This window comes from Pseudomonas sp. LB3P58 (assembly GCF_054897895.1).
The window spans coordinates 1,874,853-1,930,861 of the sequence record NZ_JBUBVE010000001.1; the positions used below are offsets into that span (position 1 = coordinate 1,874,853).

53 protein-coding genes (1 of these 53 only partly in view) are annotated in these 56,009 nt (G+C 60.5%); 29 read left to right on the forward strand and 24 right to left on the reverse strand.

Translation table 11 applies throughout. The features are described 5' to 3' along the window. The 7 genes from astA to ACYZTZ_RS08770 all read right to left on the reverse strand — a co-directional run. Positions 1 to 570: the 5' portion of an arginine N-succinyltransferase gene (gene astA / locus ACYZTZ_RS08740; protein ID WP_461997860.1), read on the reverse strand. 465 nt of this gene lie to the left of the window's left edge; 570 of the gene's 1,035 nt are visible here — the first part of the coding sequence; the start codon lies at positions 568 to 570; its stop codon lies off the left edge, out of view. Positions 571 to 631: 61 nt separating this feature from the next. Continuing rightward, on the reverse strand, positions 632 to 1,648 hold the full coding sequence (locus ACYZTZ_RS08745) for an arginine N-succinyltransferase (RefSeq protein WP_461997861.1): 1,017 nt from the start codon (positions 1,646 to 1,648) through the stop codon (positions 632 to 634). Positions 1,649 to 1,767: 119 nt separating this feature from the next. Next, the gene (locus tag ACYZTZ_RS08750; RefSeq protein ID WP_461997862.1) at positions 1,768 to 3,117 is read right to left on the reverse strand and encodes an APC family permease; all 1,350 of its coding nucleotides are present in this window, start codon (positions 3,115 to 3,117) and stop codon (positions 1,768 to 1,770) included. 57 nt (positions 3,118 to 3,174) lie between these two features. Continuing rightward, complete coding sequence (locus tag ACYZTZ_RS08755) at positions 3,175 to 3,927, reverse strand: N-formylglutamate amidohydrolase (protein ID WP_461997863.1); 753 nt, start codon at positions 3,925 to 3,927, stop codon at positions 3,175 to 3,177. Further along, positions 3,911 to 5,242 (reverse strand): glutamine synthetase family protein, encoded by a 1,332-nt coding sequence (locus ACYZTZ_RS08760; protein WP_461997864.1) that lies wholly within the window; start codon positions 5,240 to 5,242, stop codon positions 3,911 to 3,913. The genes ACYZTZ_RS08755 and ACYZTZ_RS08760 overlap by 17 nt, the downstream gene beginning before the upstream one ends. Next, a complete protein-coding gene (locus ACYZTZ_RS08765; protein WP_461997865.1) occupies positions 5,239 to 5,883 on the reverse strand; it encodes a cysteine hydrolase family protein in 645 nt (214 codons plus the stop codon). The genes ACYZTZ_RS08760 and ACYZTZ_RS08765 overlap by 4 nt, the downstream gene beginning before the upstream one ends. A 2-nt stretch (positions 5,884 to 5,885) precedes the next feature. Next, on the reverse strand, positions 5,886 to 6,740 hold the full coding sequence (locus ACYZTZ_RS08770; protein ID WP_461997866.1) for a MurR/RpiR family transcriptional regulator: 855 nt from the start codon (positions 6,738 to 6,740) through the stop codon (positions 5,886 to 5,888). A gap of 341 nt (positions 6,741 to 7,081) precedes the next feature. Here ACYZTZ_RS08770 and ACYZTZ_RS08775 point away from each other — a divergent pair, with 341 nt between their 5' ends. Next, complete coding sequence (locus tag ACYZTZ_RS08775) at positions 7,082 to 7,654, forward strand: histidine phosphatase family protein (protein WP_461997867.1); 573 nt, start codon at positions 7,082 to 7,084, stop codon at positions 7,652 to 7,654. Continuing rightward, positions 7,654 to 8,409 carry a precorrin-6A synthase (deacetylating) gene (gene cobF / locus ACYZTZ_RS08780; protein ID WP_461997868.1) on the forward strand — a complete coding sequence of 252 codons (756 nt, stop codon included), beginning with the start codon at positions 7,654 to 7,656 and terminating at the stop codon, positions 8,407 to 8,409. Before ACYZTZ_RS08775 ends, cobF begins: the two co-directional genes overlap by 1 nt. Before the next feature lie 124 nt (positions 8,410 to 8,533). On the opposite strand, the gene ftrA is transcribed toward cobF, so the two are convergent. After that, the gene (gene ftrA, locus ACYZTZ_RS08785; protein WP_461963521.1) at positions 8,534 to 9,508 is read right to left on the reverse strand and encodes a transcriptional regulator FtrA; all 975 of its coding nucleotides are present in this window, start codon (positions 9,506 to 9,508) and stop codon (positions 8,534 to 8,536) included. Between the two features lie 101 nt (positions 9,509 to 9,609). Between ftrA and ACYZTZ_RS08790 the strand changes: the two genes are divergently transcribed. Next, the gene (locus ACYZTZ_RS08790; protein WP_095131252.1) at positions 9,610 to 10,044 is read left to right on the forward strand and encodes a rhodanese-like domain-containing protein; all 435 of its coding nucleotides are present in this window, start codon (positions 9,610 to 9,612) and stop codon (positions 10,042 to 10,044) included. Here ACYZTZ_RS08790 and ACYZTZ_RS08795 read toward each other — a convergent pair. Beyond that, a complete protein-coding gene (locus ACYZTZ_RS08795; protein WP_461997869.1) occupies positions 10,012 to 10,665 on the reverse strand; it encodes a type 1 glutamine amidotransferase in 654 nt (217 codons plus the stop codon). The genes ACYZTZ_RS08790 and ACYZTZ_RS08795 overlap by 33 nt on opposite strands. 246 nt (positions 10,666 to 10,911) lie before the next feature. Between ACYZTZ_RS08795 and ACYZTZ_RS08800 the strand changes: the two genes are divergently transcribed. The 3 genes from ACYZTZ_RS08800 to ACYZTZ_RS08810 all read left to right on the forward strand — a co-directional run bounded on the left by ACYZTZ_RS08800 (position 10,912) and on the right by ACYZTZ_RS08810 (position 13,811). Next, entirely contained in the window at positions 10,912 to 11,691 is a 780-nt protein-coding gene (locus ACYZTZ_RS08800) for an ABC transporter substrate-binding protein (RefSeq protein ID WP_056746669.1), read from the forward strand. Positions 11,692 to 11,789: 98 nt separating this feature from the next. Continuing rightward, positions 11,790 to 12,902 carry a succinylglutamate desuccinylase/aspartoacylase family protein gene (locus ACYZTZ_RS08805; RefSeq protein WP_461997870.1) on the forward strand — a complete coding sequence of 371 codons (1,113 nt, stop codon included), beginning with the start codon at positions 11,790 to 11,792 and terminating at the stop codon, positions 12,900 to 12,902. A 192-nt stretch (positions 12,903 to 13,094) separates the two neighbouring features. Next, a complete protein-coding gene (locus tag ACYZTZ_RS08810; RefSeq protein ID WP_461997871.1) occupies positions 13,095 to 13,811 on the forward strand; it encodes an alpha/beta hydrolase in 717 nt (238 codons plus the stop codon). Positions 13,812 to 13,814: 3 nt separating this feature from the next. Here the strand turns inward: ACYZTZ_RS08810 and ACYZTZ_RS08815 are convergent, their stop codons facing one another. Then, positions 13,815 to 14,402, reverse strand: a complete 588-nt coding sequence (locus tag ACYZTZ_RS08815; protein ID WP_461997872.1) for a DcrB/PsbP domain-containing protein — start codon at positions 14,400 to 14,402, stop codon at positions 13,815 to 13,817. A 202-nt stretch (positions 14,403 to 14,604) separates the two neighbouring features. Then, positions 14,605 to 14,796: a type II toxin-antitoxin system RelB family antitoxin gene (gene relB / locus ACYZTZ_RS08820; RefSeq protein WP_461997873.1), complete on the reverse strand. Its 192-nt coding sequence runs from the start codon at positions 14,794 to 14,796 to the stop codon at positions 14,605 to 14,607. 549 nt (positions 14,797 to 15,345) lie between these two features. On the opposite strand from relB, the gene ACYZTZ_RS08825 reads away from it, so the two are divergent. Continuing rightward, entirely contained in the window at positions 15,346 to 15,714 is a 369-nt protein-coding gene (locus ACYZTZ_RS08825) for a DUF6124 family protein (RefSeq protein ID WP_461997874.1), read from the forward strand. 82 nt (positions 15,715 to 15,796) lie between these two features. Here ACYZTZ_RS08825 and ACYZTZ_RS08830 read toward each other — a convergent pair whose 3' ends face one another. The 3 genes from ACYZTZ_RS08830 to ACYZTZ_RS08840 all read right to left on the reverse strand — a co-directional run bounded on the left by ACYZTZ_RS08830 (position 15,797) and on the right by ACYZTZ_RS08840 (position 17,766). Continuing rightward, positions 15,797 to 16,123 (reverse strand): putative quinol monooxygenase, encoded by a 327-nt coding sequence (locus tag ACYZTZ_RS08830; protein ID WP_461997875.1) that lies wholly within the window; start codon positions 16,121 to 16,123, stop codon positions 15,797 to 15,799. Between the two features lie 28 nt (positions 16,124 to 16,151). After that, positions 16,152 to 16,826: a glutathione S-transferase family protein gene (locus tag ACYZTZ_RS08835; protein WP_461997876.1), complete on the reverse strand. Its 675-nt coding sequence runs from the start codon at positions 16,824 to 16,826 to the stop codon at positions 16,152 to 16,154. A gap of 145 nt (positions 16,827 to 16,971) precedes the next feature. Beyond that, positions 16,972 to 17,766 (reverse strand): hypothetical protein, encoded by a 795-nt coding sequence (locus ACYZTZ_RS08840; RefSeq protein ID WP_461997877.1) that lies wholly within the window; start codon positions 17,764 to 17,766, stop codon positions 16,972 to 16,974. Positions 17,767 to 17,923: 157 nt separating this feature from the next. Between ACYZTZ_RS08840 and ACYZTZ_RS08845 the strand changes: the two genes are divergently transcribed. Then, positions 17,924 to 19,243 carry an Nramp family divalent metal transporter gene (locus ACYZTZ_RS08845; protein ID WP_461997878.1) on the forward strand — a complete coding sequence of 440 codons (1,320 nt, stop codon included), beginning with the start codon at positions 17,924 to 17,926 and terminating at the stop codon, positions 19,241 to 19,243. Positions 19,244 to 19,370: 127 nt separating this feature from the next. On the opposite strand, the gene ACYZTZ_RS08850 is transcribed toward ACYZTZ_RS08845, so the two are convergent. After that, positions 19,371 to 20,273 carry a LysR family transcriptional regulator gene (locus ACYZTZ_RS08850; RefSeq protein WP_461997879.1) on the reverse strand — a complete coding sequence of 301 codons (903 nt, stop codon included), beginning with the start codon at positions 20,271 to 20,273 and terminating at the stop codon, positions 19,371 to 19,373. 111 nt (positions 20,274 to 20,384) lie between these two features. On the opposite strand from ACYZTZ_RS08850, the gene ACYZTZ_RS08855 reads away from it, so the two are divergent. After that, a complete protein-coding gene (locus tag ACYZTZ_RS08855; protein WP_461997880.1) occupies positions 20,385 to 20,987 on the forward strand; it encodes an NADPH-dependent F420 reductase in 603 nt (200 codons plus the stop codon). Between the two features lie 277 nt (positions 20,988 to 21,264). On the opposite strand, the gene ACYZTZ_RS08860 is transcribed toward ACYZTZ_RS08855, so the two are convergent. The 3 genes from ACYZTZ_RS08860 to ACYZTZ_RS08870 are packed head-to-tail and all read right to left on the reverse strand — an operon-like array spanning position 21,265 to position 23,858. Beyond that, the gene (locus ACYZTZ_RS08860; protein WP_461997881.1) at positions 21,265 to 22,446 is read right to left on the reverse strand and encodes an acetyl-CoA C-acetyltransferase; all 1,182 of its coding nucleotides are present in this window, start codon (positions 22,444 to 22,446) and stop codon (positions 21,265 to 21,267) included. Positions 22,447 to 22,457: 11 nt separating this feature from the next. Next, positions 22,458 to 23,123, reverse strand: coding sequence for a CoA transferase subunit B (locus ACYZTZ_RS08865; protein ID WP_010455523.1), 666 nt, complete (start codon positions 23,121 to 23,123; stop codon positions 22,458 to 22,460). Positions 23,124 to 23,159: 36 nt separating this feature from the next. Further along, positions 23,160 to 23,858 (reverse strand): CoA transferase subunit A, encoded by a 699-nt coding sequence (locus ACYZTZ_RS08870; RefSeq protein ID WP_223433480.1) that lies wholly within the window; start codon positions 23,856 to 23,858, stop codon positions 23,160 to 23,162. Positions 23,859 to 24,068: 210 nt separating this feature from the next. On the opposite strand from ACYZTZ_RS08870, the gene ACYZTZ_RS08875 reads away from it, so the two are divergent. Both ACYZTZ_RS08875 and ACYZTZ_RS08880 read left to right on the forward strand, forming a co-directional pair. Beyond that, positions 24,069 to 24,983, forward strand: coding sequence for a LysR substrate-binding domain-containing protein (locus tag ACYZTZ_RS08875; RefSeq protein ID WP_461997882.1), 915 nt, complete (start codon positions 24,069 to 24,071; stop codon positions 24,981 to 24,983). Positions 24,984 to 25,177: 194 nt separating this feature from the next. Next, positions 25,178 to 26,338, forward strand: a complete 1,161-nt coding sequence (locus ACYZTZ_RS08880; RefSeq protein ID WP_461997883.1) for an integrase core domain-containing protein — start codon at positions 25,178 to 25,180, stop codon at positions 26,336 to 26,338. A gap of 85 nt (positions 26,339 to 26,423) precedes the next feature. On the opposite strand, the gene ACYZTZ_RS08885 is transcribed toward ACYZTZ_RS08880, so the two are convergent. Together ACYZTZ_RS08885 and ACYZTZ_RS08890 are read right to left on the reverse strand one after the other, a co-directional pair. Beyond that, positions 26,424 to 27,266: an NAD-dependent protein deacetylase gene (locus ACYZTZ_RS08885; protein ID WP_461997884.1), complete on the reverse strand. Its 843-nt coding sequence runs from the start codon at positions 27,264 to 27,266 to the stop codon at positions 26,424 to 26,426. Positions 27,267 to 27,414: 148 nt separating this feature from the next. Further along, positions 27,415 to 28,461, reverse strand: coding sequence for a class I SAM-dependent methyltransferase (locus tag ACYZTZ_RS08890; RefSeq protein WP_461997885.1), 1,047 nt, complete (start codon positions 28,459 to 28,461; stop codon positions 27,415 to 27,417). 452 nt (positions 28,462 to 28,913) lie between these two features. Between ACYZTZ_RS08890 and ACYZTZ_RS08895 the strand changes: the two genes are divergently transcribed. The 3 genes from ACYZTZ_RS08895 (at position 28,914) to ACYZTZ_RS08905 (ending at position 31,909) form a co-directional block, all read left to right on the forward strand. Then, positions 28,914 to 30,248: an acetamidase/formamidase family protein gene (locus ACYZTZ_RS08895; protein WP_461997886.1), complete on the forward strand. Its 1,335-nt coding sequence runs from the start codon at positions 28,914 to 28,916 to the stop codon at positions 30,246 to 30,248. Between the two features lie 76 nt (positions 30,249 to 30,324). After that, entirely contained in the window at positions 30,325 to 31,164 is an 840-nt protein-coding gene (locus ACYZTZ_RS08900) for an HvfB family MNIO-type RiPP peptide maturase (protein ID WP_461997887.1), read from the forward strand. Continuing rightward, complete coding sequence (locus tag ACYZTZ_RS08905) at positions 31,157 to 31,909, forward strand: HvfC family RiPP maturation protein (RefSeq protein ID WP_461997888.1); 753 nt, start codon at positions 31,157 to 31,159, stop codon at positions 31,907 to 31,909. Before ACYZTZ_RS08900 ends, ACYZTZ_RS08905 begins: the two co-directional genes overlap by 8 nt. A 148-nt stretch (positions 31,910 to 32,057) precedes the next feature. Here the strand turns inward: ACYZTZ_RS08905 and ACYZTZ_RS08910 are convergent, their stop codons facing one another. Together ACYZTZ_RS08910 and ACYZTZ_RS08915 are read right to left on the reverse strand one after the other, a co-directional pair. Continuing rightward, the gene (locus ACYZTZ_RS08910) at positions 32,058 to 33,452 is read right to left on the reverse strand and encodes a sensor histidine kinase (RefSeq protein WP_461997889.1); all 1,395 of its coding nucleotides are present in this window, start codon (positions 33,450 to 33,452) and stop codon (positions 32,058 to 32,060) included. Further along, positions 33,430 to 34,113, reverse strand: coding sequence for a response regulator transcription factor (locus tag ACYZTZ_RS08915; protein ID WP_008153872.1), 684 nt, complete (start codon positions 34,111 to 34,113; stop codon positions 33,430 to 33,432). The genes ACYZTZ_RS08910 and ACYZTZ_RS08915 overlap by 23 nt, the downstream gene beginning before the upstream one ends. 301 nt (positions 34,114 to 34,414) lie before the next feature. Between ACYZTZ_RS08915 and ACYZTZ_RS08920 the strand changes: the two genes are divergently transcribed. Then, a complete protein-coding gene (locus ACYZTZ_RS08920) occupies positions 34,415 to 35,353 on the forward strand; it encodes a hypothetical protein (protein WP_461997890.1) in 939 nt (312 codons plus the stop codon). A gap of 299 nt (positions 35,354 to 35,652) precedes the next feature. On the opposite strand, the gene ACYZTZ_RS08925 is transcribed toward ACYZTZ_RS08920, so the two are convergent. Together ACYZTZ_RS08925 and ACYZTZ_RS08930 are read right to left on the reverse strand one after the other, a co-directional pair. Next, positions 35,653 to 36,264, reverse strand: coding sequence for a glutathione S-transferase (locus ACYZTZ_RS08925; RefSeq protein ID WP_461997891.1), 612 nt, complete (start codon positions 36,262 to 36,264; stop codon positions 35,653 to 35,655). A 77-nt stretch (positions 36,265 to 36,341) separates the two neighbouring features. After that, positions 36,342 to 37,262: a MurR/RpiR family transcriptional regulator gene (locus tag ACYZTZ_RS08930; protein ID WP_046049576.1), complete on the reverse strand. Its 921-nt coding sequence runs from the start codon at positions 37,260 to 37,262 to the stop codon at positions 36,342 to 36,344. A 311-nt stretch (positions 37,263 to 37,573) separates the two neighbouring features. On the opposite strand from ACYZTZ_RS08930, the gene ACYZTZ_RS08935 reads away from it, so the two are divergent. From ACYZTZ_RS08935 to ACYZTZ_RS09000, 14 genes are all read left to right on the forward strand, one after another. Beyond that, the gene (locus tag ACYZTZ_RS08935; RefSeq protein WP_461997892.1) at positions 37,574 to 39,511 is read left to right on the forward strand and encodes a bifunctional 5-dehydro-2-deoxygluconokinase/5-dehydro-2-deoxyphosphogluconate aldolase; all 1,938 of its coding nucleotides are present in this window, start codon (positions 37,574 to 37,576) and stop codon (positions 39,509 to 39,511) included. Between the two features lie 161 nt (positions 39,512 to 39,672). Then, positions 39,673 to 40,572 carry a myo-inosose-2 dehydratase gene (gene iolE, locus ACYZTZ_RS08940; RefSeq protein ID WP_461997893.1) on the forward strand — a complete coding sequence of 300 codons (900 nt, stop codon included), beginning with the start codon at positions 39,673 to 39,675 and terminating at the stop codon, positions 40,570 to 40,572. Further along, positions 40,569 to 41,378: a 5-deoxy-glucuronate isomerase gene (iolB, locus tag ACYZTZ_RS08945; RefSeq protein WP_461997894.1), complete on the forward strand. Its 810-nt coding sequence runs from the start codon at positions 40,569 to 40,571 to the stop codon at positions 41,376 to 41,378. Before iolE ends, iolB begins: the two co-directional genes overlap by 4 nt. A 44-nt stretch (positions 41,379 to 41,422) precedes the next feature. Then, positions 41,423 to 42,925 carry a CoA-acylating methylmalonate-semialdehyde dehydrogenase gene (locus ACYZTZ_RS08950; RefSeq protein ID WP_461997895.1) on the forward strand — a complete coding sequence of 501 codons (1,503 nt, stop codon included), beginning with the start codon at positions 41,423 to 41,425 and terminating at the stop codon, positions 42,923 to 42,925. A 25-nt stretch (positions 42,926 to 42,950) separates the two neighbouring features. Then, positions 42,951 to 43,772: a TIM barrel protein gene (locus ACYZTZ_RS08955; protein WP_461997896.1), complete on the forward strand. Its 822-nt coding sequence runs from the start codon at positions 42,951 to 42,953 to the stop codon at positions 43,770 to 43,772. A 170-nt stretch (positions 43,773 to 43,942) separates the two neighbouring features. Next, positions 43,943 to 45,874 (forward strand): 3D-(3,5/4)-trihydroxycyclohexane-1,2-dione acylhydrolase (decyclizing), encoded by a 1,932-nt coding sequence (gene iolD / locus ACYZTZ_RS08960; protein ID WP_461997897.1) that lies wholly within the window; start codon positions 43,943 to 43,945, stop codon positions 45,872 to 45,874. 42 nt (positions 45,875 to 45,916) lie between these two features. Further along, positions 45,917 to 46,927: a bifunctional inositol 2-dehydrogenase/D-chiro-inositol 1-dehydrogenase gene (gene iolG, locus ACYZTZ_RS08965; protein WP_461997898.1), complete on the forward strand. Its 1,011-nt coding sequence runs from the start codon at positions 45,917 to 45,919 to the stop codon at positions 46,925 to 46,927. A 222-nt stretch (positions 46,928 to 47,149) separates the two neighbouring features. Beyond that, a complete protein-coding gene (locus tag ACYZTZ_RS08970; protein ID WP_461997899.1) occupies positions 47,150 to 48,010 on the forward strand; it encodes a sugar phosphate isomerase/epimerase family protein in 861 nt (286 codons plus the stop codon). Positions 48,011 to 48,148: 138 nt separating this feature from the next. After that, positions 48,149 to 49,201: a Gfo/Idh/MocA family protein gene (locus tag ACYZTZ_RS08975; RefSeq protein ID WP_461997900.1), complete on the forward strand. Its 1,053-nt coding sequence runs from the start codon at positions 48,149 to 48,151 to the stop codon at positions 49,199 to 49,201. Positions 49,202 to 49,357: 156 nt separating this feature from the next. Further along, a complete protein-coding gene (locus ACYZTZ_RS08980) occupies positions 49,358 to 50,284 on the forward strand; it encodes a sugar ABC transporter substrate-binding protein (RefSeq protein ID WP_461997901.1) in 927 nt (308 codons plus the stop codon). Positions 50,285 to 50,354: 70 nt separating this feature from the next. Beyond that, entirely contained in the window at positions 50,355 to 51,920 is a 1,566-nt protein-coding gene (locus ACYZTZ_RS08985; RefSeq protein WP_046049565.1) for a sugar ABC transporter ATP-binding protein, read from the forward strand. A 57-nt stretch (positions 51,921 to 51,977) separates the two neighbouring features. Beyond that, positions 51,978 to 53,000, forward strand: coding sequence for an ABC transporter permease (locus ACYZTZ_RS08990; protein ID WP_008153855.1), 1,023 nt, complete (start codon positions 51,978 to 51,980; stop codon positions 52,998 to 53,000). 328 nt (positions 53,001 to 53,328) lie between these two features. Beyond that, positions 53,329 to 53,733 carry a TraR/DksA family transcriptional regulator gene (locus ACYZTZ_RS08995; RefSeq protein WP_007907888.1) on the forward strand — a complete coding sequence of 135 codons (405 nt, stop codon included), beginning with the start codon at positions 53,329 to 53,331 and terminating at the stop codon, positions 53,731 to 53,733. 581 nt (positions 53,734 to 54,314) lie between these two features. Beyond that, positions 54,315 to 55,538: a methyl-accepting chemotaxis protein gene (locus tag ACYZTZ_RS09000; RefSeq protein WP_462000655.1), complete on the forward strand. Its 1,224-nt coding sequence runs from the start codon at positions 54,315 to 54,317 to the stop codon at positions 55,536 to 55,538. Positions 55,539 to 56,009: the final 471 nt, after the last annotated feature.

The window sequence follows — 56,009 nt, forward strand, 5'->3', positions numbered from 1 at the left end:
ATCGGCGTGGCTGAAGTCCATCTTGAAGAAGTGCCGGCCCAGGCTGTCCCAGAACGGTGAACAACCTTGTTCGTCGGCGCTGCCACGCAGTTCGGCGATGAGTTTGTCGCCGAACAGGTGCGGAAACTCGGCAACAAACAACAAACGCCCCAACGACAGCAATCGACCATTACTGCCGTGGCGTTGATCAGGTCGCAGAAACAGCGAGCAAATCTCCGATTGGCCGGTCATTTCATTGTTCAGGAACAATGTCGGAATCTGCCGCCGGATACCCAGGTCCGGTGACGAACTGACTGTGAGTCCGACCCGGTAGTTGTACCAGGGCTCGCGCAGGCCTACGGCGCCCACCAGGGCACTGACGCCCACCAACTGCTGATCGTCGTCTTCGAGTACGAAGAGGTAATCGGCATCAGCGCGTTCGACCTGTTCGGCGAAGGTTCGTTGGGCCCAGCGCACCCGGTGGGTCAGGCGTTCCTCGTTGGCCGGCAGGGTGGTGAAGCCGGGGCCAGCCTGGTGCACCAGGTTCAGCAAGGCGGGCAGGTCGGTGACGCGAACCGGGCGAACAATCATGATGCAACTCCTTCTGCACGCCTGCTCGGGCGCTGTCGTTGGGCGCGGGGCCGGGTGATGCTCACAGGGCGATCAGCCGGATCGGGCTGCCTTCGGTCACGTTCAGGGCGGCGCACATCTCGGCGCTCAACACCACAGGTTGCCCGGCCTGGTAATCCAGATCGGCGACGATGGCGCGATAGTCCTTCAGCGAATCATTGCTCACCAGATAGCTGCCACGGGCATCGATCGGCGAGCCCGGTTGCGCCGTGCCGGTCTGGCTCCGGGCGATGGAGCGGATGCCGGGAGTGCGCGCATACAACGTCGGACCGCCGTCGAACAGGTCGATGTAGCTGTTGGTTTCGAAGCCTTCGCGCTCGAGGATATCGAAGGCCTCCTGGCCATCGGGGTGAATGCGGCCGATGCAGTCCTGCGCCGCCTTGGGTAGCATCGGCACGTAGATCGGGTATTGCGGCATCAGTTCGGCGAGGAACGTTCGGCTTTCCAGGCCGCAAAGGCGCTCGGCCTCGGCGTAGGGCAGGTCGAAGAAATGCTTGCCCACCGCATCCCAGAATGGCGAGTGCCCTTCGTCGCTGCTGAAGCCGACGATCTCGGTGATGACGGCTTCGGAAAAGCGCTGCGAGTGGGCGGCGATGAACAATAGCCGCGCCCGGGACAGCAGTTCAGAGAACCGTGTTCGCACCAGCGCTGCGTCAATATGAAAACCCCGCAGCAAGGTATGGCCGCTGAGGTCGTGACACAACGACAGCGCGGGCACGCCGTGCTCGATGTTCAGCTCCCGCGAGGCGCTGGTGAAGTGCCGGTTGCGCAGGCTATAGAACGGCTCGCTGAAACCAGCGGTGGCAAGGATCTCCGAGCAGCCCACCAAACGCTCTCGGGTCAGATCCTCCAGCACGAAGAAGTAGTTCTCCGGGCCATGACCCTCTACGTCTTTTTCGAATGAGGCGCAGGAGTCGAGAATCTTCTCGCGCAGGCATTCGGTGTCGTCCGGCAAGGACGTGACGCCTACCAGACTGTCGCGCGCCAGTTGCTGCAACTGGGGCAGGTCGGTTAACTCGACTGGGCGTAAGACCAGCATGGATGCACTCCTGTATCAAAGGGGTCGGTGGTTGGCACCGAACCTGACTATCACTGTCGGTTTCCACGCGTTATATCGGCGATCGCCTGAATTTTTGTCAGACGCCGCTCTTTTTCTTGTCAGCCGTTGCTTGGGTCGGGCAGTACCGCACGGGTGCCCAGTTTGTTGAGTACAAACAGGTAGACCAGGCCCAGGGCAATCCAGATCAGGCCGAGTTTCTGTGCATCGACGCCCATGTTGTACATGATCGCCGCGACAATGATGAAGCCGATCACCGGGCAGATCAGGTGACGGATTACCTGTCCGGATTTCTGTCGCCGCCAGTAGTAGTTGATGACCGTCAGGTGCAGCAACATGAAACCGCTCAGTGCGCCGAAATTCACCAGCGAGGTGAGGGTGTCCACCGAGTTGATGAACAGGTAGCAGATCACCAGCGACAGCACGGCCACCAGGTAGATGCTCACGTACGGCGTGTTGTGTTTGGGATGAACCTTGGCCAGTACCTTTGGCAGCTTGCCGTCCCGGGCCATGCCGAACAGCAGACGAGACACCGCTGCTTGGGAGGTGATTGCCACCGCCACACCCCAGGCCAGCGCCGTCGCCACGGCGGTCAGGGTGGCCAGCCAGCTGCCGGCCGCGAGTTCAGCGATTTCATAAAACGCCGTGTCAGCCGATTTGAAACCCATGCCGGCCGCCAGATCTGTCGCAATCCAGGTCTGCACGACGAAGATCACGCCCATGACCACCAGCGTGATCAGCGCGGCCTTGCCGACGCTGCGGCCCGGGTCACCCTTGATCTCTTCGGCGAGGGTGGAAATCGCATCGAAACCGAGGAACGACAGCACCGCAATCGACACCGCTTGCATCAGGAGGGCGAAGTTGAATGTCTCGGGGTTGTACAACGGCGCCAGGGTCAGCTGACCGTTACCGCCGCCGCTGTGCAGTGCGTTCCAGGCGTAGAACAGGAATATCCCCAGCACCACCAGTTGCGCCAGCAGAAAGATGATGTTCATCCGCGCGGTGAAGGTGATGCCCCGCAAATTGACGAAGGTCGCGCTGACCAGGAAGGCCAGGATGAAACCGACCTTCGGAATGTCCGGGTACAAATGATTCAGGGCCATGGCCGCGTACACATACAGCAGCGGCGGAATCAGCAGGTAATCGAGGAGCATCAGCCAGCCGGCGATAAACCCTACGTGTTGGTTCAGGCCCCGTTGCGCGTAGGAATAAACCGAACCGGCAATCGGAAAGGCCCGAGCCATGCTGCCGTAACTCAGGGCTGTGAAGAACATCGCCACCATGCCGATGATGTAGGCCAGCGGTACCAGCCCCGGTGCCTCGGCGTTGACGTAGCCATAAACACCAAACGGTGCGATGGGGATCATGAAGATCATCCCGTACACCACCAGGTCGGTCAGCGACAGGCTGCGTTTCAACTCTTGCTTGTAGCCGAATTCTTCTATTTCCATGAAGCCCTTCTCCTTGATATGAACGCAGCTACACACTGCGAGTTTGAAGCAATTGCTTTACAACAGCGGTGCCAGGTATTCGGTAAAGCGATTGACGTCTTCAGGCGTGCGCAGCAGGTCGTTGCGCACCTCGATCAACACCGATTCCAGGCCGCGTGCATCGCCGTGGACCGGCACGGTCATGTCGCCCAGCGGGTTGATTTTGTACGGCTCATTACCGGCAACTTTCAACGGATGCTGGCTCAAACCATCGATCAATCGCTGGGCATACTCCTTGGCCTCTCTATACAACACGCCAACTTCAAGCACGCGGGGCTGGCCGTGATAGACCGGCGTGAAGCTGTGAACCCCCACCACCCGCACCGGTCGTCCTTGAGCGATACGTTCGTCGATCAAGTCTGTCAGGCGCGAGTGAAATGGCTCGAACAGGGATTGCCGACGGTACTCGCGGGTGGCTTCGTCCAGGTCTCGGTTGCCCGGCACCTGATAAATTTCGCTCTGCGCCGGAATGCTGTCCGGCGCTTGGCGCGGTCGGTTGAGATCGACCAACAGTCGCGAATAATTGGCCGCCAACAGGGTTGCGCCCAATGCTCGGGACAAGCCCTCGGCCAGCGCCAGGGCGCCAATGTCCCAAGCGATGTGCTCGCGGGCCGCCTCGTGACTCAGGCCCAGGTCATTTAACCCGGTCGGAATAAAACGGCTGGCGTGTTCGCACACCAGAATCAACGGGTGATCGGAGTCTTCCCGACTCAGGGTATACGCGGGCCCGGTGTAAAGACCGAGCTCAGCAGATTCAGTACAGGCGCGCATAGTGTTCACAGCGTTCGGCGGACGACAGCTGTTCCGTCAGCGTCAGTTCCTCGGTTTTAAGGGCGAAGTAGGTGTCCAGCAACGCGCTCGGCAGGGCTTCAATCAGTGCCTCGCTGTTGCGCAGGCAATCCAGGGCCTGGGCAAGGGAAGCGGGCAGGGCGACGATGCCGCGCGCCTGGCGTTGTTCTTCGTTCAGGGCGTCGGGGACTTCATCGGTGATTGCGTTCAAGGCCAGGCGTTGCTCGATGCCCAGCCGACCGGCAATCAGCAGCGCGGCCATGGCCAGGTGCGGTGAGGACGTGGCGTCCATGGCGCGAAATTCCAGGTTGTATTGCGACGCCACCGATTTGCCGCCCAGGCTTATTGTCGGACAGATTCGCAGCGCCGCTTCGCGGTTGCGTTGCCCGAGGCACGCGTAGGACGCGCTCCAGTGATGAGGCTGCAAACGCTCGTAGGACACCGGCGTCGGCGCGGTAAACGCACAGAGTGCGGGCAGGTGATGCAGGATGCCGGCGGCCCAGTGCTGGCCGAGAGTCGACAAGCCATTGGTGGTGCCGGCGTCGTACATCACCGGTTGGCCAGCCAGGTCGAGCAGGCTGACGTGCAGGTGCACGCCGTTGCACACCGCATGCTCCGAGGTCTTGGGCGCGAAGCTCAACGCCAGGCCCATTTGCCGGGCGATCTCGCGGGTGATTTCACGCACGTTCACCGCGCGGTCGGCAGCGGCCACACCCAGGGTCGGGCGACAGGTGATTTCGTATTGATGCTTGCCGTACTCGGGCAGGAACATTTCCGGCTCGACGCCGCCGGCACGCAGGGCGCTGAGCAGCCAACCGCCAAACTCGGCACCCTGACGCTGGGCTTGCAGCGAAAACGCCAGGTGTTCAACGTCGCCGGTGTTCAAGTTGAATTCATGCTCGAACGCCGCATTGACCTGCAAGCCCAACTCGGCGCGATAACGCTCTACCTCGTTGCGCAACACCGTACGCGGGCAGGCACCCCACGGGCGGCCATCGGTTTCGCGAATGTCGCTGTGAATGAAGTCCAGCGCCGGCGCGTTGGCATCCGGGCCGTTACTGACCGTCACTCGGCTGGGCAGATCGGGCATCAGCCGCAAATCGCCATAAGCGCCCCACGGGTTGGCGTAGGCGATGATGTCTTGCGGGGTCAGCGCGCTGTTGGCCGGCACCCAACCACACCCTGTCCTTTGATAGTGCTCGAGTTCGTCCGTAGGAAAGGAGCGCCCGCGTGTCACGCCGATCAGGTCGGTGGTGACGAGGGTGGTCATGGGCAGTGGCAACAGGTACTCGCTCATGGCTGCATCTCCTGCAACCGGCCGAGCACAGTCTGGGTGTCGGTGATCCAGCAGTAACCCTTGATTGCATTCAGGCAGGCCTGATGCCGCGCGGGTGTGTAAGTCGCGCAGGCATCTTCCACCAGCGTTACCAGATAACCGCGGTCGGCGGCGTCACGCACGGCCATGTCCACGCACTGGTCGGTGACGATGCCGGCGATGATCAAGTGCCGCGTCCCGAGGTTGCGCAGCACGTAGTCAATGTTGGTGGAGTTGAAGACCCCGGACGAGGTCTTGGGCAGCACGATTTCGTTTTCTGCCGGGGTCAGGTCGTCGATGATCCGCGCTTGCTGGCTGCCCTTGGGCAAGTGCATGTCCGAGAGTTTGTGGTCCAGCGAGCGGTCGCGGCCATCGGTGGTGAGGCTTTCGATGATCGTGTGCAGCACGTTTTGCCGGGCGCTGCGAAAGGCGCTGAGCAACCGGCGTTGATTGGGCACCACCTGCATGTGGGTGCGGGTCAGGAAGTACTCGGCGTCCGGCCCGTTGAGGTGCGGGTCGAACTGCGGCTCAAGCCAGGCGCGTTGCATGTCCACCAGCAACAGCGCGGTGTGATCGGTGACGAATGGCAAATCCCGAGGCGAGTGGTGGGGGAGCGTGAACATCCTTATTTATCCTCCAGCAGGTGGGTGTCGAAGTGGGTCCGCAGGGCGTCGATGCCTTCCAGGCGATCAGCCAGATCCGGACTGCGCAGGGTCAGACAGGCAATCAGCGCCTCGACCTGAGCCAGCGCCGGAACCAGGGAGTCGAAGGCCGACAACGATTCCACCGGCGCACTGATAATCAGGTCGGCCATTTCCCGCAACGGTGAAGCATAGATGTCGGTGAACAACACCACGCGTGCATATCGACTTTTCGCCGCATTGGCCACGCGCAGGGCTTGTGACTGGTAGCGGCGATAGTCAAACACCAGCACCACGTCCTGACGCTGCACGTCGAACAATCGGTCGGGCAGTTGCGCGTTGTCTTCCAGGGCGAAACAGCCCGGACGCAGCAGGTGCAGGTGGTTGAGCAAGTAATTGGCGAGGAAACTGCTGAAGCGCCCCCCGAAGCAATGCACCTGATGGCGGGTGTCGAGCAGCCATTCCACCAGAATCCGCACATCTTCGGGTTGGGTCAGAGCATGGGTGTCCACCAGCGCTCGATGGCTGTGCGCCAGATATTGGCTCCAGGCGTCGCCTTTCTGAAGATGAGCACGAGGTTGCAACAGGGTGCTGGGGGAACGGAGGCGGTGGTCCATGTCGCTGAGCAGGGCATCCTGGAAATCGGCATATCCGCTGAAACCCAGTTTCTTGACCAGTCGCACGATGGTGGGATCGCTGACACCGGCATGTTCGGCCAAACGTGACATCGGGCCCAGTCCGTTACGCGGGTACTGGTCCAGCAAGGCACGGATGACTTTGCGTTCCGACGGCGTAAGGTCCAGGCCGGGATCGGTGATCAGGTCTCTGAGAGAAGGCATCCGGGCTCCTGCTGGATGGATATGTCGGTTTCATTTCATAAATTGCTAAAACAGTATTTATGTAGTGGACTCAACATGTCTAGTGAATTTTTTCATGGTTTTTTAAAGCCCCAAAACAGGGCGAAAACCCCGTGGGGCTTGGGCTACACAGAAGTCGACTGAGCTTGTAGGTCATCGCCCATAGTGGTGTCGGATATCGCCGTTTTTTTCAGGTGCGTGTGAGTCAGGACCTGTGTTTGCTGGATCAAACGAAACGCCCTGGATCGCGCTTCTTACGGCACAATTGGCAATAATTCGCGGTGTGACGCCGTTTTCAATTTCCATCGACAGAGTGATCCTTCGTGCAGGCGACCCGTTTGACCCTGATGTGCCACGCTCGAACCGTCGCACAAAAATTGGCGTGTTTTCCTACGAATGAACCCATAGAGATGGATTGGCAATCGGCAAGGGGATCGCGTCGTGCTCAGTTCAAGGGGACACCGCGACTGATGTGTGGACCTGAACTGCGAACCCGGCAAACCGCCGAGCTGTTCGGCAGCGACGTGGAGATTGTCGAGGCACTGAGGGATTGCGATTTCGGGCTCTGGAAAGGCGCGCGGATCGACGATCTGCAAAAAACCGCAGCCCAAGCGTTGCAGATCTGGCTCGATGACCCAAGCTCGGCACCCCACGGTGGCGAGTCGGTGGTGCAACTCTGTGAGCGGGTGGCCGCTTGGCTGAAAACACTGGAGGCCACACCGGGGCACATTGTTGCCATCACCCATCCGTTTGTCATTCGCGCCGCGCTGATGCAGGTGCTGCAAGGCGTAGCGTTCAACCTGATCGATGTTGAACCGCTGTCGGCCATCGAGTTGCGGTTCAACGGCCGCTGGCGCCTACGCTTGCTGGGCACGGCCCCTGAGGAAACACGTTGATGAAAAAACTTCTGGTCATCGGCATCGGCGCCGGCAACCCCGACTACATCACGATGCAAGCCGTGAAAGCGCTGAACCTCGTCGACGTGTTTTTCCTCATGGACAAAGGCCAGAGCAAAGACAAACTGATCGACCTGCGCCGCGAGATCTGCGAGCGCTACATCACCGATCGCGACTACCGCTTCGTCGAAGCCCACAGCCCGGAGCGCGAACGCGGTGATGTGGACTACAAGGCCAGCGTGGAAGACCTGAACCTGGCCAAGCAGCAGACCTTCGAACGGTTGATCAGCGAGGAAATGACTGACGACCAGTGCGCCGGTTTTCTGGTGTGGGGCGATCCGGCGTTGTACGACAGCACCATTCGGATCTTGCAGGCGATTCTGGCCTCAGGCCGGTGCGTCTTCGAATTTGAAGTGATCGCCGGCATCACCAGTGTCCAGGCATTGGCGGCGCAGCATAAGGTGCCGCTGAATCGCATTGGCCGCTCGATTGAAATCACCACGGGTCGGCGGCTGGCGGCGGGGCAGGTGAGCGATGCCGACAGCCTGGTGGTGATGCTGGATGCAGAAGATTCCTACCATCGGGTGGCGGACCAGGAGACAGAGATTTACTGGGGGGCCTACCTGGGGACGCCGGATGAAATCCTGATCAGCGGCAAGCTCAAGGATGTGGCGGATGAGATCGAACGGGTGCGTAAGGCGGCCCGTTTGGAGAATGGGTGGATTATGGATACCTATTTGTTGCGTAAGCCTTGAGTGTAGCGGTGTCAGGGCTGGCCTCATCGCGAGCAAGCTCGCTCCCACAGTTGACCGAGTTGTCTGGACGGATGCGGTCTAATGTGGGAGCGAGCTTGCTCGCGATGAGGCCCTAAAACATACCTCAAATTATTGCTTTAACCTCCCGCCCAAACCGCTCCCGATACACCGACGGCGGCACCCCGACCACACTGCGAAACGCCACTCGAAAACTCTCCACCGAGCGATAACCGCAGCGCTGGGCAATCTGGTCGGTGTTCTGGCTCGTACTCTCAAGCAGCTCCCGAGCCCGGCCCAGCCGTTCATGCTGCAACCACGCCTTGGGCGGCATGCCGGTGGCTTCAGTGAAGCGGCGCAGAAACGTCCGTTCGCTCATGGCCGCCTCACTCGCCAGCTCGCGAACCTCCAGCGGTTCGTGCAAACGCTCGCGTGCCCACTGCATGACGCGGGACAAATCGCTACGCGGCGTAGGACTGACCGGTGTCGGAATGAACTGCGCCTGACCTCCGGTGCGTTGCGGCGACATCACCAGCCGCCGCGCCACCGAGTTGGCCACTTGCGTACCGAAGTCCCGCGCCACCAAGTGCAGACAGGCGTCGATGCCAGCAGCACTGCCGGCCGAGGTGATCAGCTGACCTGAATCGACATAGAGCACGTCCGGGTCCACCAGAATGTTCGGAAAACGCTCAGCCAACTCAGCGGTGTAGCGCCAGTGCGTGGTGGCGCCGCGACCGTCGAGTAAACCGGTGGCCGCCAGCACGAACACGCCCGAGCAGATCGACAGCAGCCGCGCACCCCGCGCATGGGCCTGGCGCAGGGCCGCGATCAATGCCTCAGGCACCGGGGCGCTGCGATCACGCCAGCCGGGAATGATGATGGTCCGGGCTTCTTCGAGCAGTTCCATGCCGCCATCGGCCAGCACCTGAATGCCGCCCATGGCACGCATCGGGCCTTGATCCACGGCGGCAATCCGGTGCTCGTACCAAGGGAAGTCGAACTCCGGACGTGCCAGGCCGAAGATCTCCACGGCGATGCCGAACTCGAACGTACAGAGGCCGTCGTAGGCCAGAATCGCGACCAATCCAGGGGTGGGTTGCATTTGGCGGAAAGTTCCCGGTGAGTGTCTTGTGCGCCACTGTAGCCGCAAGCATCGGGCGGATAAAGTCTTCTCACACCCACACAGACTTTGGAGTACAACCCATGACCAGCCTGGTCCGCGAGATTCCCGCCGCCCCATCGGCCATCGCCCTGATGCATTTCAGCAACCGTCTGACCTTCGAAACCGACTGTTCCGACGTCCACGGCAGTCAACAGGCCGGCGAGGTGGATTTTGTCCTGGTGGACGTGCGCGGCCCGCTCGCGTTCGAGCGTGGGCATGTGCCGGGAGCGATCAATATTCCGGGGCGACTGCTGAGCGCTGAAGGTCTGGCGGCCTACCCGAAAACCAGCGTGTTCGTGGTGTATTGCGCCGGGCCCCACTGCAACGGCGCCAACAAGGCTGCTGTGAAACTGGCGGCGCTGGGTTACCCGGTCAAGGAAATGATCGGCGGGGTGACCGGGTGGCTGGATGAAGGGTTTGAGTTGAGTGTGAGGGTGCAACAGTCAGTGAGTGCCGTGATCGGTTGTGAGTGCTGACCACCACCCATCCAGCGTCGCCTGCAACCACTCGAACACGGTTGCGTAGGCGGCGCTGTCCTGTTGACCCCGGGGCAGTGGTGACTCGTCGCCAAAGTGTTCATTGAGCGTCGCCACCGATTCAGCCGTCCACTCCGGATGGAACTGCAAACCCACCCGCGTCGGCCCGACGCGATACATCTGCTGCTCGCACTGATCACTGCGGGCCAGCAACTGCGCGTTTGGCGGCAGGTCGATGGCGTCTTCGTGCCATTCCAGCACGTTCAGATGCTGACCATCGATGAACGTCACGCGGGTCCAACCGGTTTCAGTTCGATCCATCCGCCGCACATTCCCGCCCAGACTCAGCGCCAGCAACTGCGCCCCCAGACAAATCGCAAACACCGGCGCGCCTTGATCCAGGCTGCCCGCCAACCACTGGCGTTCGGCTTCCAGCCAGGCCGGCCCACCGTTGGACTCATAAGGCCCGCCCAACAGAATCACCGGTGCTGCACTGACTGGCGGCAACTGGCCGAGGTCGGCGCGAAACACGTTCAGGGTCAAACCTCGGGACGCAGCCCACGTGGCAATGGCGCCGGGACCTTCGGCGGGGTGGTGCTGGATCAGGTTCAACGTGGGCATAAGGGCTCTCTTGTAGTTTTTGCTTGTAGGTTTTGTCTGAAAAAAGGGCTTGTCCTACAGTCTTTGCACTGGCTTGGCGCACGCTTCAAGGGACTTGAATCTGCCGGCTACTTTTCTATAACTATTTGTCGCTTAAACACAATTTGCCCTCCTTGAGCCGCTCTAGACTGCCGGCCACTTCGGTCTTCACCTACCGAAAGCCAATCGAAAGCTGCCAATAAAAGCCTCCGCACACAGGAGTTATAAATGAAGAAGCTAGTGATGTTCGGTGCCCTGGCACTGTCGATGTTGTCCCTGACGGCTGTGGCCGAAGACGCCAAGCCGATCCGCCTCGGTATCGAAGCCGGTTACCCGCCATTCTCGATGAAAACCCCTGATGGCAAACTCACCGGCTTCGACGTGGACATCGGCGACGCGCTGTGCGAGCAGATGAAAGTGAAGTGCACTTGGGTCGAGCAGGAGTTCGACGGCCTGATCCCGGCCCTGAAGGTCAAGAAAATCGACGCGATCCTGTCGTCCATGACCATCACCGACGATCGCAAAAAGAACGTCGACTTCACCATCAAGTACTACCACACCCCGGCGCGCTTCGTGATGAAGGAAGGCACCGACATCAAAGACCCGCTGACCGAACTCAAAGGCAAGAAAGTCGGTGTGCTGCGCGCCAGTACCCATGACCGCTTCGCCACTGAAGTACTGGTGCCAGCCGGTATCAATCTGGTTCGCTACGGTTCTCAGCAAGAAGCCAACCTGGACATGGTCGCCGGTCGTCTCGACGCGATGCTGGCCGACTCGGTCAACCTGGACGACGGTTTCCTGAAAACCGACGCCGGTAAAGGCTTCGCTTTTGTAGGCCCAACCTACGAAGACGCCAAGTACTTCGGCGGCGGCGCCGGTATTGCTGTGCGCAAGGGCGATACCGCCCTGGCAGAGAAATTCAACACCGCCATCACCGAAATCCGCGCCAATGGCAAGTACAAGCAAGTGCAAGACAAGTACTTCGACTTTGACGTTTACGGCCAGTAATCACGCCGTTCAAAAAAGTGGCAACCGTTGACGCGGTTGCCACTTTTTTTATGCCTTGATGATTTATTCTGCGCAGCACGCGAACACAGGAGCACCCCATGCAACGCATCGATCATTCACTGCCCTGGAGCCACCTGGGCACCGAACGCACCCTCAGCGTGTTTCGTTATGGCGCGGGCACTCGCAAGGTTTACATCCAGGCCAGCCTGCACGCTGATGAACTGCCGGGCATGCGCACGGCGTGGGAACTGAAGAAGCGTCTTGCAGAACTTGAAACCCAGGGCCAGTTGCAGGGCGTGATCGAATTGGTCCCGGTGGCCAATCCCATCGGCCTCGATCAACACCTGCAAGGCAGCCACATGGGCCGCTTCGAGCTGGGCAGCGGCAAGAACTTCAACCGCTCCTTCGTCGAACTCAGCGCACCGGTGGGCGAGTTGATCGGTGATCGCTTGGGCAATGATGCGGCTGCCAACATTGCGCTGATTCGCCAGACCATGGGCCAGGTACTCGACGGCCTGCCGGCACCGGCCTCGCAGCTCGAAGCCATGCACCGCTTGCTGCTGCGCCACGCCTGTGAGGCCGACATCACCCTCGATCTGCATTGTGATTTCGACGCGGCGATTCATCTGTATGCCTTGCCGCAACACTGGCCGCAGTGGCAATCCCTGGCGGCGCGTTTGAAGGCTGGGGTGGCGTTGCTCTGTGAAGACTCCGGCGGCAGCTCATTCGATGAGTCGTGTTCAACGCCGTGGTTGCGTCTGGCCAGGGCTTTCCCTGAGGCCGCGATCCCGCCGGCCAACCTGGCGACGACGCTGGAGCTGGGCAGCATGGGTGATACGCGAGTCGATCAGGCTCAGGCCAATTGCGAGGCGATTCTCGGCTTCCTCGCCGAGCAGGGTTTCATCAAAGGCACCTGGCCCGCGGCACCGAGCGAATGCTGCGAAGGCATGCCGTTCGAAGGCACCCAATACCTGTTCGCACCGCATCACGGGGTCGTCAGTTTCCTGCGCGATTCGGGTGAGTGGGTGGAGAAGGGTGATGCGCTGTTCGAAGTGGTCGACCCGCTGAATGATCGAGTTACCACGGTTTGCGCCGGGACCAGTGGGGTGTTGTTTGCGATTGATCGCGGGCGCTATACGCAGCCGGGCACTTGGCAGGCGAAGGTCGCGGGGCGCGAGCCGATTCGGGTTGGAAAACTCATCAATGATTAACCGAGGAGTCTTCGTAGCGTCTTAGGGCCTCATCGCGAGCAAGCTCGCTCCCACAGGGATCGTGTGAACACTGGAGATCTAGTGTGGGAGCGAGCCTGCTCGCGATGGCGGCATCAGCAACACCCAGAATCCCCCGGCAAGCTTCACAGTGTTAGGCTCTGCCCCGAATCCTGCACTTGTGAAGGAAGGTTTATGTTGAAGTTTTTCGCTCTGCTGACACTCCTGGCGTCCGCCGCCGTCCACGCTCAAACCCCGCTGCAAACCGATCTGCCGCTCAAGTACCTGGAGCAGGCCAACCCCGAGTCGCGCAATCAGCCCCTGGTGATTTTCCTCCACGGTTACGGCAGTAACGAGCAGGACCTGTTCGACATCAAGGATGAACTGCCCGCGTCATACAACTACCTGTCGGTACGCGCACCGATGGTGATGGAGGAGGACAGTTACAAGTGGTTTCGCCAGAAGGGCAACGCTGCCTACGACGGCGAGACCGATGATCTGAAGACCAGCGGCCAGGTGCTGCAGGATTTCGTCGCACAAGCGGCGAAGAAATATCACACCGAACCGAACAAGGTGTTCCTGGTGGGTTTCAGCCAGGGCGCAATCATGTCGTACGAGGTGGCCCTGCGTCACCCAGAGGCGGTGGGCGGGATTGCGGCGTTGAGCGGGCGGATTTTGCCGGTGCTCAGGTCCGAACTGAAACCGGATGAAAAACGCCAGAAGCTGGCGATTTTCATCGGTCATGGCACGGCGGATAAACGCCTTCCGTACATTGACGGTACGGACGCCGACAGCCTGTTGCAGAGCCTGTCACTCAAGCCTGAATTTCATGCCTACCCTGGCATTGGTCACAGCATCAGTGCTGTCGAAATGCAGGACTTGAGCGCCTGGTTGCAGCGCCTCAATCGCTGATTGTTACTTGCCGGAGACGATCTGTTTGACCAGCGTCTCGTGGCCAGCATTGTCGCTGAGGCGGGAAATCACCTGAACGATCGCCATGCGCGTGTTGGACGCGGCTATCACTGTGGTGTCGAGGGTTTTGCCGCCGCCCTGGGTGGCGGTGCTGTCGATCTGCCGCAACCCCAGGCCGGTGCCTTTCTGGGTCAGGCTTTTTTCACTGAGTTTGGTGAAGTCCGGCAGCGCCGTGGCTTGTGCGGTGGCGAAGTCGGACGCCGCGGAGTCGAGGAATTGACCGTCGTTGTCTTTGACGTTGAGGCCGCCGGAAATGGTATTTTCAGCGGCGATCACGACGGTTTTAGTCGCCTGATTGGTGTACATGGTGCCCGTTGCCCCGGCGGTGCCGGTGGCCGCGTCGCCGGCAGGCAACGGGTTGGCGACGAAGCCTTTAGGCAGGTTGAACGTGAACTTGCCGCCGAGCATCGAGACTTTCTGTGCTGGCGCGGTATCGCTGGCAGTGGCTTTGGCGGCCTGCGCATTCAACGCTCCCAGACTGGCAACAGCCGTCAACAACAGGACAACGGCTTTTTTACTCAACAATGACATTCAGAAACTCCAGGGGATGGTCGGTCTCGCGGTGAGGGGGCGATCATCCCATGGAGGTTGCGGCGCATTCCAGCGCGGTCTAACGGATGGTCATGTTCCTTTGGCCGGCGCAATTACCTATGGCTACTTATGGACCCGCTCCAACCAACCACTGTTGGGTGAAGCTGGTGCCACAGTTCAGCCCGTGCTTCGGCGCCGCCACTCAACCAGCATCGCGCTTAGTGCGCTTGGCTTCGAGAAGGGATCGCATATCAGCCATTACCTGATCGTGTGGGACATTCGGGCGTGGATCATCGAGCGACGCCTGCACTTTGGCACGCAACCAACGGTCGTAGCTGGCGGCTTGCTCTTCGGTTTCAAACTCTGAAACGATGGGGGAAAGTTCGGCGCTCATAGTGACCTCCGGGATCAATACCTAGCAGTCTAATCGGTAGGTGGCTCACTGCCGTGGGTGTCGATGCGCACCCAGCCAAGTACCACGTGGCCCCATCTCTCTACCTGCTGGGCGCCACCACACTAAACCTCTCGCTTGCGACAGCCAACCCCTAAAAAATGTCGGACGCCTCCTCAATTTTTTGAACGCCTTCATGCGTTTAATGGACGCGTTTAAAGACACCCGCTGTTACGTCCTAACGGCTACAACGCCTTGCGTCGTTGCCTACGCGTACGCCAGAATCCGCTGGCTTGTGCGCTTTGACCCCGGCCTCTATCGTTTACCTGCCACTGCTCATCAGTGGTCGGGTTTAGTCGCCCGGTGGTTATCGGTAAGGTGCATAAGCGCCATTCAGTCAGGTCGTTCTATGCCTGTACTTGATGGTGGTTGTGCGCAGGGCGCCCTTGGGCGCGCCGGGCTTGCTGATTCCACCGGTCGACTAACCTGCGTACAGCCGCCACCCTCTTTTAGTCGAGAGCGGTAGCGGCCCCAACTCTGGAAATCAGATCTATGTTCAAAGTAACGCCGAATCCCCCGAATACCCGTCCGGTACCCTACGACGTCTTTCGTGATCTTGACCCCAAGAAAATGACAGAGGCGGCCGACCGCGCACTCAGCTTCTACCTCGACCCCGGGGCGTCGAAAACGCAGATACCGCCCCGCAAGCCCAGCACCATTTTCACCATCGACGCAGCGGTGGATGACGAAACGTTGCTCGTCGAGGCCTGCGAATCGTTGGCATCAGCCAGCGCCATGGTCAACGATCTCACCGACTTAACGGACGGCCCACGACGGCAAACGATGCTGGTGCTGCAACGGGTCATCATGTTGGGTGAGTTAGCGGTCAATCGATTACTGGACAACCACAAGCCTGGGTAGTCGCCAGGCGGGTAGCGAGGGCGCTTGCGCCCTCGCTGTTTAGCAGCATTCACGCGGCTCGTGGTCACGCTGGAAGGTCCGTTCAGACCTCACGTCGCACCGGATAGCTCTTGATCACATCCAGAAATTCAATGCGACGCTCGCTGACCAGCAACTGCGGGAGCAGTTGTTCATACGCTTGTCGATACGGCTTGCTCAGGTGACGCGTGATGAAGTCGTCCTTGCTGCAGTTCCAGGTTTCGTAAAGCACCAAGGTGTTCGGGTCGTCCTGAAGTTGGTGAACCCAGGTGTTGACGAAGTCCGGCTCGGCCGACATCTGGTGCACCACGTCCAGCAGCCGCTCTTTCATTTCGGCGAAACGTTCCGGTTTGGCCGGCAGGTAAACGATAAACGCGACTTGATCACTCATTTCATCACCTTCGAATGCTGTGAACGGGTTACTGCGCCTGGTTCTGCGGGAACAGATTGCGACGGGTTTCTTCGTCGAACTCGGCCTTCAGCACCAGTTTCTCTTTAAGACCGTGGGCCCGCTGGGCGGCTGGACGGGCGCTGATGTCATCGAACAGGCGCTTGACGTTCGGGTACGCCGCCAGACCGTTCTCGCCGAGGATGTACGGCGCGTAATTGGCCCAACCCCAGAGCGCCATGTCGGCGATGCTGTAGGTGTCGCCGGCCAGGTACTGATGGTCGGCCAGTCGCTGATCGAGCACGCGGTAATGGCGTTCGACTTCCTTGAGGTAGCGGTTTTTTGCGTAAGGCAGGTCTTCCGGTGCGTGGTGCAGGAAATGCACCGCCTGGCCGGAAAATGGTGACAGCCCTGTCGCGATGAACATCAGCCAGGACAGTAGCTCGGCTTGCCCGGCCACGGAGGTCGGCAGGAAGCGCTGATGTTTTTGCGCCAGATGCAGCAGGATCGCCTGGGAGTCGAAGACAGTAGCGTCGCCATCGACCAGGGCTGGCACCTTGGCGTTCAGGTTGATTGCCAAAAAGGCTGGCAGGTGTTGCTCGCCCTTGAAAGTGTCGACGCCGATCAATTCGTAGGGCGTTTGCAGCTCTTCGAGTAGCAGGGCGACTTTCATCGGGTTCGGCGAAGGGTGGAAAAAGAACTTCATGGTGTTGGCCTCAGTCAGTGATTGGTTTTGAACTGAGGCTGATGTTGAAGTAAACCTGTTCGAATGACGTGCGAGCTTTTTGCTTTACTCGTTCGAAAATATCGAACGTGTTGTCGACCATCCTGGCCCGATGACATCGAGCAGCTTAGCGTTTGATCGCCGTACGTCCAGCGTCTGGTGCCACGCTCACCGGTTTGGCCAACAAACGCTTGGTCACCCCGAGCATCCCCACTGACACTGCGACACCCAGGGCGAACGCGCTCAAACCCATGCCTGGCAAGGCCAGCGCCAACACCAGGCAAAACGCGGCGAACGAATACATCCCGGTCGCGGTGGCCCGCAACAATGCAGCGGTGAAGGCGGGCCCGCGGGTTTGCTGAGAGAACACCGCCATCACGCTGCCCAGCACCGGGAACACGGCGAGCAGGCCGCTCCAGCGCTCGCCAACGGTGCTGGCCAACAACGTGACCGCGAGGGTGAGCAGGGCGCCGGCAATCATGCGCAGCAGCAGTTTGTCGGACTTCGGCGCCGGGCCTGAAACGATTGGCTGTACCGAGGGAAACAGATACGGTGCTGCCAGCAGGGCGGTCGCGGCGGCGATCACCGAGAACACCAGGGACGGCGGAATCAACGACAGCACAACGGCCGCCGTGGCCCAGACCAACAGTGAAATCACCAGCGCCCACGGCCACTTCGCGCGTTGTGCAACCTGAGCGTAGGTCACGCAAAAGGCAATCATCGCGAACATCGCCGATAACGCTGCCGTCGCCGATTGAGCGGCAAACACTTCGCCTTGTTCGATGGCGAGAAAGAACAGAATCGGCCCGACCACCACCGGCAACCCCGACAGCCAACCGGCGACACTCGGTCCCCAGCGTTTACCGGCCAGGGAAATCAGCAAGAGAAATCCTGGGATAACCAGCAGTTTGAGTAGCAGCACGCACGCACCTCCGACCTGAGTGAGGCGGCAACGTTAGCATTGCAGGCGGTGGATTGCTCTATGGATTGCAAGATTTTGTATACAAAGTTACTGCCCCTTGGGGGCTCAGGACGAAACGTCTAAGCTGCCTCCCTCCCACTTGTTTCTGGATGTTTGCGTGAAATTCAGTTTGCCCAAAACCGCCACGGCGCCGTTCTGTCCGCCGGAAGTGGCCGGCAGCGTTGCCGTCGATCCCCGCGCCTCGTTCTTCAACCGGATGCTGCGTTTTGCCGGTCCTGGCTTGCTGGTGTCCATCGGCTACATGGACCCGGGCAACTGGGCGACCGCCATCGAAGCTGGCTCGCGGTTTGGTTACAGCTTGTTGTTCGTCGTGCTGCTGGCGAGTCTGGCGGGGATGGTGGTGCAGTGTTTGTGTTCGCGCCTGGGCATCGCCACCGGGCGTGATCTGGCGCAGTTGTCCCGGGAGCGCTACAGCACGCGGACCGCACGGACCCAGTGGGTGTTGGCGGAAATCTCGATCATCGCCACTGACCTGGCCGAAGTGCTCGGCTGCGCCCTGGCGTTCCATTTGTTGCTGGGCTGTTCACTGACCTTCGGCATCGCGCTCACGGCATTCGACACCTTGCTGGTGCTGGCCCTGCAAAACCGTGGCTTCCGCCGACTCGAAGCGATCATGCTGGTGCTGGTGGGCACCATCGGCGTGTGTTTCTTCGTTGAATTGCTGCTGATCAAACCCTACTGGCCGGACGTCGCCCGGGGGTTCACGCCGTCACTGTCCGCCATCGGTGATGCTGCGCCGCTGTACCTGGCCATTGGTATTCTCGGGGCCACAGTGATGCCGCATAACTTGTACCTGCACACCTCCATCGTGCAGACCCGGATGATTGGCAAGGACCTGGCCAGCAAGCAGGACGCGGTGAAACTGGCGCGCATCGACACCATCGGCTCTCTGGCCCTGGCGTTGCTGGTCAACGCGGCCATCCTGATCCTCGCCGCGGCGGCGTTCCACAAGACCGGGCATACCGACGTGGTCGATATCCAGGACGCTTATCACCTGCTCGACCCATTGGTGGGCGGGGCGCTGGCCAGTGTGTTGTTCGGCGTCGCGTTGCTGGCTTCGGGTCAGAGCTCGACCTTCACCGGGACCATCGCCGGGCAAGTGATCATGGAGGGCTTCCTGAACCTGCGGATTCCTTGCTGGCAACGGCGATTGCTCACGCGCGGGCTGGCGCTGATCCCGGCGTTCATTGGCGTCTGGCTGATGGGCGACAATGCGATCGGCAAGCTGCTGGTGTTGAGTCAGGTGGTGTTGAGTCTGCAGTTGCCGTTTGCGTTGTATCCGCTGATTCGCATGACCAACGACCACACGCTCATGGGGCCGTTGGTGAATCGGTGGCCGACGCGGGTGCTCGTGTGGGGATTGTTTGTGGTGATAAGCGGGGCGAATAGCTGGTTGATCCTGCAGTTCGTAGCCTGAGCCTGAAGCTGCGTTGCCTGACCGGGCCCCTTCGCGAGCAGGCTCGCTCCCACATGGGATTGGGGGCTCTCAGATTTAGTGTTCACCGCAGATCAACTGTGGGAGCGAGCCTGCTCGCGAAGAACGATTACGCGGTCTCCCTCTGAAACGCCTCGACCACAAAGTCGATGAACACCCGAGTCTTGGCCGGCATCAACGTCCGGCTTGGGTAATACAGCGAAATCGGTCCCGCGTCGGCGTGCCAATCGGGCAGCAGGCGCACCAGTTCGCCACGCTGGATATTCGCCAGCACATCCGGCAACACAAGAAGCGTCACGCCCAGGCCGAGTATCGCTGCTTCGCGCATGGCGGCCGGATCATTGAGCACAATGTTTTCATTCAGATTGGCCGGTGCTTCGTTGCCTGCGCCATCGTGCATCAGCCATTGGCGAATCCGCCCGGTGCGGGTGCCGCGCATCACAATGCCGGTGTGTCCGGACAGGTCTGCCGGACTGTCGGGCAGGCTGCGTCCTGCGAGGTAGGCGGGAGAGGCGACCGCCACCACATGCGCCGCCGCCAACGTCCGCGACACCACCCCGGGCGTCAACTTGAAGCCGCCGCCAATGGCCGCGTCATACCCTTCGGCAATCAAATCCACAGGGCGGTTTTCGAAGTGCCATTCCGGGCGAATCAGCGGGTAGCGCGCCAGGAACGCCGGCAGCAGCGGCAATACATGACCGATGCCAAACGTCGGTGCGAGGCTGACCTTGAGCACGCCCGCCGGCTCGCCTTGGTCGCTGCTTACCGTGCTGATCGCTGTCTGCAACGCTTCCAGATTGCCGCCGATACTCGTCAGAAAGCGTTCCCCGGCTTCGGTCAGGGACAGCTTGCGGGTCGAGCGCTGGAACAGCCGCACGCCGATGTTGCGTTCGAGCATGGCCACGTTGCGGCTGACAGCGGCAGGGGTCAGCGCGAGCACCCGTGCGGCGGCGGAAAAACTGCAGGTCTCGGCGCTGCGGACGAAGGATTCGAGGTTGGCGAGGGTTTCCATGGCAGGCACCTGCTAGTCATGCTTGAAGATCATTCAAGGCATTACCCGCTAATCAAACACTAATGGCAAGCGCAGTATTCACGCCAACGACAACCCTCGGAGTGAACAACCATGAGCACCATCGGAATCATCGGCGCCGGCGCAATCGGCGCAGCTTTTGCCAGAGCACTGGCGCGTCAAGGCATTGAAGTGGTTATCGCCAACAGCCATGGCCCGCAAAGCCTGGCCTCGCTGGTGGAAGAACTCGGGCCAACGGCGCGTGCCGGAACCCGCGAGGAGGCCGCCGCACAAGCCATTGTTTTAGTCGCGGTCAACTGGTCGAAGTTGCCAACCGCGCTCGCCGGTCTGCCGGACTTTGGCGGACGGATTGTCATCGACGCCAACAACTCAATCGAGGCGCCGTCGTTCAAGGCCGTGGATTTGCAGGGGCGAATGTCCAGTGAAGTGTTTGCCGAATGGGTGCCCGGTGCGCGGGTGGTGAAGGCGTTCAATCACCTTCAGGCGCGTTTTCTGGAAAGCGATCCGGCGGCGGAGGGCGGGCGGCGGGTGCTGTTTCTCTCGGGTGATGATGCCGATGCGAAAGCTCAAGTGGCGGCGCTGATCGAACAGCTGGGCTTCTTCGGGATTGATCTTGGGGAATTGAGCGTCGGGGCGCGGCTGGTGCAGTTTCCAGGCGGTCCGCTGCCGGTGCTGAATCTGGTGAAATTTGCCTGACTCTTCATTCACCGCACTCGGCGTAGCAGCTGGCGAAGCCTGCGTTCGGCTGCGAAGCAGTCGTGAAATCCGACGATAGGGTGTTTCAGGCAGACCGCGTGCTCAGGTTTGACGACTGCTTTGCAGCTGAACGCAGGCTTCGCCAGCTGCTACAAAGTATGCGGCGCAGCGTAGATTTATGACTGACTGTAGGACCCGGTGCGACGTGAGTCGCACCGGGTGTATTGCCAGACGGCGAACGGATATTCGTGGGTCCCCGCGCCGTCTGTTGAACGCTTTACGCCCGTTCGATCGCCAGTGCCACGCCCTGACCACCACCGATGCACAGGGTGGCGAGGCCTTTCTTGGCGTCACGCTTGATCATTTCATGCAGCAGAGTCACCAGCACCCGGCAACCCGACGCACCGATCGGGTGGCCCAGGGCGATAGCGCCGCCGTTGACGTTGACTTTGTTCAGGTCCCATTCCAGATCCTTGGCCACCGCCAGAGATTGCGCAGCGAAGGCTTCGTTGGCTTCGATCAGGTCCAGTTGGTCGATGGACCAACCTGCCTTGTCCAGGCAGCGGCGAGTGGCCGACACCGGGCCGATGCCCATGATCGCCGGGTCAACGCCCGCATTGGCGTAAGCCGCGATTTTCGCCAGCACGGGCAGGCCGAGGGCCTTGGCCTTTTCCGCGCTCATCAGGATTACGGCGGCGGCACCGTCGTTCAGGGACGAGGCGTTACCGGCAGTCACCGAACCGTCCTTTTTGAAGGCCGGTTTCAGTTTGCCCAGCGCTTCAGCGGTGGTGCCGGCACGCGGCTGTTCATCGGTGGCGAAGGACAGCGGATCGCCCTTGCGCTGAGGAATCAGGATCGGCGTGATCTCATCGGCAAAACGCCCGGCTTCGATGGCGGCCGTGGCTTTCTGCTGGGAGGCCGCGGCGAAGGCGTCTTGTTGCTCGCGAGTCAGGCTGTACTTCTCGGCCAGGTTCTCGGCGGTAATGCCCATGTGGTAATCGTTGAACGCATCCCACAGGCCGTCGCTGATCATGGTGTCGACGATTTGCGCGTGACCCATGCGCAGACCGGTGCGAGCGCCCGGCATGACGTAATTCGACAGGCTCATGTTTTCCTGGCCGCCGGCAATGATCACGTCGGCATCGCCGCAGCGAATCGCCTGAGTGGCCAGGTGCAGCGCTTTGAGGCCCGAGCCGCAGACCTTGTTCAGGGTCAACGCAGGCACGGTGAACGGCAGGCCGGCCTTGATCGCGGACTGGCGCGCAGGGTTTTGCCCGGCGCCAGCGGTCAACACCTGACCCATGATCACTTCATCGACTTCAGCAACGTCCAGGCCGGTTTGCGCCAGCAGCTGACGGATCACCGCAGCACCGAGGTCAACCGCGGACACGTTGGCCAGAGCACCTTGGAAACTGCCGATGGCGGTACGGGTGGCGGCGACAATGACGACTTCTTGCATGGAATGGTTCCTCACTGGGCAGCGAACTGCATTTCCGGAACGTGATCCGGCACGATCAGTTTACCGGCGGTCTTGGCGACAATCTCCTCGACGCTGACGCCCGGTGCGCGTTCCTTGAGAATGAACGCGCCGTTTTCGATTTCCAGGTAGGCCAGGTCGGTCAGCACACGCTTGATGCAACCGGCGCCGGTTAGCGGCAGGCTGCATTTGGACAACAGTTTGGACTCACCGTCCTTGGACGCGTGGGTCATGATAACGATGATGTTGTCTGCACCGGCCACCAGGTCCATGGCGCCGCCCATGCCCTTGACCAGTTTGCCGGGAATCATCCACGAGGCGATGTTGCCTTGCACGTCTACTTCAAAGGCGCCCAGCACGGTCAGGTCGACATGACCACCGCGAATCATCGCGAAGGACTCGGCCGAGGAAAAGATCGACGCGCCGATACGTGCCGTCACGGTTTGTTTGCCGGCGTTGATCATGTCGGCATCGATGGTTTCTTCAGTAGGAAAGGGGCCCATGCCCAGCAGGCCGTTTTCCGACTGCAGCATGACTTCCATGCCTTCAGGGATGTAGTTGGCGACCAGGGTCGGAATGCCGATGCCCAGGTTCACGTAGAAGCCGTCCTGCATTTCGCGGGCGACGCGCTGAGCCATTTGTTCGCGGGAAAGTGCCATTGTTGTTATTCCTTCATTCGGTCCGGGGGCAGGGGATCACTTACGCACGGTGCGCTGTTCGATGCGCTTCTCGAACGTGCCGCAAATGACCCGGTCGACGTAGATGCCAGGGGTGTGGATCTGCGCCGGGTCCAGCTCGCCGGGTTCGACGATTTCTTCGACTTCGACCACAGTGATCTTGCCGGCAGTGGCGGCTAGCGGGTTGAAGTTCTGGGCGGTGTGGCGGTAGATGACGTTGCCGAAATGGTCGGCTTTCCAGCCTTTGACAATGGCGAAGTCACCGGTGATGGATTCTTCCATCAGGTACTGGCGGCCATGGAATTCGCGAACTTCCTTGCCGTCGGCAACCGGAGTGCCGACGCCGGTGGCGGTGAAGAAAGCGGGAATGCCGGCGCCGCCAGCACGCATTTTTTCGGCGAGGGTGCCTTGAGGGGTCAGGACCACTTCGATAGCGCCGCTGAGCAGTTGCTCCTCGAACATCTTGTTCTCGCCGACATAGGAGGCCACCACCTTGCGGATCTGCCGGTCTTCCAGCAGCACGCCGAGGCCGAAACCGTCGACGCCGCAGTTGTTGGAAACCACGGTGAGGTCGCGTGTGCCTTTGCGCTTGATCTCGGCGATGAGGTTTTCCGGGATCCCGCACAGGCCAAAGCCGCCGGCGATCACGGTCATGCCGTCTTCAAGACCTGCAAGGGCTTCCTCGTAGGAACTCACGCGCTTGTCGAAACCTGCCATATGCACCTCTTTTATTCTTTGTGGGCGGCTGGCTAGCCGTATGGGGATGGAGTGTCTCGCCGCAGTATTCATTTGTTAAGTTGATTTTTAAGGTTGATTGATAGATAAAACTCACCAATCAATCCTGTGGGAGTGAGCCTGCTCGCGATGGCGATTTCAAGGAAGCCATCGCGGGCAAGCCGTGCTCCTAATTACTGGAGCAACTCGCACATGACAGTCAAGCAGATCCGCGCATTCCTGGCCGTGGCCCAGAGTTTGAGTTTTGCCGTGGCCTGCGAGCGGTTGCACCTGTCGCAATCGGCCTTGAGCCTGACCATCAAGGCGCTGGAGGAGGGGCTGGGCGGACGTCTGTTCACCCGCAACACGCGCAATGTCGCGCTGACCGCGGAGGGAGAATCGCTGGTGCCACTGGCGCGTCGCCTGATCGCCGACTGGGACAATGCCGAGGATGAGCTGCGGCAACGCTTCACCCTCCAGCGCGGTCGCGTGACCTTGGCGGCGATGCCCTCATTTGCCGGCAACCTGCTGCCGCCGATCCTGAAAACCTTCCGCGCGCGCTATCCCAAGGTCAACGTCACGGTGAATGACGTGATCAACGAGCAGGTGCTGGAGATGGTGCGTGACCGACAGGTTGAGCTGGGGGTGGCGTTTGAACCGAATCAGAGTTCGTCGCTGGAATTCACGCCGTTGTACATGGATCGTTTCGTGGCCGTGGTGCCGAAAGATTCTCCTTTTGCCGAACGGGAAGACATCGATTGGCAGACCTTGCTCAAGGAACCGTTCATCACCTTGCAGCGTCCGTCGACGGTTCGGGTGATGCTCGAAGAGCACTTGCAGGCGCGTGGGATGAAATTGCCGGTGGAGTTTGAAAGCCATCAGTTGGCGACGGTCGGGCGGATGGTGGCCAGCGGGTTGGGGGTGAGCGCGGTGCCGGCGTTGTGTGTCGGGCAGATGCTGGAACTGGGGGCGCGGTGCATTACCTTGCGCGATCCGGTGGTGGAGCGGGCGATTGGGGTGCTGACGAAGCCTGGGGTTGAATTGTCGGCGGCGGCTCAGGCGTTGTTCGACATTCTGAGAGAGCCACCCCTCACCCTAACCCTCTCCCCAGAGGGGCGAGGGGACTGACTGAGTTGCATGGGAGATGTCCTGCGACCTGCGACCGAAAGTCGAACTCAGGTTTGAAAGGCTTGAAGATCTGCTCCCTTTCCCCTCTCCCCTTTGGGGAGAGGGCTGGGGTGGGTAAAAACCGGGGACATCCTTTACGTTTGAGACCGGGGACATGGTTTACAGGTATCAATCATGGTCAGGAGGTACTGACCATGCCCTGGAATCGAGAGTCCCCGATGGATCAGCGAGTGAAATTAATCCATGACTGGCTTAGCGGCAGTTACAGCAAGAGCCAACTGAGTCGGCGATATGGCATTAGCCGTCCGACGGTCGATAAGTGGCTTGATCGGTATGCAAGCTGCGGCGTAGATGGCTTGAAAGAGCGCTCGCGAAAACCGCTGAGCTGTCCGCACCAAACCCCCGATGAAATCATTGCCACGTTGCTTGCGAAGAAAAGCGAGCACCCGGATCGCGGGCCGAAGCAACTGATCCAGCGTCTGCGCAATGCGCAGCCGCAGATCGCTTGGCCGGCCGCCAGCACCGCTGGAGAGTGGCTGAAAAAGGCCGGTCTGGTGATTCCTCGACGGCTGCACCCACCCCGTCCGCATGGGCCGGTGCATCTGCGTCAGGCCGACGAGCCCAATCAAACCTGGTGCGCCGATTACAAAGGACAATTCAAAACCCAGGACGGCCGCTGGTGCTATCCGCTGACCATCACCGACCATGCCAGTCGCTATCTTCTGGCGTGCCGGGCGCTTCCCAGCACCCACGGTGAACCTACGCGTCAGGGCTTCGAGTGGGCGTTCCGGGAGTTCGGCATGCCTGATGTGATCCGCACCGATAACGGCGCTCCGTTTGCATCGACAGGCTTGGCCCGCCTCTCCAAGCTGTCCGTCTGGTTCATCAGGCATGGTGTCCACCCCGAAACAATCAAGCCGGGACGCCCGGATCAGAACGGTCGGCATGAACGCATGCACCGCACGCTAAAGGCTGCCGTTCTCAGGCCGCCGGCGGAAAATCTGCTGCGTCAGCAGCTTGCCTTTGAGGACTTCGTACAGGATTTCAATCACGCACGGCCTCATACGGCGCTGGAGATGAAGACGCCAGCGGGTATCTATCGCCCGTCACTCAGACCTTATCCAGGCTATTTGCCGGCGATCGAATACGGAGCCGACGTCGAAGTACGGCGGGTGCGCAAGAATGGTGAGATCAAGTGGCAAGGGGCCCTGATCTTTCTGGGCGAGGCGCTGATCGACGAGCACGTCGCGCTGAAGGAGGTGGCTGATGGCGTGTGGGAGTTGTACCTTTGCTCTTTCCCTTTAGGCAGGCTTGAACGCGGTGCCAAACGCGTATCAAGCCTGTTAAATGTGTAAACGATGTACCCGGTCAAATGTGTAAAGGATGTACCGGTCTCTACAGTGAGGGGTGGATCTAAAGTCGAACACTTACCCATAGGCATCAACGAATCAGGCGTTGCGTCAAAAGAGGCAAAAGCCGCTCACAAGACCCCTCAATCTTCAAATCCAGCAAATCATCCGCCCGAGTCTTCCCCAAATTAATCGCAATCAACGGCTTCCCCTGATCCGCCACCGCCCGGCATAACCGAAACGCCGAATACGCCATCAACGAAGACCCCACCACCAACAACCCCGCCGCCTTTTCGACCGCCGCCATTGCTTTGGCCGCCGTCACCTGCGCCACGTTCTCGCCAAAAAACACCACATCCGGCTTCATCCGTTCACCTGCGCAATGCGGGCAATGCGGCACCTGAAACCGCGCCTCAAACGCCGCATCCAGCAGCGTGTCGCCATCCGGGGCTTGCACCGCATCCACGCCGGCCAGATACGGGTTCTGTGCTTCCATCAATTGCTGGATCGAATCCCGTTCGCTGCGCTTGCCGCAGTCCAGGCACAACACCCGGTGCAGGCTGCCGTGAAGTTCGATGACGTCATGGCTGCCGGCCTGGTCGTGCAGGGTGTCGACGTTTTGAGTGATCAGCCCGCTGATCTGCTGCGAACTCTGCAAACTGGCCAAGGCCTCATGGGCCACATTCGGCTGGGCCTGGCGCACCCGCGGCCAACCGAGCATCGCCCGCGCCCAATAGCGCCGCCGGGATTCGGGGGCGGAGAGAAACTCCTGATACATCATCGGTTGCCGGCCACGCCGCACGCCCTGGTTGTCGCGGTAGTCCGGAATGCCCGATGGAGTGCTGATGCCGGCGCCGGTCAGGACCACAAACGGCTGGTACGTCATTAGCTGCTGAAGGCGGTCGAGTTGTTCGTGGATGAGGCTGTCGAGCATGTTCAACACTCCGGTGGACCGGTAGGAGCTGCCGCAGGCTGCGATCTTTTGATCTTGATTTGACGATACTCAAATCGCTGAAGATCAAAAGATCGCAGCCTGCGGCAGCTCCTACAGTAAGCAGTCACCCGTCAGCGGTCAGCAATATTTACTTACGCGCCTCCAGAATCAGGTTGAACGGTGTTTCCGTGGCCCGCCGGAACGTCTTGAACCCCGCCTCGGTGAAGACCTTGCGCAGCCGCGCCTCGCCAGCCTGGGCACCGAGCCCGAGGCCGACTTCCTGGGACAGCGAGTTCGGGGTGCAGATGAAGGTCGAGGCGGCGTAGAACAAGCGGCCAACCGGGTTGACGTTGTCGTCGAGCGAGTCATTGGCGAACGGTTCTACCAGCAGCACCGTGCCGTCCGGTTTAAGTGCGTCATAAGCGTGCCGCGCCGCGCCCACCGGGTCGCCCATGTCGTGCAGGCAGTCGAAGTAGCAGACCAGATCATAGTCATCGCCGGGGAAGCTTTTTGCCGTGCCCTGGAAGAACCGCGCACGCCCGGCCACGCCACCTTCTTCGGCGCGCTGGGTGGCGACGGTGACGGAGGGCGCGTGGTAGTCGAAACCGACGAACCGCGAATCCGGAAACGACTGGGCCATGATCACGGTGGATGCGCCGTGGCCGCAGCCGATATCCGCCACCTTGGCGCCAGCCTCCAGTTTGGCGACCACGCCTTCGAGCGCCGGTAGCCATTCGGCGACCAGATGCGCTTTGTAACCTGGCCGGAAGAACCGCTCCGTGCCACTGAACATGCACGGGTGGTGATCGCCCCAGGCGAGGGCTCCGTCGCCGCGCATGGCGTTGACCAGTTTGTCCTTGTCATGGAAAAACGATGCGACCACCCCGATGCCACCCGCGATATAGACCGGTGAGTCTTCGATCGCCAATGCCATGGCCTGCTCTTCGGGCAGCCGGAACTGGCCGTCGCGGTGTTCCATGTAACCGGAAGCGGCGTGGGCGCTGAGCCATTCGCGTATCAGGCGGGGGTTGCAGCCGGTTTTGTCAGCGAGGGCTTCAGGGGTGACTGGCTGACTGTCGGCCATGGCCCGGTACAGCCCGAGCTCTTCGCCGAGGATTACGTTGGCGAGCATCGCCGCGCCGCCCATGTCGTTCACCAGTTTGCCCATGAAATCATTGAGTCTGGCCTCGTCCATCACGTGTGCTCCTTCAGCAGGATCACAGTCCGGAGGCCTTGTTTTTCGAGGCGTTCACCTCTGGACGGTGGTCGTGGGAATGAACAGGACGATAAGCACGCCCTGCGTGCACTAAGTTTAGTCCGGGGGGCGTGCATCGCTGCCTTGAGCGACGAAAGTTCCTTGTCCGCCACATTTTCCCTGACTCACCTCGAACTCCTGTTCGGCACCAACCCCTGTGGGAGCGAGCCTGCTCGCGATGGCGGTGGGCCAGGCAACATCCTTGTCGACTGAAAAACCGCTATCGCGAGCAGGCTCGCTCCCACAAGGGATTTGTGTATTCCACTGTATCTAACCGGTCTCCCGATACAGAGCCCACTAACTCAGGGCTACTGCCGAACACAGGCGAGATACAAACCTGCGATGAACTGCGTAGGCCATTTGGCACCCTATACTCCGTGAAGGGGACAACAATGACCACGCTCCTGCCTGAAACCGACCTGAAACCCACCCCCGTCAATCGCCTGCGCGTCGACCATTACACCAGCGGCATCATCGGCCCAAGCCAGCCGATGCTCGGGCCACTGGCCGACGGCGGCACCCTGATCACCGGCACGCCGCCGGGCTGTTGGGGGCCGATGATCACGCCGGCCTTCGAGGGAGGCCACGAAGTGACGCAACCGGTGGCCATTGCCGGTGCGGAAATCGGCGATGCGGTGGCGATCAAGATCAAAAGCATGCGCGTCACCTCGCTGGCCACTTCGTCCGGGGTGATGAGCTTCGTTGAAGGTCGCTACCACGGCGATCCGTTCGTTTCCAAATTCTGCGCCAAGTGCGGCACCGAACACCCGGCCAGCCATGTCGAAGGCATCGGCGAGGACGCGATTCGCTGTAACACCTGTGGCGCCGAGGTCAGCGCGTTTCGCTTCAGCCACGGCTACGTGATCGTGTTCGATGCGCAGAATCAGGTCAGCCTGACCGTCAATCAGGACGTTGCCAATCAACTGGCCGGTAACGCAGCCGAGATGTCGGCGCTGCCGGAATTCGCCGCGCAACATTCGATCCTGTCCCTGGCGCGCGCCGACATCCCCGGCGTCGCAGCGCACATGCGGCCGTTCCTCGGCAACATCGGCACCACGCCGTCCCGTGATTTGCCCGACTCCCACAACTGCGCCGATTTCGGCCAATACCTGATCGGCGCGCCGCACCGCTTTGGCATGACCCGCGAAGAACTGCACGCGGCCAAGACTGACGGCCACATGGACACCAACTCTATCCGCGAGGGCTGCGTGTTGATCTGCCCGGTCAAGGTGCCAGGCGCCGGCGTGTACATGGGCGACATGCACGCCCAGCAGGGCAACGGCGAGATCGCCGGGCATGCCACCGATTGCTCCGGGGAAACCGAAGTGGTGGTGGAAGTGGTGAAGCACCTGACGCTGGAAGGGCCGATCCTGCTGCAAAACCTTGACGACTTGCCGCCCATGGCCCGGCCGATGAATGCCCAGCAGCGGCAGAAAGTCCGCGAGCTGGGCGAGCGCTGGGGTCAGCACGACATTGAGCAGAGCGGGCCGATCACCTTTATCGGCAGCGGCGAGAACCTCAACGTCGCGGTAGAGAACGGCTTGAAACGCGCCGCCTCGGTCACTGGTCTGCCGTACGACGAAGTGCTCAACCGCGCGACCATCACCGGTTCGATCGACATCAGCCGCTTGCCGGGCACCGTGCGCGTGACGTTCCTGTGCCCGATGACCGTGCTGGATCGCATCGGCATTGGCCATCTGGTGCGCGAGAAGTACGACCTGGCTTAACGCGCAACGGCGGGTCTGTACCACAGTGTGTACGGACCCCTGTGATTCAGTTCTGACAATCATTGAGATCGACACCATGCAAACTCCCACCCTCTCAGCGAAGGCGACCGTCGGGCTCGGTTTGCGTCGCGGTTTAATGAAGGACCTTCAGGCAGCCCGCATGGGCGATTTCGATTTTCTGGAAGTCGCACCGGAGAACTGGATCGGTATCGGTGGTGCTCATGGCCATGCGTTGCGTGCCCTGGCCGAGCGTTATCCGTTGTCCTGTCATGGCTTGTCCCTGTCTTTGGGCGGCCCGGCTCCGCTGGATGTCGGGTTTCTGCAGGAAGTCCGGGTTTTCCTCGATCACTACAACGTGCCGCTGTACAGCGAGCACTTAAGCTACTGCAGCGATGACGGTCACCTTTACGACCTGCTGCCGTTGCCCTTTACCGAAGAAGCGGTGTATCACGTCGCCGCCCGAATTCGTCAGGCCCAAGACATTCTTGGTCGGCGTCTGGCGGTGGAAAACGTTTCCTACTACGCCGCGCCACAACAGGATATGGACGAGGTGACCTTCACCAACGCGGTGCTGCGCGAAGCCGATTGCGACCTGCTGCTGGACGTCAACAACGTCTACGTCAACTCGATCAATCATGGTTTCGATCCGCAGACCTTTCTGGCGGGCATCGATTCGGGCCGGGTGGTGGCCATGCACGTGGCCGGGCATTTCGATGAGTCCGACACCTTGAAAATCGACACCCACGGCGCCTCGGTCAAACCGGTGGTCTGGTCGTTGCTGGCTGAGGCTTACGCTCGATTCGGCGCGCAACCGACGCTGCTGGAACGGGATTTCAACTTTCCGGCATTTTCCGAACTGCTGGCCGAGTTGCAGACCATTCGCCGCCTGCAAGCCGAGGGGGTGAACCGTGGATAAGCCGAGCCTGTTTCAGCAGCAAAACACCCTGGGCCTTTACCTGCGCGATCCCGATCATTGCGCGCCACCGGCCGGGATGGACGTGACGCGGGCGCAGGTTTACCGCGACCTGATTTTCGCGAACCTGTCGTCGTTGCTCAGCGGGACTTTTCCGGTGCTGATCAAGATTCTCGGTGATGAACACTGGCGTTCACTGGTACGGATTTTCCTGCGCGACTACCGCGCGCACACGCCGAAATTTGGCGAGATCGCCAAGGAGTTTGTCGAGTTCCTGGCCTCGGAACCGCAAGCGTTGGCCGAAGGGGCGTGGCCGCCGTTCATGGTGGAACTGGCGCATTACGAGTGGATCGAGATGGCGTTGCAGCAGTCCGAGGCGGAGCCGTTGCCGCTGAGCGATGCCGGGTTGTTGCTGGACCGACCGTTGCAGGTTTCGCCACTGGCCTGGCCGTTGGCGTATGCCTGGCCGGTGCAGTGGGTGGGACCGGATTATCAACCGGAGGCAGCGCCGGCTCAGCCGACATTGTTGCTGGTGCGTCGGGCTGAGGACTGGAGTGTGAAGTTTTCTGCCCTGAGCCCGTTGGCGTGGCGGTTGTTGCAGCGGATTGAGGAATTTCCTCAACTGGATGGGCGTGAGCAGCTGGAAGGATTGGCGGTGGAGGCGGGGATGGCTGGGTCGCCGGAGTTTATGGAGAGCGGCTTGGCATTACTGCAGCAGATGCATGAAGAAGGGGTGGTGGGCTACTGAAACCACCACCAATCCCCTGTGGGAGCGAGCTTGCTCGCGATGAGGGCCTGACATTCAACATTGATGTTGGATGACACTCCGCCATCGTCGGAACGCCGCCCGGACCAAGCTCGCTCCCACAAGGATCTACTTTGTTCTTGAGTTAGCGTCAGGTCTGGGGGATCAAGCTTTGCTGGCAATCCAGCACCAACCGCGCCCCTCCAAGTTCACTAGTACCCACCTCAAGCGCAAACCCATGCAAGCTGACAATCGCCGCAACGATCGACAGCCCCAACCCGAACCCGCTTTTCTGGTTGCCGCCGTCAGCACGATAGAAACGCTGGAACACCGCCTCTCGTTCGGCCATCGGAATGCCTGGACCCGAATCGAGCACTTCGATCCGCGTACGTCCACCCTCATTGACCCCCCGCAAAATCACCTCGCCACCCGGCGGCGTGAACTTGATCGAGTTGCTCAGCAGGTTCGCCACCGCTTCGAATAGCAACGCGCGGTCGCCATTCAGTGGCGGCAAGACGTCAGGCAGTTGCAGCTTGAAAACCAGTTCGCCTTCTTCCGCCAGCGGCAGATAAAAGTCGTGCAGCTCTTGCAACAACGGCACCGGATCCAGCTGCACAAAACCCGAACGCCGCTGACGATCTTCCAGCTCGGAAATCCGCAGCAACCCTCGAAAGCGCGCCATCAAGGTGTCCGCTTCACCGAGCACTGAGTCCAGTTGCACCGCCAGCGTCGAACCTTCATCAGCCTGTTGCTGAATCCGGTACAGCTGCGCCCGCAGGCGCGTCAGCGGCGTGCGCAGGTCGTGGGCAATGTTGTCGCAGACGCCCTTGACCTCGTTCATCAAGCGTTCAATACGTTCGAGCATGGCGTTGACGATGGCGGCGAGCATGTCCAGCTCATCGCGGCGATTGGACAATGGCAAGCGGCGGGTCAGGTCGCCGGCGACGATGGCCTCGGCGCTGGCCTGAATCCCGCGAATGCGCCGCAAGGGGCGGCGGCGCAACAAGTGCCAGCCGACGATGCCCGGCAGGATCGTCAGGGTTACGCCCCAGAACAACGCGTGGAGGATGATCCGGGTCACGGCGAATAACGAACCGTTGTCGCGCACCAGCACCAGCCAGCGTCCATCCCGGGTCTGGGTCGCCACGGCGTCGCAGCTGTCAGCGGGCAGGGTCGGGTCGTCGGAGTCGGCGCAGTCGCTGAGCATGTGAATCTTGCCGTCCAGCGGCAGGCCTTCGGGAATGTGCTGCAGGGCGCCATTGAGGTAGCGATGCTGACCATCGAACAGGCCATAGGCGTCGATACCGCGAATGTCGAAGGTCATGCTGACGGCGAGGGCGTCCATCAGTTGTTCGCCTTGAAAGCGCGAAAACAAATGCTGGCGCTGCATCAGCGAGTGTTTGGCCAGGTTGTCCAGGTAATCGGACACCTCGTAGTACATGACCCCCATGAGAATGCCGCTCCAGAGCACGAACAGCGAACTGTAGAGCGCCAGCAGTCGGCTGCTGGAGGAACGCCAGCCTTTAGACGGGTTCGGCAATGACATAACCCGAGCCTCGCACGGTCCGGATCAATGGGAGATTGCCGGGTGGGTCGATCTTCTTGCGCAGTCTACCGATGTGCACGTCGATCAGGTTGGTGCCGGGGTCGAAGTGGTAGCCCCAGACCTCTTCGAAAATCATCATCCGCGACAGAATCTGCCCGGTGTTGCGCATCAGGAATTCCAGCAACTTGTACTCGGTGGGCAACAGTGTCAACAGCTGACCGTCGCGGCTGGCTTCATGGCTGATCAGGTTCAGCTCCAGATCCGCCACCCGCAACGTGGTGGCCTGGGCGGTCACGGTGTTCTGCCGGCGCAGCAGGACTTCGACCCGGGCGGCCATTTCATCGGTGGCGAACGGTTTGGTCAGGTAATCGTCACCGCCCGCGCGCAAGCCGCGCACACGCTCATCGACGTCGGAGAGGGCGCTGATCATCAGAATCGGCGTGGCCACGCCCATGGTCCGCAACGTGGTGACAATCGCCAGGCCATCGAGCTCGGGCAGCATGCGGTCGAGGGTGATCAAGTCGTAATTGCCGCTGACCGCGCGTGCAAGGCCTTCGCGGCCGTTGTCGACCCAATCCACGTCGAGGCCGTGGCTGCTCAGTTCGGCGACGATTTCCCGGGCAGTCACGGCGTCGTCTTCGATGGTCAAGATGCGGGTCATAGGGCGGGCCTGATTAAGAGTACTCAATGTTGAGCGGCATTTTGCCAAGAAATGATGGCAGGCTTTCTAAATAAAACTTCATGCGATCTTTTGATTTTTCCATCGAAAACACCGATCCCGGTCAATGCATAAAACCCGCCGCTACAGACGGTTTCTTGCAAATTGCAAGGCCATTGGAAGTTCAAACTTTATAACTTATTGAAAAATCGCGATTTATTTAAAGTCGGCGACTGGCACGGTGACTGCACTTCCTCCGTTGAAGAGTTGTAACACCATCTTTCCTGCCTGGAGCGATAAAACAATGAATAGATCCTCTGATGGTTTCTATCCTGTCGCGGAAGAAACGAGCACGCTCTCTGGCGTGTCCTGGGGCGCGATCTTCGCGGGGGCCGCTGCAGCGGCGGCGTTGTCGTTGATTCTCGTGCTGCTCGGCTTTGGCCTGGGTTTTTCGGCGGTATCGCCGTGGGCCAATGAAGGGGTGAGCGCCAAGGGCCTGGGCATTTCAACGATTGTCTGGCTGGCCGCTACGCAAATCGTGGCGTCCGGGCTTGGCGGTTACATCGCCGGTCGTCTGCGGGTGAAGTGGGCGTACATGCACGGTGATGAGGTTTATTTCCGTGACACCGCCCATGGCTTTCTGGCCTGGTGCGTGGCGACGCTGGTGACGGCGACGCTGGTGGTCGGCTCGGTCAGCAGCATTGTCAGCGGTGGCGTGCAGGCCGGGGCGAGCGTGGTTGGCGGCGCCGCGAGTGCCGCGACTCAAGCTGCCGGTGCGGCTGCCGGCAACACTGACAGTGGCCCGTACGGTTACTTCGTCGACAGCCTGTTCCGCGATGACCGTCCGGTGGCGGTCAGTGATGACGCCGTTCATGGCACCGTCACGCGCATCTTCGTGCGCAGCCTGAGCAACAACGGTCAACTGGCTGCCGAAGATCGCACCTACCTGGCGCAACTGGTCGCCCAACGGACCAACCTCACTCAAGCGGACGCGGAACGTCGCGTTGATGAAGTGTATGCCCGCACGCAAAAAGCCGTGGCCGACGCCAAACTCGCCGCCCAACAAGCCGCCGACACCGCCGCCAAAGTTGCTGCCTGGACTTCGCTGTGGATGTTCATCGCGCTGCTGATCGGTGCGTTTTTCGCCAGCCTCGCGGCAACCTTTGGCGGCCGTCGTCGGGATGCCGTGGTGTATCTGGAATCCGACGCTTACGTGACCACCACTTCACAGCCTGTCCGCTAACCCAGGAGAACTACCATGCGCTCATTACTGCTGTTCTTTCTCGGCGTACCGATCCCGATCATCATCCTGATCGCCCTGTTCATGCACTGACTTACGCTGGGGCACTAGCCTCTGCCGCTTCTGCCTTTGGTGGAAGCGGCGTTTTTGTGTGAGCCGGCTGGCGGCCACCTTGATGTTGAATGTGACTGCCTCTTCGCGAGCAAGCCCGCTCCCACAGTTGACCGCGTTCTCCTGTGGGAGCGGCGGTGCGACGATTCGACTTGCTCGCGAAGGGGCCAGATTAGGCGCCCTCAATCTATCTACTCGATCGGTGTACTGAGAAAATCCTCAAGCCCTTCGGCATACGCCGTAAACGCACTGATCTGTGGAAACCGATTCACATCCACCTGATCCGGCACCACCAGATGGGTGAAACTCCACGCCACCGCCAACGTAATCCCGTCTTGAGCAATCGTCCCGTCAGTCTTCAGCGGCTGCATTTCCAGCTCGCGCTCCAGCGCCGAATAGGCGGCCGCCAATTGTCCTTCGACCCGCTCCACCCACGGTTCAAATTGAATATTCGCCGGCCGCAGGTTGCGTTCGTAGTAAAGCTGCACGGACTTTTCGCACGCCGCCAACGCCAGGCCGATCAGGCGCAATGAGCGCAGGCGTTGAGCGAGATCACCGGGCATCAGGCTCTTGCCAGGACCAGCCAAGGCTTCCAGGTAGTCAATGATCAACGTCGAGTCGATCAACACCTCGCCGTCGTCGAGCACCAGGGTGGGCGCCTTGACCACCGGGTTGATCTGCTGGAATTGCTCGAAATGCCGAAACACCGAAACCGACTGGTGTTCCAGTGGGATGCCAAGGTGTTTGGCAGAGATGGCGACGCGCCGCACGTACGGCGAATCCAGCATGCCGATCAGCTTCATTGAACCGCTCCTTCAGATGTCCATTTCGGGATGGACAACCTTAGTTTAGCTTCAGCGAGCTGCAAACGGCGTGGGCGCTAATCTTCGAAGCCGACCTGCTCGTGAATCTCATCGACCTTCAATTCCAGCCGATACGCCACAGCGATAAACAGCGCCTGGCACAGGCACAGCGTCGCACTCAATGAGCGGAAGGCAAACGAACTGCCCTCGTTGACCAGCAACACAGTGTTGGCGCGCTTTGCCAGAGGTGAGAGGTTGCTGTCGGTGATGATCAGGGTTTTTGCCTGATGGTGCTGGGCAATGCGCAGGCAGTGCTGGGTTTCCTTGCCGTAGGGCGTGAAGCTGATGGCGATCACCAGGTCATTGGCGCGCACGCTGCGCATCTGCTCGCGGTAGCTGCCGCCGAGCCCCGAGACCAGGTGGATACGCTTGTTGGTGTGCTGCAGGTTGTAGACCAGGTAGTCGGCCACCGCGAACGAACGCCGCACCCCGACCACGTAGATGTTGTCGGCATTCACCACCAGGTCGACGGCCTTGTCGAAGGCCTGATCATCGAGTTCCAGTCCCAGCCGTTCGATGCCCGACAGGGTCGCATCGATGCACTCGCGCGCCAGGTCGCCGCCGCTGGCCTTCTGCGACTTGTTGGCGATCATGCTGCGAATGCGCTGCTGGTAGTTCTGCACCGGCGTGGTCTTGTGGGTATAGGCCTCGCGGAACAGCGCCTGCATTTCGCTGAAGCCGCTGAAGCCGAAACGCTGGGAAAACCGCACGATCGCCGACGGGTGCACTTCGCACTCGCGGGCGATGTCGCTGATGCGGTCAACCATGATCCGGTCGCTCTGCTGGCTCATGTAACTGGCGATGCGCTTGAGCTGGCGCGGCAGGCTTTCGTATTCGTTGGTGATCAGCTGCAGCAGACGCTCGGCGTTGATCGGGGGGCTGGCGAGATCGCTGTCGGGCGTGCTCTCGGTCGTCGCCGGCTGATCGGTGCGGGTCATAAGGAATCCTTCTGGCTTGTTCTTATAGGGAGGACGGATGGCGTCATCCCCTGACAATAGGTTGGCTGTGCGCAGTCTACAGGGTAGGCCGGAATAAAATCTTGAGCTTGCGGTCAGTACGAGGTGTGCTGAAACGATGCACTGCCCCTGGAACGCCTGTGCCAAAGTTTATTGGAAAAAATATTCCACGTAAAAAATATTTAGAATAATTATTGATTGTTCGGTCCCGGACGTTTTAGTCTGCATCCACCAAGAGTGTTCGGCGCGGCCATCGCCCCGAACGCAGGCTGATAAAAATAACAGGAGCCAGCATGGGCCAGACTCGTTTTGCCAGTGGGCGTCAATTGGATCTGATTTGCCTGGGGCGCCTAGGCGTCGACCTCTATGCGCAGCAAGTCGGGGCGCGGTTGGAAGATGTTTCAAGCTTCGCCAAATACCTCGGCGGGTCGTCCGCCAACATCGCCTTCGGCACGGCTCGGCTGGGCCTGAAATCGGCGATGTTGAGCCGGGTAGGGGACGACCACATGGGCCGCTTCCTGGTGGAATCCCTGACCCGCGAAGGTTGCGATGTCAGCGGCATCAAGGTCGATCCGGAGCGCCTGACCGCCATGGTCCTGCTGGGCCTCAAGGATCGCGAAACCTTTCCCTTGGTCTTCTACCGTGAAAATTGCGCCGACATGGCGCTGCGGGCTGAAGACATCAGTGAAGCCTTCATCGCTTCCAGCAAAGCCTTGCTGATCACCGGCACCCATTTCTCCACCGACGGCGTCTACAAGGCGAGCATCCAGGCGCTGGATTACGCCGAGAAGCACAACGTCAAGCGGGTGCTGGACATCGACTATCGCCCGGTGCTCTGGGGCCTGGCTGGCAAGGCCGACGGCGAAACCCGCTTCGTCGCCGACCAAAACGTCAGCCAGCATGTGCAGAAAATTCTCCCGCGTTTCGATCTGATCGTCGGTACGGAAGAAGAATTCCTGATTGCCGGCGGTTCCGAGGACTTGCTCACCGCGCTGCACAATGTGCGGCGCCTGAGCGCGGCGACCCTGGTGGTCAAGCTCGGTCCGCAAGGCTGCACGGTGATTCACGGGGTGATCCCGGAACGTCTCGAGGACGGCGCCATTTACCCCGGCGTTCGGGTGGAAGTGTTGAATGTGCTGGGGGCTGGTGATGCGTTCATGTCGGGCTTCCTCGCCGGTTGGCTGGAGGATGCGAGCGACGAGCGCTGCTGCCAGTTGGCCAATGCCTGCGGCGGTCTGGTGGTGTCGCGCCATGCCTGCGCCCCGGCCATGCCGACCCGCGCCGAACTCGACTATCTGTTTAACAGCCCGGTGCCGATTACCCGGCCGGATCAGGACGCGGTGTTGCAGCGTCTGCATCAGGTCAGCGTGCCGCGCAAACAGTGGAAGCAGCTGTTCATTTTTGCTTTCGACCATCGCGGGCAACTGGTGGAGCTGGCGCACAAGGGCGGTCGCGACCTAAACGCCATCAGCGAACTCAAGCAACTGTTTATCAAGGCTGTGGAACGGGTCGAAGCCGATTTGCGCAAGCAAGGCATCGAGGCCGATGTCGGGCTGCTGGCCGATCAACGTTTTGGCCAGGACTCGCTGAACGCCGCCACCGGTCGCGGCTGGTGGGTGGCGCGTCCGGTGGAAGTGCAGGGTTCGCGGCCATTGGCCTTCGAACATGGGCGCTCCATCGGCAGCAACCTGATTGCCTGGCCGCAAGAGCAAATCATCAAGTGCCTGGTGCAATTTCACCCCGACGACGAGCCGCTGCTGCGACTGGAACAGGAAGCACAGATCAAGGGTTTGTACCAGGCATCCCAGGTCAGCGGTCATGAGCTGCTGCTGGAAATCATCCCGCCCAAGGATCATCCGTCGACCCATCCGGACGTGCTGTATCGCGCGCTCAAACGCCTCTACAACCTGGGCATTTACCCGGCGTGGTGGAAGATCGAAGCGCAGAGCGCCGAGGAGTGGAAACAACTCGACGAACTGATTCAGGAGCGTGATCCGTACTGCCGAGGCGTGGTGTTGCTGGGGCTGAATGCACCGGCGGCGGCGCTGGCCGAAGGGTTTCAACAGGCCAGCCAGAGCCAGACTTGCCGTGGGTTTGCAGTCGGCCGGACGATTTTCCAGGAGCCGAGCCGCGCGTGGATGGCCGGTGAAATCGACGATGAGGCGCTGATTCGTCAGGTGCAGGGCACGTTCGTTGAATTGATCGATGCCTGGCGAACAGCCCGGGCCTGACGTAACACCGCAGTACCAATGTGGGAGCGGGCTTGCTCGCGAAAGCGGTGTGTCAGGCGACAAACATGTTGAATGTGCCGGCCTCTTCGCGAGCAAGCCCGCTCCCACAGGGGTTCCGTGCCGGTCTTACTGATTTGTGTAAAACAATAAAAGGTGCAGCCATGCCCGCTATTCGAATTGGCATCAACCCGATCTCCTGGAGCAACGACGACCTGCCGTCCCTCGGTGGCGAGACGCCGCTGAGCACCGCCCTGAGTGAAGGCAAGGAAATCGGCTACGAAGGTTTCGAACTCAACGGAAAATTCCCCAAAGACGCCAATGGTGTCGGCGATGTACTGCGCCCTTACGACCTGGCGCTTGTGTCCGGCTGGTATTCCAGTCGTCTGGCCCGTCGCTCGGTGGCCGAAGAAATCGACGCCATCGGCAGCCATGTCGAGCTGTTGGCGAAGAACGGCGCCAAGGTGCTGGTGTACGGTGAAGTCGCTGACTCCATTCAAGGTCAGCGCATTCCGCTGGTTGAACGCCCGCGTTTCCACACCGAAAGCGCCTGGCAGGAATACGCCGACAAGCTCACCGAACTGGCACGCTTCACCTTGTCCCAAGGTGTGCGCCTGGCCTACCACCATCACATGGGTGCCTACGTCGAATCCCCGGCAGACATCGACAAGCTGATGGCGCTGACCGGCAGTGAAGTCGGTCTGCTGTTCGATTCGGGCCACTGCTATATGGGTGGCGGCGAACCGTTGCAGGTGCTGCGCAAACACATCGAACGCATCTGCCACGTGCATTTCAAGGACGTGCGCAAACCGGTGGTGCAACTGGCACGCAACCACCTGTGGAGCTTCCCGGACTGCATCATCAACGGCACGTTCACCGTGCCCGGCGATGGCGATGGCGATATCGACTTCGGCGCTTTGCTCGACGTGCTGCTGGCGGCCGATTACCACGGCTGGCTGGTGGTCGAAGCGGAACAGGATCCAGCGGTGGCACCGAGTTATGTCTACGCCAAAAAAGGCTACGACACCTTGCGTGCGCTGCTCGACGAGAGGATTGCATTATGAGCCTGCTGGTCAAAAGCAACGCCCGTGGCCGGACCATGGTCGAGCTGGGCAAAGGTGAGCTGGAATACGTCGGCTTCGCCGCTTACCGCTTGAGCCTGGGCGAAACCCTGCCGGTGTCGGCCGGTGATAAAGAGCTGTGCCTGGTGCTGCTCAGCGGTCGGGTCAGCATCAAGGGCGAAGCACCGGGGCAGGGCGTGTTCGACTGGGACAACATCGGTGATCGTCAGTCGGTGTTCGAAGACAAATCCCCGTTCGCCGCGTACTTGCCACCTGGCAGTCAGGCGCAAGTGGTCGCGCTCAGCGATGTGCAAATCGCCGTGTGCGCCGCGCCTGGTTCAACGAGCAACGGCCTCGGCCCACGGCTGATCAAACCCGACAGCATGAAGCGCAGCGTGCGCGGCAAAGGCGCCAACACCCGTTACGTCTGCGACATCCTGCCGGACACCGAGCCGGCCCATTCGCTGCTGGTGGTGGAAGTGCGTACACCGTCGGGTCACTCGTCGAGCTATCCGCCGCACAAACACGACACCGACGACCTGCCGCACCAGAGTTTTCTCGAAGAAACCTATTACCACCAGATCAACCCGCCCCAGGGCTTCGTGTTCCAGCGGGTGTACACCGACGATCGCAGCATCGATCAGGCCATGGCCGTGGAAAACAGCGACCTCGTGGTCGTGCCCAAGGGCTATCACCCGGTCAGCGTGCCGTACGGCTACGAGTCGTATTACCTGAACGTGATGGCCGGCCCGAAACGTGTCTGGCAGTTCCATAACGATCCGCAGCACAGCTGGCTGCTTGATCTCTGAACTAAAAAGCCTGAATTCCAACCTCTGCACGGAGAACACGATCAATGAGCAACGCCCCGGTCATCGGCCATTACATCCACGGTCAAGTGCAAGACAGCAGCAGCGAACGGTTCAGCAACGTCTTCAACCCGGCCACCGGCAGCGTCCAGGCGCGCGTCGGGCTGGCCAGCCAGAAGACCGTAGACGAAGCCGTCGCCTCGGCCCTGAAAGCCTTTCCGGCCTGGTCCGAACAATCGTCCCTGCGCCGTTCGCGGGTGATGTTCAAGTTCAAGGAATTGCTCGACCAACATCACGATGAGCTGGCAGAAATCATCAGCCGCGAACACGGCAAGGTGTTTTCCGACGCCAAGGGCGAAGTCACCCGGGGCATCGAAATCGTCGAGTACGCCTGCGGGGCGCCGAACCTGCTGAAAACCGAGTTCAGCGACAACATCGGCGGCGGCATCGATAACTGGAACCTGCGTCAGCCACTGGGCGTGTGTGCCGGCGTGACGCCGTTCAACTTCCCGGTGATGGTGCCGCTGTGGATGATCCCGCTGGCGCTGATCACCGGTAACTGCTTCATCCTCAAGCCGTCCGAGCGCGATCCGTCCGCCAGTGTGTTGATGGCCCGTCTGTTGAGCGAAGCTGGTTTGCCGGACGGAGTGTTCAACGTGGTCCAGGGTGACAAGACCGCCGTTGACGCGTTGCTGCAACACCCGGACATCGAGGCGATTTCCTTTGTCGGCTCGACGCCGATTGCCGAGTACATCCACCAGCAAGCCACCTCCCGCGGCAAGCGTGTGCAGGCGCTGGGCGGGGCGAAGAATCACATGATCGTCATGCCTGACGCGGACCTGGATCAAGCGGCGGATGCCTTGATCGGCGCGGCTTACGGCTCGGCCGGCGAGCGCTGCATGGCGATTTCGATTGCCGTGGCGGTGGGCGATGTCGGCGACCAACTGATTGCCAAACTGCTGCCGCGTATCGATCAACTGAAAGTCGGCAACGGCCTGAAAGGCGACAGCGACATGGGGCCGTTGGTGACCGCCGAGCACAAGGCCAAAGTCGAAGGTTTCATCGATGAAGGCGTGGCCCAAGGCGCGCAGCTGATTGTCGATGGCCGCCACTTCAAGGTGCCGGGCGCCGAGAACGGCTTCTTCGTCGGTGCGACCCTGTTCGATAACGTCACGACCGAGATGAGCATCTACCAGCAGGAAATTTTCGGTCCGGTGCTGGGTATCGTGCGGGTGCCGGACTTCGCCAGCGCCGTCGCGTTGATCAACGCCCACGAGTTCGGTAACGGCGTGTCCTGTTTCACCCGCGACGGCGGCATCGCCCGAGCCTTCGCCCGCACGATCAAGGTCGGCATGGTCGGCATCAACGTGCCGATTCCGGTGCCCATGGCCTGGCACTCTTTCGGCGGCTGGAAACGCTCGCTGTTCGGCGATCACCACGCTTACGGCGAGGAAGGCATTCGCTTCTACAGCCGCTACAAAAGCGTGATGCAGCGCTGGCCCGACAGCATCGCCAAGGGCCCTGAATTCAGCATGCCGACGGCCAACTAATTCACCTGTACGGAGAACAACAATAATGAGCAAACCCCTGCGTTTCGCCCTGAACCGTATGGTCGCCCCACGTTTGTCCCTGCCGGCGTTCATCGAGCTGGCGGTGACCCTAAAGGCCGACGCCATCGAAATTCGCAACGACCTTAAAGGTGTCGAGATCGAAGACGGCACCGCCCCCGAGCGCGTCCGTGAGTTGTGCGCCGCCAAAGGCATTACGGTGCTGTCGATCAACGCGCTGTATCCGTTTGATGTGTGGAATGACGAGCGCCGTGCACAGGCCTTGAAGCTGGCCGCTTATGCCCGTGATTGCGGCGCTCAAGGGTTGGTCATGTGTCCACTCAACGACCGTGCCGACCCGCGTAATGAGGCCGCACGCGCCTCCGGTCTGCGCACGGCGTTGACTGAGCTGGCGCCGATCCTGCGCGAACACGACATTCTCGGTTTCATCGAACCGCTGGGTTTCGAAGAGTGCTCGCTGCGCCGCAAGCGCACGGCGGTGGACGCGATCAAGGCCATCGGCGGGCTGGATGTGTTCCGTCTGGTTCACGACACCTTTCACCATCACCTGGCCAGCGAACATGAGTTCTTCCCCGAGCTGACCGGGTTGGTGCACATCTCCGGTGTCGAGGATGCCGAAGCCCCGTTGGCGAGCATTCGCGATGGCCACCGGGTGCTGGTGGGCGAGGGCGACATCCTCGGCAACGCGGCGCAAATCGACACCTTGCTCAGCAGCGGTTACAGCGGCTACCTGTCGTTCGAACCGTTTGCCGACAGCGTCCATGGCCTGGCGGACATCCAGCAGGCGATCGGCGCGAGCATGGATCACCTGCAAAAATCCCTGGCCTGACAACACTTATGAACTGATGGAGATCAACTGTGGGAGCGGGCTTGCTCGCGAAGAGGGCGACACATTCAACATTGAAGTCGCCAGACACTCCGCTTTCGCGAGCAAGCCCGCTCCCACAGTGATCGCATTCCACAGCAAGTACCGGATTAGCTTCAAAGGAAGGTGCAAGCATGACTACAACAAGACTGACCATGGCCCAGGCCCTGGTGAAATTCCTCGATAACCAGTACATCGAGGTCGATGGGGTTCAAAGCAAATTCGTCGCCGGGATCTTTACCATTTTCGGTCACGGCAACGTGCTGGGCCTGGGGCAGGCCCTGGAGCAGGACAGCGGCGACCTGATCGTCCATCAAGGTCGCAACGAGCAAGGCATGGCCCACGCCGCCATCGGTTTCGCCAAGCAACACCTGCGGCGCAAGATCTACGCCTGCTCTTCATCGGTAGGGCCGGGCGCGGCGAACATGCTGACCGCCGCCGCGACGGCGACCGCCAACCGCATTCCCCTGCTGCTGTTGCCCGGCGATGTCTATGCCTGCCGCCAGCCGGACCCGGTGCTGCAACAGATCGAGCAGTTCCACGACCTGAGCATCAGCACCAACGATGCATTCAAGGCCGTGAGCAAATACTGGGACCGCATCAACCGTCCCGAGCAATTGATGACTGCAGCGATCCACGCCATGCGCGTGCTCACCGACCCTGCCGAAACCGGCGCGGTGACCCTGGCCTTGCCACAAGATGTGCAAGCCGAGGCCTACGACTATCCCGATTATTTCCTGCAAAAACGCGTGCACCGCATCGAGCGTCGTCCGGCGACTGAAGCGATGCTCGGTGATGCGCTGGCGCTGTTCAAAGGCAAGCGCAAGCCGCTGATCATTTGCGGTGGCGGGGTCAGATACTCCGGCGCCAATGCCGCCTTGCAGGCGTTTGCCGAGCGTTTCGATATTCCCTTCGCCGAAACCCAGGCCGGCAAGAGTGCGGTGGTGTCCAGCCACCCGCTGAATGTTGGCGGCATTGGCGAAACGGGTTGCCTGGCGGCGAATCTATTGGCCAGGGATGCGGATCTGATCATCGGTGTTGGTACCCGCTACAGCGATTTCACCACTGCGTCGAAATCCTTGTTCCAACACCCGGATGTGCAATTTCTCAATCTGAACATCAGTCCCTGCGATGCTTTGAAGCTCGATGGCGTGCAACTGTTGGCGGATGCGAAAGTCGGCTTGCAAGCGTTGGCTGAAGCCTTGGGCGATTACTGTTCTGCGTGGGGCGATCAACCGCGTCAGGCCAAGGCGCAACTGGACGAGGAAGTCGACCGTATCTATCAGGTTGAATACCAGAGCAAAGACTTCATCCCGGAAATCAACGACCACATGGACCCGGCGGTGCTGCGCGAATTCATCGAGCTGACCGGTTCCTGCCTGACCCAGAGCCGCGTGCTCGGCGTGCTCAATGAAACCCTGGCCGATGACGCCGTGATCGTCGCCGCTGCTGGCAGCCTGCCCGGCGACTTGCAGCGCAGCTGGCGCAGCAAGGGGGTGAACACCTATCACGTCGAGTACGGCTATTCCTGCATGGGTTACGAGGTCAACGCCGCACTGGGCGTGAAACTCGCTGAGCCGGATCGTGAGGTCTATGCGCTGGTCGGTGACGGCTCATACATGATGCTGCACTCCGAACTGGCGACCTCGATTCAGGAGCGCCGCAAGATCAACGTGGTGTTGCTCGACAACATGACCTTCGGTTGCATCAACAACCTGCAGATGGAACACGGCATGGACAGCTTCGGCACCGAGTTCCGGTTCCGCAACCCGGAAACCGGCAAGCTCGACGGTGGTTTCGTGCCGGTGGATTTCGCCATGAGCGCGGCGGCTTATGGCTGCAAGACCTACAAGGTGAGCACGGTTGAAGAGCTGCAAGCGGCATTGGCCGATGCGCGCTTGCAGACGGTGTCGACGCTGATCGACATCAAGGTCCTGCCCAAAACCATGATTCACAAATACCTGTCGTGGTGGCGGGTCGGCGTGGCGCAAGTCTCCACCAGCGCGCGCACCGATGCAGTGGCCAAGACCCTGAATGAACGACTGGCCAAGGCCCGTCAGTACTGATTGCCCCTGATACCAACAACAATTTTTCGCAGGAGAATCTTCATGACTTTAAAGATCGGCGTCATCGGCACCGGGGCCATCGGCCAGGACCATATCCGTCGTTGCAGCCAGACCTTGCTCAATAGCCAGGTAGTCGCTGTAACCGACATCAACTTGCAGCAAGCCGCGAAGGTCGTTTCCGACCTGAAACTGACCGCCGAGGTCTATCCCGATGGCCACGCGCTGATCAAGGCGCCAGAAGTCGAAGCGATCCTCGTCACCTCCTGGGGCCCGAGCCACGAAGAGTTCGTGCTGGCGGCGATTGCAGCGGGTAAGCCGGTGTTCTGCGAGAAGCCGCTGGCGGTCACCGCTGAAGGCTGCCGCAAAATCGTCGAGGCCGAAGTGGCCCACGGCAAACGCTTGGTCCAGGTCGGTTTCATGCGCCCGTATGACGAAGGTTATCGGGCACTGAAAGCAGTGATCGACAGCGGCCAGATCGGCGAGCCGTTGATGTTGCACTGCGCGCACCGCAACCCGACCGTGGGTGAAAACTACAAGACCGACATGGCGATCACCGACACCCTGATCCATGAACTGGATGTGTTGCGCTGGTTGCTCGACGACGATTACGTGTCGGTGCAAGTGGTGTTCCCGCGCAAGAGCAGCAAGGCCCTCGCGCATTTGAAAGACCCGCAGATCGTGCTGCTGGAAACCGCCAAGGGCACGCGCATCGACGTGGAAGTGTTCGTTAATTGCCAATACGGCTACGACATCCAGTGCGAAGTGGTGGGGGAGACCGGCATCGCCAAATTGCCGGAACCGTCGCAGGTTCAGTTGCGCAGCGGGGCGAAGTTGTCCAACGCGATTCTGATGGACTGGAAGGATCGGTTCATCGCCGCGTATGACGTCGAGTTGCAGGCGTTCATCGATGGTGTGCGGGCCGGGCAGGTCGGTGGGCCTTCGGCGTGGGATGGCTTCGCCGCTGCCGTCGCAGCAGACGCGTGCATCGAAGCACAGAACAGCGGGGCAATCGTCAAGGTTGGCTTGCCTGAGCGCCCTCGATTCTATGGTTGATTAGGGTTTTGTGGCTGGCTTGAGATCGCCCCCTCACCCCAACCCTCTCCCCAGAGGGGAGAGGGGGCCGACCGAGGTGTTTATAGATGTGTTTCGACCTGAGATTCCGAGTTGAATGAATATCTCAAAAGCAATGGAGATCAGCCCCCTCTCCCCCTTGGGGAGAGGGTTGGGGTGAGGGGTGGCTCTTTCGGCCAGAGAGAATCATCAAGGAGAAAGAATATGCGCATCGCACTAGACCCCTACATGTACCGCACTTTGTCCCTGGGCAAGATGGTCGATAAGGTCGCCGAGCTCGGTTACGAACACATCGAACTCTCGCCACGGGAAGATTTCCTGCCGTTCTACAAAGCTCCGCGGGTCGACAAGGCGCGGATCAAGGAGTTTCGCAAAGCCCTGAGCGATACCGGGGTCAAGCTCTCTTCCTTATTACCGATGTACCACTGGGCCGCTGCCGACGAAGGCCTGCGAGTTGCCGCCGTACGCAACTGGAAGCGGGCGATCCAGATTGCCGTGGAGATGGACTGCGAGCTGGTCAACACCGAGTTCACCGGCCAGTCAGACAACCCGCTGGTCTGCGAGAACCAGTTCATGCGCTCCATGGACGAGCTGATCCCGGAGTTCGAGCGCGAAGGCATCAAGCTGGATATCCAGGCCCACCCTTACGATTTTTGCGAGCGCAACAATGAATCGGTGGACATCATTCGCGGTCTGGATCGCGAGTGGATCAACTACCTCTACGCGGCGCCACACACCTTCTTCTATGACGACGGCAAAGGCGATATCGCCTCGATGCTCAAGTATGCCGGGTCGAAGCTCAGCCACCTGATCATCGCCGACACCTACAACCACAAGGCGTCTTCCGGGTTGCGCTATATCGTCAACCCGCCGGGTGTCGTCGCCACCGTGCACCAGCATCTGGACATCGGCCAGGGTGAAGTCGATTGGGACGCGTTTTTCGGCACCTTGCGCGAGATTCAGTTCGACGGCATCGCCACGGTCTCGGTGTTCGCCTGGGAGGACCGGCCGGATGAGTCCAACCGGATGATGCTCGAGCGCGTCAAAAGCGAACTCTGCCAATAACCGACCTTACACAAAACCTGTGGGAGCGGGCTTGCTCGCGAAGACGGCGGCACATTCAACATTGATGTCGCCTGACAGATTGCCTTCGCGAGCAAGCCCGCTCCCACAGGGGCCGTGTTCTATAAGGAGAATGTTTTCATGCGTATCGGACTTGTCGGTTACGGCCATGGTGGCCGGTTTTTCCATGCTCCGCTGATCAGCAGTTTGCCGGCGGCGACGTTCGTCGGTGTGGTCACCCGTTCGCCGGAGCGCCGACAATTGCTGGCGGCCGAGCACCCCGGGGTGCCCGCGTTCGACAGCATCGGTCAACTGGTGGAGGCCGGGATCGATGTGCTGGTGGTGTCCACACCGCTCAAGGGCCGTCCGGCACTGGTGCTCGATGGCATCGAACACGGTGTGGCGGTGGTCAGCGACAAACCGTTCGCCGCTGACGCGCAGCAAGCCCAGACCCTGATCACCATGGCCGAGCGCCAGGGCGTGCAGCTCAGCGTCTATCAGAACCGTCGCTGGGACTCGGACTTCCTGACTGTGCGCAAACTCATCGAGTCCGGCGCGTTGGGCCAGGTCACCCGTTTCGAATCGCGGATCGAGCGTTACTCACCGCAGGCGGTGAACAACGGCAGTGGCGGTGGCTTCCTGCGCGATCTCGGTAGCCATCTGGTGGATCAGGCGTTGCTGTTGTTCGGCCCGGTGACACGGGTCTACGCCGAACTGGATTACCTGGAAAAAGGCCAGGTCTTCGATAACGGCTTCTTTATGGCCCTGACCCATGCCAGTGGCGTCACCTCACACCTGGGCGGCAGTTGCCTGCAAAACACCCCCGGCCCGCGCTTTCGGGTGACCGGCACCCAAGGCTGTTACAGCGTCGATGGCCTGGACGGGCAAGAAGCATCGGCACTCGCCGGGCTCTCGCCAAAATCCGAAGGTGAACGCTGGGGCGTTGAAGAGCATCGCCGCTGGGGCTGGTTCGAACAGGGCGAAGTGCGCGAGCGGGTTCCCTCCGAGCGCGGTTGCTGGAGTCAGTTCTATTTACAGCTGCAAGCCGCATTGCAGAGCGGTGGCCCACTGTCTGTGGACGCCCGTGATGCACTGGCGACCACCCGCGTGCTAGACGCTGCGCGACTGAGCTTCGAGCGGCATCAAGTGGTGGCATTGAGCCCGTTCGAAAGCCATGGAATAAAATCAGAATAAAATTCTAAAATGAGTTGATATAGAAATTATTTTCTAATAAAGTCATTTTCAGCGACCTGCCTCGCTACCTGTTTCAACCCTTTTCCCGCTTGCCTGCTTACTGAAATCGTCACGCCTCATCCATAAAACCAACAAGAATGTGGAGAAAGACTTTTCATGAAGACCAAGACCCGCTTCGCCTCACTTGCCTTGTCCCTGATGTTCGCCAGTGGCGCGGCGCTCGCCGATATGAAGATCGGCGTCAGCATGTCCCAATTCGATGACACCTGGCTGACCTACCTGCGTGAGTCCATGGACACCAAAGCCAAGTCCTATCCCGATGGCGTCAAGCTGCAGTTCGAAGACGCGCGCAGCGACGTGGTCAAGCAGTTGAGTCAGGTCGAAAACTTCATCAGCCAGAAGGTCGATGCCATCGTGGTCAACCCGGTGGATACCGCCGCCACCAAGAAAATCACTGAAGCCGCCGTCAAGGCCGGCATCCCGCTGGTCTACGTCAACCGCCGCCCCGATGACCTGAACCTGCCCAAAGGCGTGGTCACTGTCGCCTCCAACGACCTGGAGGCTGGTCAAATGCAAATGCAATACCTGGCCGACAAAATGGGCGGAAAGGGCGATATCGTGATTCTGCTGGGCGACCTCGCGAACAACTCCACCACCAACCGTACCAAGGGCGTGAAAGAGGTGCTGGCCAAGTACCCGAACATCAAGATCGAGCAAGAGCAAACCGGCATCTGGTCGCGGGACAAGGGCATGACCCTGGTCAACGACTGGCTGACCCAGGGCCGCAAGTTCGACGCGGTCGTCTCCAACAACGACGAGATGGCCATTGGCGCCGCGATGGCCCTGCAACAGGCCGGAGTGGAAAAGGGCAGTATTCTGATCGCCGGTGTCGACGGTACGCCTGACGGTTTGAACGCGGTGAAGAAGGGCTCCCTGGTCGTCTCGGTGTTCCAGGACGCCAAGGGGCAGGCCGACGGTTCGATCGAGACGGCAGTGAAAATGGCCAAAAACGAGCCGGTCGAGCCGGCCGTGTGGGTGCCGTATCGCTTGATTACGCTGCAAAACGTCGACACGTTCAAATAGCCCGTCCGTTCAATAACAACAATAAATACGCAAGGTTGCGACCGCGACCTTGCTGATGGAGTACCTGATCATGTTCGCTTCAGCGACTGCTTCGAGCACCCCGTTGGTGGGTATCCAGCCAGCTGCAACACCTGTCGATGAGCCGTACCTGCTGGAGATCATCAACGTCAGCAAGGGATTTCCCGGTGTGGTGGCCTTGTCCGATGTGCAGCTTCGGGTACGCCCCGGTTCCGTGCTGGCCCTGATGGGCGAAAACGGCGCGGGCAAATCCACCCTGATGAAAATCATTGCCGGCATCTACCAGCCGGACGCCGGTGAACTGCGCCTGCGGGGCAAGCCGGTGGTTTTCGAAACGCCATTGGCTGCGCTCCAGGCCGGGATCGCGATGATCCACCAGGAACTCAACCTGATGCCGCACATGAGCATCGCCGAGAACATCTGGATCGGCCGTGAGCAGCTCAACGGTTTCCATATGATCGACCACCGTGAAATGCATCGCTGCACCGCGAAACTGCTGGAACGCCTGCGGATCAACCTCGATCCGGAAGAGCAGGTCGGCAACCTGAGCATCGCCGAACGGCAGATGGTCGAGATCGCCAAAGCCGTGTCCTACGATTCCGACATCCTGATCATGGATGAGCCGACCTCGGCCATCACCGACAAGGAAGTTGCGCATCTGTTCTCGATCATTGCCGACCTCAAGAGTCAGGGCAAAGGCATCATCTACATCACCCACAAAATGAACGAAGTGTTCAGCATCGCCGATGAAGTGGCGGTGTTCCGTGACGGCGCCTACATCGGCTTGCAGCGGGCCGACAGCATGGACGGCGACAGCCTGATTTCGATGATGGTCGGCCGCGAACTGAGCCAGTTGTTCCCGGTGCGCGAACAGCCGATCGGCGATCTGCTGCTGTCGGTGCGCGACCTTAAGCTGGACGGCATTTTCAAGGATGTTTCCTTCGACCTGCACGCCGGCGAGATCCTCGGCATCGCCGGGTTGATGGGCTCGGGACGGACCAACGTCGCCGAAGCGATTTTCGGCATCACCCCGAGCGACGGTGGCGAGATTCGTCTCGACGGCGAAGTGGTGCGCATCAGCGATCCGCACATGGCGATCGAGAAGGGCTTCGCGTTACTGACCGAGGATCGCAAGCTCAGCGGCCTGTTCCCGTGCCTGTCGGTGCTGGAGAACATGGAAATGGCAGTGTTGCCGCATTACGCCGGCCACGGTTTCATCCAGCAAAAAGCCCTGCGCGCCTTGTGCGAAGACATGTGCAAGAAGCTGCGGGTGAAAACCCCGTCGCTGGAGCAGTGCATCGACACCTTGTCCGGCGGTAATCAGCAGAAAGCCTTGCTGGCGCGCTGGCTGATGACCAATCCACGGATCCTGATTCTCGACGAGCCGACCCGCGGTATCGACGTCGGCGCCAAGGCCGAGATCTACCGGCTCATCTCCTACCTCGCCAGCGAAGGCATGGCGGTAATCATGATTTCCTCGGAGCTGCCGGAAGTGCTCGGCATGAGCGACCGGGTGATGGTCATGCACGAGGGCGACCTGATGGGCACCCTCGACCGCAGCGAAGCGACCCAGGAACGAGTGATGCAATTGGCCTCGGGCATGTCCGCGGTTCACTAATGGATGCCGGCGCTGGTTGTGGCCAGCGTCGGCGACGCGATAGAAGGGTGAGTGTTTATGAACGCGATACTGGAAAACAAGCCAGCAACGGCACCGGTCAAGAGTCGCCGGCGCTTTCCGACCGAGTTGAGTATTTTCCTGGTGCTGATTGGCATCGGCCTGGTCTTTGAAGTGTTTGGCTGGATCGTGCGCGACCAGAGCTTCCTGATGAACTCCCAGCGTCTGGTGCTGATGATCCTGCAGGTGTCGATTATCGGTCTGCTGGCGATCGGCGTGACCCAGGTCATCATCACCACCGGTATCGACCTGTCCTCCGGGTCGGTGCTGGCGCTGTCGGCGATGATCGCTGCCAGTCTGGCCCAGACGTCGGACTTCGCTCGGGCGGTGTTCCCGTCGCTGACTGACTTGCCGGTGTGGATCCCGGTGATTGCCGGGCTCGGGGTCGGACTGCTGGCGGGGGCGATCAACGGCAGCATCATTGCCATTACCGGTATCCCGCCGTTCATTGCCACCCTCGGCATGATGGTTTCGGCTCGAGGCCTCGCGCGTTACTACACCGAAGGCCAACCGGTGAGCATGCTCTCGGATTCCTACACGGCGATCGGACACGGCGCGATGCCGGTGATCATTTTCCTGGTGGTCGCGGTGATCTTTCACATCGCCCTGCGTTACACCAAGTACGGCAAATACACCTACGCCATCGGCGGCAACATGCAGGCGGCGCGTACCTCGGGGATCAACGTCAAGCGGCATCTGGTGATCGTCTACAGCATCGCCGGGTTGCTGGCAGGTCTGGCGGGTGTGGTGGCGTCGGCACGGGCCGCGACCGGGCAGGCCGGGATGGGCATGTCTTATGAACTGGACGCGATTGCCGCGGCCGTGATCGGCGGCACCAGCCTGGCCGGCGGAGTAGGGCGCATCACCGGCACGGTCATCGGCGCACTGATCCTCGGGGTCATGGCCAGCGGTTTCACCTTTGTCGGCGTCGATGCCTACATTCAGGACATCATCAAAGGCCTGATCATCGTGGTCGCAGTGGTCATCGATCAGTACCGCAACAAGCGCAAACTCAAGCGCTGAGCCTCAGATAAAGCAGCCAATGCGCCACGCCTGACCCGCGTGGCGCAGCCATTTGTCTTCTATATACAGCCGCACGATTGAATTTCTTGCTATAAACGCACTCCGATAACCACCGAAAAGACTGCCATCGAGCACTTTCAGGGCTTTGTCGGACAAATTCGCTGTCTTTTCAGTTGCTGAGGCCTCAAGTCGGCCTTAGACTGCCGCCCCTCGTAAATTGAGTGCCGGGTGGCGCTTGGAATTACACGGCGCCGTTCCGATGGCCAACCCAGGTCCGCCGGAACGCTCCCTAATTCGCCTTAATGCACGTTTTTTTATAGAGATATCAATGACAAAGGACAAGTTGCTGGCCATGCCGGCGGATGACTACATGAATGCCGAGCAACATGCTTTTTTCTCTGAGCTGTTGCAGAACATGAAAGTCGAAACCCATGAGCGCATCGAACAGAACCGCATCGCCATCGAAAGCCTGGACACCCCAGCCGATCCGGCCGACGCTGCTTCTGTTGAAGAAGAGCGCACCTGGCTGGTGAACGCGATCGATCGCGACCAACGCATGCTGCCTCAGTTGGAACAGGCTCTGGAACGCATCAAGGAAGACAGCTTTGGCTGGTGCGACGACAGCGGTGAGGCCATTGGCCTGAAGCGCCTGCTGATCAGCCCGACCACCAAGTACTGCATCGAAGCTCAAGAGCGTCACGAACAGATCGACAAGCACCAGCGTCAGGCCTGATTTCGTAACGCCCCGCATCGCGGGCAAGCCTCACTCCTGTAGGAGCAAGGCTTGCCCGCGATGCTTTTCTTCGTCTGCGAAAAACCCGCGCACTTCTATTGATCTGCTGCAAGGCCCACTACTAATGGACCATAGATAATGGCCTTGTAGTGGCGTTTAATGCCGATACAACAATTAGAATGACTCGGGGGATGACGAAGATGACGCGTGACGGATCTGTGGTTGCAGCAGTGTCTGCACCCGTACTTTTGCCGAAAAACCTTTGGCTGACGCCGACCCTGCAAAGCATCGCCCTGATGCTCTTGTTGTGCGGCATGACGCTAGGCGGCTGGTCGCTTTACCTTGGCCTGCCATTGGCGGTGCTGGTGATCTGGCTACCTCGCTTGCGCTCGCGCGCCATCCCTGAGGCAACCCCCGTCGACAGCGCCAGCGCGATTGCCGAGTTGACTCGCGATCTTTCCTACACCACCAGTCATAACGCGTTGTCTGCCGCCGGTGTGGCCTTTTCGGTCAAGCAACTGGCCGACAAACTGCAATCGCAGCTCGGTGCCGCGGCGCAGATTGTCAGCAACGCCGAAGTGATGATCGCGACCGAACAAGCCACCTCGACACTCAGCCGGGAAGCGCTCAGTGCGGCCAGTGAGGCACATCGCAGCAGCGCGGCAGGACGTACGGAGCTGATCGAGTCCATCGCCCGTATGCATCAACTCAGTCAGCGCGCCAGTAACAGCCGTGAACTGATCGAAGCCCTGAGCCTGCGCAGTGACGATATCCAACGGGTCACCCTGGTGATCCAGTCCATCGCCAGCCAGACCAATCTGCTGGCATTGAACGCGGCGATCGAGGCGGCGCGGGCCGGTGAGCATGGTCGCGGATTTGCGGTGGTGGCCGATGAGGTTCGCGGTCTGGCCGCGCGCACGGCGACGGCCACCGGGGAAGTCGGGGAAATGGTTGCTGATATTCAGCAACGCACCGCGCAAGTGGTGGAGCAGATCCGTCAACTGTCCAGCGACCTCGACACCGGTGTCGAGCAGGTCGAGCACACCGGTCAGCATCTGGAGAACATTGCGCGTCTGGCTGCCGGCGTCGAAAGCCAGGTCGGGGAAATCGCCAGGGGCGCCGACACCAACCGCGAACAACTCGATAGCCTGTTTCACGCCATCGAACAGATGCGTAGCGACCTGGCGATCAGCGACCAACAGACCCAGCGCCTGGCCCAGGCCGCGGTGCAAATGGAAGGTCAGGCCGAAACCATCAGCGAACGCCTCGCCGAAGTCGGGCTGGATGACTACCACCAACGGATTTATGACCTGGCCCGCGAAGGCGCGAGTCAGATCGCGGCGCGTTTTGAAACGGATATCGACGAGGGCCGCGTGAGCCTCGATGACCTGTTTGACCGCAATTACCAAACCATTCCCAACACCAGCCCGGCCAAGTTCCAGACCCGCTTCGATCGCTACGCCGATCAGGTCTTGCCGGCGATCCAGGAACCCTTGTTGCCGCGTCATGAAGGTCTGGTGTTCGCCATCGCCTGTACGCAGCAGGGCTATGTGCCGACCCACAACAAGGTCTTTAGCCAACCCCTGACCGGTGATGCGCAGGTCGATACCTTGCAGAACCGCACCAAACGCAAATTCGCCGATCGCACCGGGATTCGCTGCGGCAGCCATCAGCAGGCTGTACTGCTGCAAACCTACACCCGCGACACCGGTGAGCTGATGCACGACCTCTCGGTGCCGATCATGCTCAAGGGCCGGCATTGGGGTGGTTTGCGATTGGGTTACAAGCCGGAAAGCCCTCGTTGATTGACCGTGATGCTGTTCACTTGGGGTTGTTGGGGTGCATATCCGTTTCTGCGGTGATGGCTGCTGGCGGTTTCGCTTTTACAGCGACTCCCTTTTGCAGACGCCCAAAAGGAAGCAAAACGCTTTGCCCCTCCATTCGGTGCCTCGCCTAGGCTCGGCATGCCCTCACTCCGGCATTGCTCCGGGGGCCCGCCGCCATCGGCCATCCATGGCCGGGGGCGGCTACCGCGGCATCCTTGCCGCGGTGCCCCCTGCGCAACGCCTGCGTTCGGCCTCTGGGAAAGGGGCAACAGATCAAAATCAAAAGCAACGGCAACGGCAACGGCAAGATCAACAGCTTCGCGAGCAAGCCCGCTCCCACATAAAGCAGATCGGCGTACAGCTTTCGCTCCTCACCACTCAACAGGCCGAGCGTTAGCTCGCCTGCAGCTTTTGATCTTGATGCACCGCGCCCTCGAGAGGCCGAGTGGA

Coding starts and splice junctions, on each gene's coding strand:
- ACYZTZ_RS08745 (WP_461997861.1), bottom strand. CDS start 1,648: ATGCTGGTCTTACGCCCAGTCGAGTTAACCGACCTGCCCCAGTTGCAG.
- ACYZTZ_RS08750 (WP_461997862.1), bottom strand. CDS start 3,117: ATGGAAATAGAAGAATTCGGCTACAAGCAAGAGTTGAAACGCAGCCTG.
- ACYZTZ_RS08755 (WP_461997863.1), bottom strand. CDS start 3,927: ATGCGCGCCTGTACTGAATCTGCTGAGCTCGGTCTTTACACCGGGCCC.
- ACYZTZ_RS08760 (WP_461997864.1), bottom strand. CDS start 5,242: ATGAGCGAGTACCTGTTGCCACTGCCCATGACCACCCTCGTCACCACC.
- ACYZTZ_RS08765 (WP_461997865.1), bottom strand. CDS start 5,883: ATGTTCACGCTCCCCCACCACTCGCCTCGGGATTTGCCATTCGTCACC.
- ACYZTZ_RS08770 (WP_461997866.1), bottom strand. CDS start 6,740: ATGCCTTCTCTCAGAGACCTGATCACCGATCCCGGCCTGGACCTTACG.
- cobF (WP_461997868.1), top strand. CDS start 7,654: ATGAAAAAACTTCTGGTCATCGGCATCGGCGCCGGCAACCCCGACTAC.
- ftrA (WP_461963521.1), bottom strand. CDS start 9,508: ATGCAACCCACCCCTGGATTGGTCGCGATTCTGGCCTACGACGGCCTC.
- ACYZTZ_RS08790 (WP_095131252.1), top strand. CDS start 9,610: ATGACCAGCCTGGTCCGCGAGATTCCCGCCGCCCCATCGGCCATCGCC.
- ACYZTZ_RS08795 (WP_461997869.1), bottom strand. CDS start 10,665: ATGCCCACGTTGAACCTGATCCAGCACCACCCCGCCGAAGGTCCCGGC.
- ACYZTZ_RS08800 (WP_056746669.1), top strand. CDS start 10,912: ATGAAGAAGCTAGTGATGTTCGGTGCCCTGGCACTGTCGATGTTGTCC.
- ACYZTZ_RS08805 (WP_461997870.1), top strand. CDS start 11,790: ATGCAACGCATCGATCATTCACTGCCCTGGAGCCACCTGGGCACCGAA.
- ACYZTZ_RS08810 (WP_461997871.1), top strand. CDS start 13,095: ATGTTGAAGTTTTTCGCTCTGCTGACACTCCTGGCGTCCGCCGCCGTC.
- ACYZTZ_RS08815 (WP_461997872.1), bottom strand. CDS start 14,402: ATGTCATTGTTGAGTAAAAAAGCCGTTGTCCTGTTGTTGACGGCTGTT.
- relB (WP_461997873.1), bottom strand. CDS start 14,796: ATGAGCGCCGAACTTTCCCCCATCGTTTCAGAGTTTGAAACCGAAGAG.
- ACYZTZ_RS08825 (WP_461997874.1), top strand. CDS start 15,346: ATGTTCAAAGTAACGCCGAATCCCCCGAATACCCGTCCGGTACCCTAC.
- ACYZTZ_RS08830 (WP_461997875.1), bottom strand. CDS start 16,123: ATGAGTGATCAAGTCGCGTTTATCGTTTACCTGCCGGCCAAACCGGAA.
- ACYZTZ_RS08835 (WP_461997876.1), bottom strand. CDS start 16,826: ATGAAGTTCTTTTTCCACCCTTCGCCGAACCCGATGAAAGTCGCCCTG.
- ACYZTZ_RS08850 (WP_461997879.1), bottom strand. CDS start 20,273: ATGGAAACCCTCGCCAACCTCGAATCCTTCGTCCGCAGCGCCGAGACC.
- ACYZTZ_RS08855 (WP_461997880.1), top strand. CDS start 20,385: ATGAGCACCATCGGAATCATCGGCGCCGGCGCAATCGGCGCAGCTTTT.
- ACYZTZ_RS08860 (WP_461997881.1), bottom strand. CDS start 22,446: ATGCAAGAAGTCGTCATTGTCGCCGCCACCCGTACCGCCATCGGCAGT.
- ACYZTZ_RS08865 (WP_010455523.1), bottom strand. CDS start 23,123: ATGGCACTTTCCCGCGAACAAATGGCTCAGCGCGTCGCCCGCGAAATG.
- ACYZTZ_RS08870 (WP_223433480.1), bottom strand. CDS start 23,858: ATGGCAGGTTTCGACAAGCGCGTGAGTTCCTACGAGGAAGCCCTTGCA.
- ACYZTZ_RS08875 (WP_461997882.1), top strand. CDS start 24,069: ATGACAGTCAAGCAGATCCGCGCATTCCTGGCCGTGGCCCAGAGTTTG.
- ACYZTZ_RS08880 (WP_461997883.1), top strand. CDS start 25,178: ATGCCCTGGAATCGAGAGTCCCCGATGGATCAGCGAGTGAAATTAATC.
- ACYZTZ_RS08885 (WP_461997884.1), bottom strand. CDS start 27,266: ATGCTCGACAGCCTCATCCACGAACAACTCGACCGCCTTCAGCAGCTA.
- ACYZTZ_RS08890 (WP_461997885.1), bottom strand. CDS start 28,461: ATGGACGAGGCCAGACTCAATGATTTCATGGGCAAACTGGTGAACGAC.
- ACYZTZ_RS08895 (WP_461997886.1), top strand. CDS start 28,914: ATGACCACGCTCCTGCCTGAAACCGACCTGAAACCCACCCCCGTCAAT.
- ACYZTZ_RS08900 (WP_461997887.1), top strand. CDS start 30,325: ATGCAAACTCCCACCCTCTCAGCGAAGGCGACCGTCGGGCTCGGTTTG.
- ACYZTZ_RS08910 (WP_461997889.1), bottom strand. CDS start 33,452: ATGTCATTGCCGAACCCGTCTAAAGGCTGGCGTTCCTCCAGCAGCCGA.
- ACYZTZ_RS08915 (WP_008153872.1), bottom strand. CDS start 34,113: ATGACCCGCATCTTGACCATCGAAGACGACGCCGTGACTGCCCGGGAA.
- ACYZTZ_RS08920 (WP_461997890.1), top strand. CDS start 34,415: ATGAATAGATCCTCTGATGGTTTCTATCCTGTCGCGGAAGAAACGAGC.
- ACYZTZ_RS08925 (WP_461997891.1), bottom strand. CDS start 36,264: ATGAAGCTGATCGGCATGCTGGATTCGCCGTACGTGCGGCGCGTCGCC.
- ACYZTZ_RS08930 (WP_046049576.1), bottom strand. CDS start 37,262: ATGACCCGCACCGATCAGCCGGCGACGACCGAGAGCACGCCCGACAGC.
- ACYZTZ_RS08935 (WP_461997892.1), top strand. CDS start 37,574: ATGGGCCAGACTCGTTTTGCCAGTGGGCGTCAATTGGATCTGATTTGC.
- iolE (WP_461997893.1), top strand. CDS start 39,673: ATGCCCGCTATTCGAATTGGCATCAACCCGATCTCCTGGAGCAACGAC.
- iolB (WP_461997894.1), top strand. CDS start 40,569: ATGAGCCTGCTGGTCAAAAGCAACGCCCGTGGCCGGACCATGGTCGAG.
- ACYZTZ_RS08950 (WP_461997895.1), top strand. CDS start 41,423: ATGAGCAACGCCCCGGTCATCGGCCATTACATCCACGGTCAAGTGCAA.
- ACYZTZ_RS08955 (WP_461997896.1), top strand. CDS start 42,951: ATGAGCAAACCCCTGCGTTTCGCCCTGAACCGTATGGTCGCCCCACGT.
- iolD (WP_461997897.1), top strand. CDS start 43,943: ATGACTACAACAAGACTGACCATGGCCCAGGCCCTGGTGAAATTCCTC.
- iolG (WP_461997898.1), top strand. CDS start 45,917: ATGACTTTAAAGATCGGCGTCATCGGCACCGGGGCCATCGGCCAGGAC.
- ACYZTZ_RS08970 (WP_461997899.1), top strand. CDS start 47,150: ATGCGCATCGCACTAGACCCCTACATGTACCGCACTTTGTCCCTGGGC.
- ACYZTZ_RS08975 (WP_461997900.1), top strand. CDS start 48,149: ATGCGTATCGGACTTGTCGGTTACGGCCATGGTGGCCGGTTTTTCCAT.
- ACYZTZ_RS08980 (WP_461997901.1), top strand. CDS start 49,358: ATGAAGACCAAGACCCGCTTCGCCTCACTTGCCTTGTCCCTGATGTTC.
- ACYZTZ_RS08985 (WP_046049565.1), top strand. CDS start 50,355: ATGTTCGCTTCAGCGACTGCTTCGAGCACCCCGTTGGTGGGTATCCAG.
- ACYZTZ_RS08990 (WP_008153855.1), top strand. CDS start 51,978: ATGAACGCGATACTGGAAAACAAGCCAGCAACGGCACCGGTCAAGAGT.
- ACYZTZ_RS08995 (WP_007907888.1), top strand. CDS start 53,329: ATGACAAAGGACAAGTTGCTGGCCATGCCGGCGGATGACTACATGAAT.
- ACYZTZ_RS09000 (WP_462000655.1), top strand. CDS start 54,315: ATGATCGCGACCGAACAAGCCACCTCGACACTCAGCCGGGAAGCGCTC.